We start from the raw sequence: 55083 nt of genomic DNA on the forward strand, positions 1-55083 counted from the left end.
CACCGACGGCCACCCGCCCGCCGCAGGCGCTCTCACTCCGTGAACTCGCTCTTCGGCCGGTGCCCCGGCCGGGGATATGGTGGGGCGGTATCCACGGGAGCCCGGTGCACCGGGCTGAGAGGCGGGCTGAAGCGGCCTGCGACCGTCCGAACCTGATCCGGGTCATTCCGGCGAAGGGAGTGCAGGGCTTTGACACGCACCGAGGCACGCACCGAGACCGACGTCCTGGTGATCGGCGGCGGCATCATCGGCCTCGCGGTCGCCTGGCGGACCGCCCAGCGCGGCCTGGCCGTCACCGTGGTGGACCCCGAGCCGGGCCGGGGCGCCGCCCAGGTCGCGGCGGGCATGCTGGCCCCCGTCACCGAGCTGCAGTACGGCGAGGAGCCGCTGCTGCGCCTCGGCATGGCGTCCAACGACCGCTACGCGGACTTCGTCGCCGAGCTCACCGACCTCACCGACCTGGAGACCGGCTACCGCCGGACCGGCACCCTCGCGGTGGCGCTGGACTCCGACGACCGGGAGGAGCTGCGCGAGCTGCACGCGTTCCAGCAGCGCCTCGGCCTGGAGTCGCACTGGCTGACCGGCCGCGAGGCCCGCAAGCTCGAACCGATGCTGGCCCCCGGCGTCCGCGCCGGCCTGCACGTGACCGGCGACCACCAGGTGGACGGCCGCCGGCTGGCCGCCGCCCTGGTGCTGGCCTGCGAACGCTCCAACGTCACGCTCACCCGCTCCGCCGCCGTCGAGCTGGTCGTCGAGGGCGGCCGGGCCACCGGCGCCCGCCTCAGCTCCGGCGAGCGGGTGACGGCGGCTCAGGTGGTCGTGGCCGCCGGGCCGCAGAGCCACCGCCTGCCCGGCCTGCCGGAGGGCGTGCTGCCGCCGGTGCGGCCGGTGAAGGGGCAGGTGCTGCGCCTGCGGGTGCCGTCCGCGTACGCGCCGTTCCTGTCCCGCAACGTCAGGGCCGTGGTGCGCGGGCAGCACATCTACCTGGTGCCGCGCGCGGACGGCGAGCTGGTGATCGGGGCGACCAGCGAGGAGCAGGGCTACGACACCACGGTCACCGCCGGCGGGGTCTACGAACTGCTGCGCGACGCTCACGAGTTGGTGCCCGGCCTGACCGAACTCCCGCTGCTGGAGACCGGCGCGGGGCTGCGCCCCGGCTCGCCGGACAACGCCCCGCTGCTCGGCCCGACCTCGCTGCCGGGCCTGGTCGCCGCCACCGGCCACTACCGCAACGGAGTGCTGCTCACCCCGGTCACCGCCGACCTGACCGCCGACTACCTCTCCACCGGCGCGGTGCCCGCACTGGCCGCCCCCTTCTCCCCCAGCCGCTTCACCCCGAAGGCCGCCGCATGAACCAGCCGAGCCCCATCCCCCTCACCGTCAACGGCACGCCGCGCGAGGTGCCCGCCGCCACCACCCTGGACACCGTGGTCAGCCAGCTCAGCGCCTCCCCCAGCGGGGTCGCCGCCGCCGTCAACGAGGCCGTGGTGCCGCGCAGTTCGTGGACCGAGACCGTGCTCAGCCCGGGTGACCGGGTGGAGATCCTCACCGCCGTACAGGGAGGCTGACCATGGCCGACGACCAACTCGTCATCGCCGGAACGGCGTTCGACTCCCGCCTGATCATGGGCACCGGCGGCGCCCCCAGCCTGGAGGTGCTGGAGCAGGCGCTGCTCGCCTCCGGCACCCAGCTGACCACCGTGGCGATGCGCCGGGTGGACCCGGGCACCCAGGGCTCGGTGCTGGACGTGCTGACCCGCAACGGCATCCGGGTGCTGCCGAACACGGCCGGCTGCTACACCGCCGGGGAGGCCGTGCTCACCGCCCGCCTGGCCCGCGAGGCGCTCGGCGCCGACTGGGTGAAGCTGGAGGTGATCGCCGACGAGCGCACCCTGCTCCCCGACCCGGTCGAACTCCTGGACGCCGCCGAGACCTTGGTCGACGACGGCTTCACCGTGCTGCCGTACACCAACGACGACCCGGTGCTGGCCCGCAAGCTGGAGGACGTCGGCTGCGCGGCCGTGATGCCGCTCGGCTCCCCGATCGGCTCGGGCCTGGGCATCCGCAACCCGCACAACTTCCAGCTGATCGTGGAGAGCGCCACCGTCCCGGTGATCCTGGACGCGGGCGCCGGCACCGCCTCCGACGTGGCCCTGGCGATGGAACTCGGCTGCGCCGCCGTGATGCTGGCCTCCGCCGTCACCCGGGCCCAGCAGCCGGTCCTGATGGCCGAGGCCATGCGGCACGCCGCCGAGGCCGGCCGCCTGGCGTACCGGGCCGGCCGGATCCCCCGCCGCTTCCACGCCGAGGCCTCCTCCGCGATGGCCGGCCGGGCCGACCTGGACACCCGGGAGCGCCCGGCGTTCTGACCGGCGCCCCGACCGGCGCCCCGGCACCGCGGCAACTCCTATCCTGGCGGGGCCACCTGACGCCGGGCGAGGAGGGCCGATGTACCGAGCGGTGACGGTCGCCACCGTGCTGGCGCTCGCCCTGGCGGGCGCCGTCGCGGTGCCGCTCCCCGGCGGCGGCTGCACCGGCGTCTGCTCGGAGACCGTCAACCACGGCGACCGCCCGTTCACCGCCGGGCGCAACTACTGCGCGGGCGGCCAGTCCACCGGCGACCTGACGCTCCGCCGGCCCGGCTGCGCCTCGGCCGAGTCCGAGCAGCGCTGGACCACCGTCCAGCCGGGCCGGCAGACCCCGCCGGGCCAGGACTGGGACACCTTCCGGGTGGACCCGGGCTGGTGCTACCGGGTCTCCTTCGAGGGCTTCTTCCCGTGGACCGCCGACTTCGGGCGCGACTACCAGGCCGGGGAGTCCGCCCTCTACGTCAAGGTGGGCAACGACTACACGGCGCGCGTCGAGAGTCAGGAGTACGGCCCCTGCGGGGAGCCGCGTCGGTAGCATCTGCCGGGTGAGCCAACTGAACCAGCTGCCTCCGTTGCCGGAGTCCGGGGCCGGGCCCGACGGGTCCCGTACGGTCCGGGTGTTGAGCTACAACGTGCGCTCGCTGCGGGACGACCGGGACGCGCTGGTGCGGGTGGTCCGGGCCTGCGCGCCCGACCTGGTCTGCGTCCAGGAGTCACCACGGTACTGGCGCCCCGAGGGCCAGGCGGCCTGGCTGGCGGCCCGCTGCGGGCTGGTGATCCTCTCCGGCGGCGGCCGGATCGCCGCCGGGCCGCTGCTGCTCGGGCGGCTCTCGGTGGACGTGCTGGCGGTCCGCGACCGGCTGCTCCCGAAGACCAGGGGCCTGCACGCGCGCGGCTTCGCCACCGCCCGGGTGCGGATCGGCGGCTCGGCGCCGTTCACCGTGACCAGCTGCCACCTGAGCCTGGACCCGGACGAGCGGCTGCGGCAGTTCGCGCTGCTGCCCGAACAGTTCGGGCCCGGCGAGGAGGGCTTCGTGGCCGGGGACTTCAACGAGCACCCCGACGGGCCGGGCTGGCGCCGGATGGCCGAGCGCTACCAGGACGGGCACGCCGCCGCCCCCTGGGGCGGGACGAACACCTCCGTCCCGTCCGACCCGCACCAGCGGATCGACGCGCTCTTCGCGACTCCGGGCATGGAAATGCTGGCCTGTGGCGTCCCCCACGGCCTCCCGGGCGTCACCCAGGCCGACCTGGTGGCCGCCACCGACCACCTGCCCCTGCTCTCGGTCCTGCGGGTCCCTCCGGTCAGAGGTTGAAGAGACGGGTGTACGGGGCCGGGACCCTGACCCGCTGGGTGCCGAAGTCGACCAGGACGGCGTTCTCCCGGCCTCCCTCCAGCGCGATCACCCGCCCGAGACCGTACTGGTCGTGGGAGACGCGTTCCCCCACGGTGAACTCCTTGGCTACGGGCTGCGGTTGAGCCTTGAAGGGACTGGTCGGCAGTGCGCGGCGTCCTGCTCCTGAATTCGTCATTGTGGCCAGTATGCGCCCCCACACGCCGTCCGGACCCCCGCCGACGACTCTGGTACAGTGGTGTCACTTGCAATTTTTGGTTCCCATGAACTCTGTGTGCGCCTACCGGTTGTGACCGGAGGCGCATTTCTTGTTTCTGGCGGGCCTCCTCTAAGGAGATCTTTATGGCTACCGGCACCGTCAAGTGGTTCAACTCGGAGAAGGGCTTCGGCTTCATCGAGCAGGAGGGCGGCGGTCCCGACGTCTTCGCCCACTACTCGAACATCCAGGCCAACGGTTTCCGTGAGCTGCTCGAGGGTCAGAAGGTCGAGTTCGACGTCACGCAGGGCCAGAAGGGCCCGCAGGCTGAGAACATCCGCCCGCTGTAACACCCGCGAAGGGCCCGTACCGGACGGTGACGTCCAGGTACGGGCCCTTCGTCGTACCCGGGCCCGGCGGCCGGTCAGACCACGGCGCCGCCGTGCGGGTCCTCCGGCTCGTCCTCGTCGCGGTCCTTCATCCGGATCACCAGCGCGGCGAAGCCGCCCAGGAAGGCCGTGACGCCCACCCAGGCGGGCCAGCCGGAGACCTCGCGCCAGACCAGCACGTCGAACAGGAGCAGGGCCGGCCCGCCGAGCACCGCGAGCCAGGCGAACCGGGCCGTGGTGTCCAGGGAGGGCAGCGGCGGCGGCTCCGGCGGCACGAAGTGGCCCTCGTCCGGGTCCTCGGCGGCCACGTAGTCGCGGGGGCCGGGAGCCTCCGGGCGGCGGCGCGGCTGCGGGGCGAACTCGTCGAGCCCGTCGGCGCCCTCCGGCCGGGCCTCGCGGGCCTTGGTCTCCTTGGCCCGGACGTTCTCGATCTCGGGCCACTCGGGGTCGGTCAGGTCGACCGGATCGTCGAACTGGGCCACCAGCGCCGCGAAGATCGCGTCCTGCTCGGCCTGGCTGCCTCCGAGCGGACGGCGCGCGGGCGCGTCGGACCCGCCCGACGGCTCGGGCTTCGCCTTGCCGTCCAGGGGCAGTTCCTCGTCGTCGCCCGCGGTGTTGTTCATCTGCACTGCCGGCCCTTCAGCCCAGGTGGTCCTCGGCACTAACGTCCACGGCACGCGCCTCCACGACGGCGGCCGGGGTCAGCCGCCGGACGAAGTCGAGGCTCGACTCGACGATCAGTCCGGCGTCGTGGTCCAGCGTGGCCACGTGGTAGCTGCGCTCGCAGAGCAGCTCGGTCACATCGGTCGAGGATATCCGGGCCAGCACCAACTCGGAGTTGGCCGCGGAGACCACGTGGTCCTGCGGACTGTGCAGCAGCAGGACCGGTTGGCGGACGTCCGGGAGCTCGGCCCGCACCGTCCTCCAGAGCCTGGCCAGTGACCAGGCAGCATGCAACGGGGTCCGGTCGTAACCGAGTTCACGCGAACCCGGCTTGGCGATGTCGTTCGCCACCCCCGGCAGGCTGGGCACCAGGTGACGGATCACCGGCAACAACACACTTGCGGGGTTGTCGGAACGCACGGACGGGTTGACGAGCACCAGACCGGCCAGCGCCGAACCGTGCCGGGCGGCCAGCCGCAGGGCCAGCGCGCCGCCCATCGAGAGCGCGCAGACGAAGACCTGCTCGCAGCTCGCGGCCAGCTCCCGGAAGGCCCGGTCCACCTCGGCGTACCAGTCCTCCCACCGCGTCACCTGCATGTCCTGCCAGCGGGTGCCGTGGCCGGGGAGCAGCGGAAGCGAGACGGTGTACCCGGCGGCGGCGAACTCCTCCGCCCAGGGTCGCATCGACTGCGGCGAGCCCGTGAAGCCGTGCACGAACAGCACTCCGACCGGGCCGCCCTCCCGTCGGAACGGTTCGGCACCGGGCATCAGCGGCATCGGCGGGCTCCTCGGCGGGTCTGGCGCGGGCACGGGGGAACGAGCGCTCGAATCGTCCCACGCCCGGACGCGGCTCGTACAGCCCCGCCGGTGCGTACCGGACCGGCGGGAAGCATTAGGATCGTGCGGTCCGCACTCCAGGAGGCCCCGGTTGTTCTACCGACTGATGAAGATGATCGTCGCACCGCTGCTGCGGATCTTCTTCCGGCCCTGGATCGAGGGTGCCGAGAACATCCCCGAGGACGGCCCGGCGATCATCGCCAGCAACCACCTCTCCTTCTCGGACTCGTTCTTCCTCCCCGCCCTGATGAAGCGTCGGGTGACCTTCATCGCCAAGGCGGAGTACTTCAACACCCCCGGCCTCAAGGGCAAGCTCACCGCCGCCTTCTTCAAGGGCGTCGGCCAGCTCCCGGTGGACCGCTCGGGCGTGCGCGGCGCCGGTGAGGCCGCGATCCGCAGCGCCATCGCGGTGATCGAGAGCGGCGAGCTGTTCGGGGTCTACCCCGAGGGCACCCGCTCCCCCGACGGCAAGCTCTACCGCGGCAAGGTCGGCGGCCTGGCCCGGGTCGCGCTGGCCACCGGCGCCCCGGTGATCCCGGTCGCGATGATCGACACCGAGAAGGTGCAGCCGCCCGGCCAGGTCAAGCCCAACTTCGGCATCCGCCCCGGCATCCGGATCGGCCGCCCGCTCGACTTCTCCCGCTACCAGGGCATGGAGAACGACCGCTTCATCCTGCGCTCCGTCACCGACGAGGTGATGTACGAGATCATGCGGCTCTCCGGCCAGGAGTACGTGGACATCTACGCGACCGCCGCCAAGCGGCAGATCGCCGAGGACAAGAAGCGCGCCGACTCGGAGCGCAAGGCCGAGCAGAAGGCCGTCAAGGCGCAGCAGGAGGCGGAGAAGAAGGCCGCCGCCGAGCTGGCCGCGGCCGAGGCCGAGGCCGCCGAGAAGGACCGGAAGCCCGAGTAGTCCACCGCCGCAGGGGGTCTGATGGAAGCTCAGCGACCGGGCTGGGGCGGGCCCCTCGGGGCCGGCGGGATGTCGGTGGAGATGCCGCTCTGGCGGGCCATCTCCACCTTCCGGATGCTCGCCCTGGCCTACGCGGTGCTCCGCTTCTTCGGCTCCTTCATGGACTTCCTGCACCCGGTCTCCGGCTGGATCTACCTGGGCGCGCTCACCCTCTGGACGCTCGCCTCCACCCGGGCCTTCGCCGGGCCGCAGCGCTGCACCTGGTACGTGCTCACCACCGACATGGCCTTCGCCGTCACCGGCATCGTGATGAGCGGCATCATCGACAAGCCCGAGCGGATCACCGCCGGGGCGCCCACCCTGCCCACCATCTGGGCGGCCGGCACCGTGCTCGGCTTCGCCGGCAAGGGCGGCTGGCGCTGGGCCGCCTTCGCCGGGGCGGTGATCGGCCTCGCCAACATCGCCGGGCACGGCGGCGTCACGCCCGACAACCTGCACAACATCGTGCTGCTGATGGTGGCCGGCTGCGCGATCGGCTACGTCATCGAGATCGCCCGGGCCGGCGAGAGCGCCCTCACCCGGGCGCTCCAGGTCGAGGCCGCCACCCGGGAGCGGGAGCGGCTCTCCCGGGACATCCACGACGGGGTGCTCCAGGTGCTGGCGCTGGTCCAGCGCCGGGAAGGCGACCTCGGCGAGCTGGGCCGCCTGGCGGGCGAACAGGAGCGCGCCCTGCGGGCCCTGATGACGGGGGCCCAGCCCGCCGCCCCGTCCGAGGACCAGGACCTCAGCACCCTGCTGGCCCGCTACGCCGACGACCGGGTCACCGTCTCCGCCCCCGCCACGCCCGTCCAGCTCCCGGCCCGCGCCGCCGCCGAGCTGACCGCCGCGGTCGGCGCGGCCCTGGACAACGTCCGCCGCCACGCGGGCCCGGACGCCCGGGCCTGGATCCTGGTCGAGGACGAGCCCTCGGAGGTCACCGTCTCGATCCGCGACGACGGCCCCGGCTACGCCCCCGGCCGGCTGACCGAGGCCGAGGCGGCCGGCCGCCTCGGCGTCTCGCAGTCCATCCGGGGCCGCCTGCTCGACCTCGGCGGCACCGCCGACCTCTACTCCGCCCCGGGCGAGGGCGTCGAGGTCGAGCTGCGGATCCCGCGCCAGCCGCGCGGCTGACCCCGCGTCACGGCACGTTCCCGAAGCAGTCGTCGCTCGGCAGCGGGCCGGTGGCCCGCACGGCCACGAACAGCAGCACCGTCAGCACGGCCAGCACCGCGAGGCTCCCCCACGGCGCCCGCCCGCTCCGCGCGCCCAGCGCGGTCAGCCCGCCGGCCAGGGCCAGCCAGACCAGACCGGAGATCACCAGCCACGGCTCCTCCGTGCCGCCGAAGCAGGTGAGGGGCAGCGCCAGCGCACCGGTCAGCATCGCCACCGCGGCGGCCACCGGCACCATGACGACCAGCCAGGCGCAGCCGCTGACGCGTCCCCACCCGCCGATCCCCCGACCTGCCTCCCCGCCCGTTCCGAGATCGCTCATGCCCGGGGGACGCCGGGCGGGGCCCGGCCGGTTGCTAACCTCCCCGGAAACGTACGAGCCGCCCGCCCCACCCCCGAGGAGCCCCCTGATGGACGCTCAGGTCCGCGTCATGGTCGTGGACGACCACCCGATGTGGCGGGAGGCGGTGTCGCGGGACCTGGCGGAGGCCGGGTTCGAGGTGGTGGCGACGGCCGGGGACGGCGAGGAGGCGGTGCGGCGGGCCCGGGCCAGCCTGCCGCAGGTGGTGGTGCTGGACCTGAACCTGCCGACGCTGCCCGGGGTGGCGGTCTGCCGGCAGATCGTCACCCGGGACCCGACCGTCCGGGTCCTGGTGCTCTCCGCGAGCGGCGAGCACCAGGACGTGCTGGAGGCGGTGAAGTCGGGAGCGACCGGGTACCTCGTCAAGTCCGCGCACCGCGACGAGCTGATCGACGCCGTCCGCCGCACCGCCCAGGGCGATCCGGTCTTCACCCCGGGCCTGGCCGGCCTGGTGCTCGGCGAGTTCCGCCGCCTCGCCACCGAGCCGGCCGCGCCCGCCTCCCCCGCCGCGCCGCAGCTGACCGCCCGGGAGACCGAGGTGCTCCGGCTGGTCGCCAAGGGCCTGTCGTACCGTCAGATCGCCGACCGCCTGGTGCTCTCCCACCGCACGGTGCAGAACCACGTCCAGAACACCCTCGGCAAGCTCCAGCTCCACAACCGGGTGGAGCTGGTCCGCTACGCCATCGAGCAGGGCCTGGACGACTCCCTCTGACCGCCCCTCAGACGGTGACCGCCGCCGCCCGCAGCAGCTCCGCGACCAGCGAGACGCCGTCCCGGGTGAGGACCGACTCGGGGTGGAACTGGAGCGTGGCGAAGCCGGGGCCGCGCAGCGCGGTCACGTCGTCGGAGCCGTCCGCCCGGGCCACCTCGATGCCCTCCGCCGCCAGCCGGGCCGCGTCGGCGTCGGTGCAGCGGGCGGTGAAGGTGTTGTAGAAGCCGACGGTGTGCCGGGTGCCGAACAGGTCCACGCTCTCCTGTGCGCCCTGGTACGGGACGTCCTTGCGGGCCAGCGGCAGGCCGAGCTCCGCGCTCACCAGCTGGTGGCTGAGGCAGACGGCGAGCAGCGGGGCCGTCCGGGCGCCGCCGCGGGCGGCGGCCAGCGCGTCCGCGACGATCGGCCGCAGCACCGCCATCTTGGCGTCGGCCGGGTCGGCCGGGTCCCCGGGGCCGGGGCCGAGCACCAGCGGGCCCTGATGGGCCGTCAGCAGCTCGCGCAGGCCGGGGGTGTCGTAGCGCAGCACCCGCACCCGGTGGCCGAGCGAGCGCAGCAGGTGGGACAGCATCGAGGTGAAGGTGTCCTCGCCGTCCACCACCAGCGTCTCGTGCTCGGCCGTGACCACGGCCGGCTGCTGCATCCGCAGCCAGAACGGGGCCAGCTGGGCCCGCCGGGAGTCCAGCGCGGTCTGCACCCGGTGGTCGTCGGCCAGCACCGGGCCGCCGCGCCGGGCGGACCGCCCGGCCGGGGCCGGGCGGGCGCCGATCGCGGTGAGCACCCCGGCGGCCTTGGCGTGCGTCTCGGCCACCTCGGAGTGCGGGTCGGAGTGCCGCACCAGGGTCGCCCCGGCCCGGACCACCAGGCCGCCCGTGGGGTCGATGTCCACGGTGCGGATGCAGATCGGCGAGTCCAGCTGCTGGCCGCCGCCGGCCGAGCGGCCGATCAGGGCCAGCGCGCCGGAGTAGTAGCCGCGCCCGGAACGCTCGTAGCGCTTGATCACCCGGGTGGCGTTCTGCACCGGACTGCCCGTCACGGTGGCGGCGAACATGGTCTCCTTGAGCACCTCCCGGACGTCCAGCGAGGTGCGGCCGCGCAGCTCGTACTCGGTGTGCGCGAGGTGGGCCATCTCCTTGAGGCGGGGGCCGAGCACCTGGCCGCCGAGGTCGCCGACGGTGCACATCATCTTGAGCTCCTCGTCGACCACCATGGTGAGCTCCTCCAGCTCCTTGGGGTCGTGCAGGAACTCCAGCAGCGAGTCGATGCCGGGGCCCTCGGCCGGGTAGCGGTACGTCCCGGAGATCGGGTTCATCACCACCGTGCCGCCGCTCTGCCGGACGTGGACCTCGGGCGAGGCGCCGACCAGGTAGCGACTCTGCCCGCCTCCGGCAGGGTGCTCGCCGGTGTACACCAGGAAGGTCCAGTACGCGCCGCGCTCCTGCTCCAGCAGCCGCCCGAACAGCCCCAGCGGGGTCGCGGGCCCGAACTCGCCGAAGCGGGCCGTGAAGTCACGCCGGATCACGAAGTTGGCGCCCTCGCCGCGGCCGATCTCGTCGGCGATCACCCGCCGGACGATCTCCGCGTACTCCTCGTCCGGGATGTCGAACTCCCCGCCCTCCAGCGCGATCACCGGGTCGGGCAGCGCGGCCAGCACCTCGGCCAGCGGGAAGGCGTACTGCTCCTCGATCCGCAGCGCCTGGAGCGGGGTGCCGTCGTCGTGGGCGTCGAAGCCGCGCTCGCGGATCTGCCGGTAGGGCACCAGGGCCAGCAGGTCGTGCCGGGCCCCGCCCTCCGGGGCGCCGTCCGGGACGGGCAGCGCGGCCAGCGTGTCGTACGCGCCGACGGTGCCGACCAGGACCTCGACGGTGTCCACGGCGTGCCGGGGGGTGCGGCGGTGCAGCAGGGCGTGGGCCGGGGCGCCGGGCGCGGCGAGGCGGGCGATCAGGGCGGACAGATCGGTCGGCGGGGTGAGGCTAGTCACGGTGGGTGGGTCCTTCCGGATGGGTCTGCGGTCTGGGTTTTCCGCTTCCGGGAGGCCGTCCTGCTGTCCGGTGAAACGCCGACGGCCGCCCCGTGGGGCGGCCGTCGTCTGCGTCTAGGAGCGCGCGATCCGTGGGCCACCCATGGGGTTGGCCCACCACCAGGAGAAGGTGTGCGGCGCGGTCATGGGGGAGAGCGTAGCGGGCCCGCCCGGCGGAGTGAAGCCGGTCACCCGTTTGTCCGCGCGGTGTCTCACCCATCGGGCGGTGGTCACGATTCGGACGTCACACCCCGTAGCCTTGACCCTGTGACCGTGACGAATCATCACTCCTGGCAGTCCCTGCCCGCGGCGCAGCAGCCTGAATGGCCGGACCAAGAGGCTCTGCGCAAGGTGCTTGCGGACCTCGCGTCCTATCCGCCCCTCGTCTTCGCCGGCGAGTGCGACCAGCTGCGCTCCCGGCTCGCTGCCGTGGCGCGTGGTGAGGCGTTCCTGCTCCAGGGCGGCGACTGCGCCGAGGCCTTCGACGGCGTCTCGGCGGACCAGATCCGCAACAAGCTCAAGACCCTGCTCCAGATGGCCGCCGTGCTCACGTACGCGGCCTCGGTGCCGGTCGTGAAGGTGGGCCGGATCGCCGGCCAGTACTCCAAGCCGCGCTCCAAGTCGACCGAGACCCGGGACGGCGTGACCCTCCCGGTCTACCGCGGCGACTCGGTGAACGGCTTCGACTTCACCCCCGAGTCCCGGATCCCGGACCCGGAGCGGCTCAAGCGGATGTACAACGCCTCCGCGGCGACGCTGAACCTGGTCCGTGCCTTCACCACCGGTGGTTACGCCGACCTGCGCCAGGTGCACGCCTGGAACCAGGACTTCGTGCGCAACTCGCCGGCCGGCCAGCGGTACGAGCGGCTGGCCCGCGAGATCGACAACGCGCTGGCCTTCATGAACGCCTGCGGGGTGGCCCCCGAGGAGTTCAAGACGGTCGAGTTCTACTCCTCGCACGAGGCGCTGATCCTCGACTACGAGACGGCCATGACCCGGACCGACTCGCGCACCGGCGACCTGTACGACGTCTCGGGCCACATGGTCTGGATCGGCGAGCGCACCCGGCAGCTGGACCACGCGCACATCGAGTTCGCCGCCAAGGTCCGCAACCCGATCGGCGTGAAGCTCGGCCCGACCACCACGGTCGACGAGGCGCTCACCCTGATCGAGCGGCTCGACCCGGAGCGCGAGCCCGGCCGCCTGACCTTCATCACCCGGATGGGCGCGGGCAAGGTCCGCGAGCACCTGCCCACCCTGGTCGAGAAGGTCACCGCCTCCGGCGCCCAGCCGGTGTGGATCTGCGACCCGATGCACGGCAACACCTTCGAGGCCTCCAGCGGCCACAAGACCCGCCGCTTCGACGACGTGCTCGACGAGGTCAAGGGCTTCTTCGAGGTGCACCGCGCGCTGGGCACCCACCCGGGCGGCATCCACGTCGAGCTCACCGGTGACGACGTCACCGAGTGCGTCGGCGGTGGCGACGAGGTGCTGGTCGACGACCTGCACCAGCGCTACGAGACGGCCTGCGACCCGCGGCTGAACCGCAGCCAGTCGCTCGACCTGGCCTTCCTGGTCGCGGAGATGTACCGCGGCCACTGACGGCAGTGTGAGAAAGGCCCCTTCGCCGGAACGGCGGAGGGGCCTTTCTGTTGCCCCCGGAGCCAGGTAAGGTAAGGCTCAGTAAAGTGCACGACACCGGGAGCGGCCGCTATGTACGTCTGCATGTGCCACGCGGTCACCGAGGAGCAGGTGAAGCGGGAGATCGACGGCGGTGCCGTCACCCCCCGTCAGATAGCCCAGGGCTGCAAGGCCGGCACCGACTGCGGGTCCTGCGTGCGGCGGATACAGGCACTGCTCGGGGAGCACGGCGCCCGCCCTTGCCCCACCGCCCGGCTCGCCGCGAAGCTCGGTCTCGCCGAGCCGGAGGACCGGTCGGAGGACCGGGCGGCCTGACGAGCTGACGTCCGGGCCTCAGGACCGCTCCTGACTCAGGACTCGGGCTGCTCGATCAGCTGGGCCAGGTAGAGCGCCTCGCCGAGCTTCTCCAGAAGCTCCAGCTGGGTGTCCAGGTAGTCGATGTGGTGCTCCTCGTCCTCGAGGATGGCCTCGAAGATGTTGGCCGAGGTCACGTCGTTCTTCGCCCGCATGACGACGATCCCGCGCTTGAGGCGGTCGATAGCCTCCACCTCGATCTGGCGGTCGGCCTCGAACATCTCCTTGACGGTCTGTCCGATCCGGACGTGGAAGAGCCGCTGGTAGTTGGGCAGCCCGTCCAGGAAGAGGATCCGGTCGGTCAGTGTCTCGGCGTGCTTCATCTCGTCGAAGGACTCGTGCCGGGTGTACTTGGCGAGCTTCGTCCAGCCGTTGTTCTCCTGCATCTTCGCGTGCAGGAAGTACTGGTTGATCGCGGTCAGCTCTGCGGTGAGCTGCTCGTTGAGGAACTCGATGACCTCGGCGTCGCCCTTCATGGCGGTGCCCTCCTGTGCTCTGTTCAGCTGTACGGCTGACCGCATCGTGACACCCTTTTGCCGTGCATTTCCAGTAAGTTCACGCTTAGTGGCAGTTGTGTCGAACTATCCGATTTGATGGTTTTCGAGAGCCGTCCGGAGGGGTGGGCGCGGCGGCTCGGCGGCGGTCTGTCACCATGGGGGCATGGGTCAGTCAGAACGCGAAGCAGATCCGCCGGCTGACCCGAGACTCCCCCCGGGTCAGCGGCTCCAGCGCGGTTGGCCCGTCCTGCACTACGGCCCGGTCCCCCGCTTCAAGCCGCTGACCTGGGACTTCCAGGTGTTCGGGGCCACCGCCTCGGCGGAGAAGCACAGTTGGGGTTTCGAGGAGTTCCAGTCCCTCCCCCGGGTGACGGTGCGCGGCGACTTCCACTGCGTCACCCGCTTCTCGATGCTCGACAACGAGTGGTGCGGCGTCTCCGCCTCGACCGTGCTCGACCTGGTGCCCCCGGCCGAGCACGTCACCCATGTGATGGTCTGGGCCGAGTACGGCTACAGCGCCAACCTCAGCCTGGCCGACTTCGCCGACGCCTCCACCGTCTTCGCCACCCACCACGACGGCGAGCCGCTCACCGTGGAGCACGGCTTCCCGGTCCGGCTGGTGGTGCCCGGACGGTACGCCTGGAAGGGCCCGAAGTGGGTCCGGGCGGTCGAGTACATGCGGGCCGACCGGCGCGGCTTCTGGGAGGAGCGCGGGTACCACAACCTGGCCGACCCGTGGGCGGAGAAGCGTTACTCCTACCAGGAGGAGCCCGGCGACGGGCCGCTGCGCTGATCCCCTGTCACAGCTGACCCCCCGTCACAGCTGAGCCTTCGTCACGGCCGGGCCCGCGTCACAGCAGGGCGAAGTCGACCTGCACCTCGGAGCCCTGCCTGGCCGGCTGTCCCGCCGCCGGGCTCTGCCGCCCGGCCTTGCCGAACCCGAAGCCGCCCTTCATCGTGAAGCCGGCCTCCCTGAGCGCGCGCTCCGCGTCGGCCCTGCTCAGGCCGGACACGTCCGGCACCAGGTGCATGCCCTTGCTGACCGTCAGGGCCACCGGCGCGCCGACCGCCAGCTGGGTGCCGGGCGCCGGGTCGGCCGAGATCACCACGCCCTGGGCCACCGTGTCGCTGTACTGCTCGGTGACGGTGCCCCGGGTCAGCCGGGCGTCGGCCAGCTGACGGTCCACCTGATCCAGCGACCGACCGGGCAGCGGCGGCACCGCCACCCGCTCCGGCCCCCGGGAGACGGTGACCTTCACCGGATCGCTCTTGCGCACCCGAGCGCCCACCCCGGGATCGGTGGCCAGCACCTTCCCGGCCGGGACGCTCTCGCTGTACTGCTGCACGTAACTGCCCTCCAGCCCGGCCGCCTCCAGCGTCCGCTCGGCCTGCTCCTGACTCTGCGTCAGGACGCCGGGGACCGTGCCGTACAGCCCCTCGGAGAGGGCGTAGGTGGTGCCGCCGACCAGCAGCAGCACCGCCGCCAGCACCGAGCCCCAGACCAGCGGCTTCCTCGGCAGGCGCCGGCGGCGGGCCGGCCGGACGGGGGCGGGCTCGTCGTACGGGCGAGTGCGGGTGAGCGTCATGGTCGGCACGTCCAGCACGCTGGTCCGCTCGACCCGGTCGATCACCGAGGTGGCCTCGGTGGTGGGGTGCAGCGGGCTGCGGCGGGCCGAGGCCGGGGGCTCGGCGTCCAGCTGAGCGGGCGTCAGGGCGCGGCGGGCGCGCTGCAGGGTGGCCAGCAGCTCGACCGCGTCCCAGGGGCGGCCCTGCGGATCGCGGGCGGTGGCGGCGGCCACTATCGCGTCCAGGCCGGGGCCGGCGGCGGGGGCGGTGCGTGAGGGCGGCGGGACGTCCTCGTGCAAGTGACGGTAGATCACCTGCATCGGGTTCTCGCCGGTGTACGGCTTGCTGCCGGTGAGCAGCTCGTAGAGCAGGATGCCGGCGGCGTAGACGTCCACCCGCTGGTCGGTGGGCAGCCCGGGCCGCACTTGCTCGGGGGCCAGGTAGGAGACGGTGCCCAGCACGGTGCTCGCGCTGGTGGTCTCGGTCACCCCGTCGGAGCCGGTGAGCAGCCGGACCAGGCCGAAGTCGGCGACCTTGACCAGGCCGCCGTCGGTGATCAGCACGTTCTCCGGTTTGACGTCGCGGTGCACCAGCCCGGCCCGGTGGGCGGCGCCGAGTGCGGCGAGCACCGGCTCCAGCACGTCCAGGGCGGCCCGCACGCTCAGCGCGCCGCGGTCGCGGAGCAGGTCCCGCAGGGTGCGGCCGGGGACGTACTCCATGGCCAGGAAGACCGAGGAGCCGTCGGCGCCCTGGTCGAAGACGTTCACCACGTTGGGGTGGGCGAGCCGGGCGACGGCCTTGGCCTCGCGGATGAACCGGCCGGTGAACTCGGCGTCGCGGGCCAGCGAGGGGTGCATCACCTTGACCGCCACCGTCCGGTCCAGCCGGACGTCGGTGGCCCGGTAGACGGTGGCCATCCCGCCGACCGCGATCCGCCGCTCGATCCGGTACCGGTCGTCGAGCAGGGTGCCGGTCAGCGGGTCGGGCGGGGTGGTGTCCATCCGAGGAGTCTAGGGGCTGCCCCTCCGGTGGGGCCGGGCGGTCGCCGCCGGGCACGTCAAGGGCGGCCGCCCTTGCGGGTGGCCGCCCTTGACGTGACGTCGGCAGGCTCAGACGCGGGCCAGGTCGGCGGCGCCGACGATGCCGGCGGCGGAGCCCATGGAGGCGAGCACCACCTCGGCCTTGGGGCGGTGGACGCCGCCGGTCAGGTACTGCTGGAAGGCCTTGGCGACCGGGTCGAGCAGCAGGTCGCCGGAGTCGGAGACGCCGCCGCCGAGCACGAAGACGGCCGGGTCGAACAGGGCGGCCAGGTCGGCCATGCCGCGGCCCAGCCAGTCGGCCAGCTCGGCGTAGCACTCCAGGGCCAGCGGGTCGCCCTCGGCGGCGGCCTCGGTGATGTGGATGCCGCGGATGGTCTCGGCGACGCCGTCGTTGAGCTCCAGCATCCGGCGGCCGGCCACCGCGTCGGCGGCGGCCTTCTCCCGGCCGTAGCGGCGCAGGGCGCGGCCGGAGCCGTACTGCTCCCAGCAGCCGTGGCCACCGCAGCCGCAGAGCAGGCCGTCCGGGACCATGTTGAGGTGGCCGATCTCGCCGGCCACGCCGAAGCGGCCGCGGTGCAGGCGGCCGTCGAGCACGATGCCGCCGCCGATGCCGGTGCCCACGGTGATCAGCACCATGTCGGAGTGCTCGGCCGCCGCGCCGAAGCGGAACTCGGCCCAGGCCGCGCAGTTGGCGTCGTTCTCCACCACGGTGGTGAGGCCGGTGAGCTCCTCGATCCGGGTCTTGAGCGGCTCGTTCTCCCAGTCGATGTTGGGCGCGAAGATCACCGTGGCGCGCTCGCGGTCGACGAACCCGGGGGCACCCACACCCACGCCGGCCACGTCGGGGTACTGCTCCTTGAGCTCCCGCACCGCCTGGGCGATGGCGTCCACCGCCCACTGGGGATCCGCCGGGGTGGGGACCCTGGTCCGGGCGAGGATCTCGCCGTTCTCGTCGACCACGCCGGCCGCGATCTTCGTGCCGCCGACATCGACGCCGATGGTCAGAGCCATGTCTCCCTCAGCTATTCACTCGTTCCCGCTGAGCGGAACGGTACCCGCAGAAGAGGGCTCCCGTACACACTGATTCATACATTATTCGAAGACAATTCCCGCGCGTGTGGCCATGAGCATTCAGGAGTCGTACGTTTTGCCCCATCCGGTGACGTTACGGAGCGATGGCTTCACCCGCCAGGATTGGTTGGTTCACTACTTGTCCGACGGTCCGTCAAGGTCGATGTGCTCGGCCTCGGCGCGTCCGGGTGCCGACCAGCGACGCTCGTGACCGCCCACCGCCGCCCGGTACGCGGCCAGCAGCTCGCCCCCGGCGGCGGCCAGGTGGCCGTAGACCTCGGGGTTCTGCTCGCGCCAGCGGCCCACCGCCTCCTGGGCCTTCTCCCCCACCGCGGCGGCGATCTTGCGGACCTCCTCCACCAGGTCGCTGTCTGACTGCTCCTCGGCCATCGGGCCCTCCCTCACTGGTGGTTGGCGGCCGACACTACCCGCGCGGCCAGAGATCGTGGTCCGGGGCGAAGCGGACGGAGAGCACTCCGTCGGTCAGCGCCGCCCCGCTCACGGTGCAGCGGCGCAGCGCCGAGGGCAGCGACAGGATCCGGCGGTGGTCGCCCAGGCCCAGCACCAGCTCGTCGCCCCGGCGGACCAGGTCGAGCTCCGTGCGGTCGGCGCCGGGAAGCGTCAGGTGCCAGACCAGCAGACCGTCCTCGGCCAGCCGGTCCTCCACCCACCAGGGGTGCTCGGCGACGGCGGGGGCGGCACCCTCGCCGTAGAGCTGCTCCGCCACCGCCTCCAGGGTGGGCTCGGGCTGACGCCCGATCAGCAGCGGCACGTCCAACTCCGCCGCCAGGGCGGCCAGTTCGTCCCGCTCACGGGCGGCCCGGCCGGCCAGCCAGGGGTCGGCGGAGTCCACCGCGGCGGCGGGCAGCGCGCGCTGGGCGACCACCGCGTCCAGCCGCAGCCGGTGCAGGGCCAGCCCGGCCCGGGCCCGGCGCAGCTCCTCCGGGCGGGGCGCGGCGGCGTCGACCACCAGGCGGACGGTGGTGGTCGGGGCCTCGATCACGGCCCGGGCCCCGGCCAGCGCGGCGGACGCCCGGGTGCGGGCCTCGAACAGCCAGTCGGCGGGCATCGGCACCCCGGCGACGGCGGCCAGCAGCGGGCGCAGCGCCCGGGCCGCCTGGCGCTGCTCGGGCAGCAGCCGGGCCAGGTGGCGGTCGAGTTGCTCGGGGAGGGCGAGGGCGGCGATCAGCTCGGCGGGGCGGGGCGCGGCCACCACCAGGACGGAGGCCTCGGCGCGGCGCAGCGCCCCGAGCAGGGCGAGCTGGGCGGTGCCGGGGAGCGCGGTGAGCTCCTCGCGCTCCAGCGGGGTGGCGCCGAGCAGGTCCAGGGCGGGGCCGAGCGCGTCCTGGATGCCGTGCACCGCATCGCGGAAGGCGGCCTGTGGGTCGGTCCGAGCCACCGTCAGGGCGTCGGCGTAGCGGGCCGGTTCGGCGGTGAGGCGCACACCGAGCAGGGTGTCCATCGCCCGGTGCGGGTCGTCGGCGGCCAGCAGGTGGGTCCGCCGGCCCCGCCCGGCGTGGTGCAGCGCGGTCGCGGCGGCCACCAGCTCGGCGCCGTCACCACTGACCAGGATGGTCCGCATCGGGTCCTCTCACGGGAGACGTGACTGCGCCCCGCAGGGGCGCGGGGAACTGCGCGCAGGGGAACGGCAGCACGTGCAACTGGCTGACGTGCCCCGACCTCACGCTGGGCCGCCTTCCGGACTCGCGCAGTTCCTCGCGCCCCTGGGTCGCTGCCCTGCCGAACCTGGCCTGACCGGGCGTCAGCCTTCGACGCGCTTCTTGAGGCCGGCGAGGGCGCGGTCGATGATGACCTTCTCGGCCTTGCGCTTGATCATGCCGAGCATCGGGATCTTGACGTCCACCGCGAGCTGGTAGGTGACGGCGGTGCCCTTCCCGGCCGGGGCCAGGGTGTAGGAGCCGTCCAGGGAGCGGAGCATCTGGCTCTTGACCAGCGTCCAGCTGACCTCGCGGTCGCCGTCCCAGGTGTAGGCGAGGACGTGCTCGTCGCGGATCGCCCCGGCGTCCAGCACCAGGCGGACCTCGGCGGCGCGGCCGTCCTCGACGGTGGAGAGGACCTCCACCTCCTTGACCTCGCCGGTCCAGTCGGGGTACGCGGCGAAGTCCGCGATCACCGCCATGACCTCGGCCGGGCTCGCGTCGATGGTGATGCTCGACCTGGTGTGTTCCGCCATGGCACGGCCTCCGCTGTCCTCATTCGGGTGTGCGCCCAGGGAAGGCTATCGCGCCGCCGGGGGCGCACCGGCCGCCGGGGGCGTCACCGCAGGTCAAGCGGGTAGGGGCTACCGGCGGGTATTCCTACGCTGTCGTAAGGTGCGAGTCGGGCAGAAACGGAGCACCCGGACGATGTGACGCTTCGAACACCTCGGCGAACAAGTCTGGCCATTCGTCCTACCGGGCAGTAACGTCCTGCCGTCCCGCAGCGTCGCAGACGAGGAGCAGCCTTGCTCGAGTTCAGCAATCCGGCCCGCTACCAGGTACCCAGCGGTGGCAACCTCTCCGATCTGGTCCACCAGAACGCGGAGCAGCACCCGGGCGTCGCGGTCGTCAGCCGCAAGCTGGACGGGCAGTGGACCGATCTGACCGCCACTCAGTTCCTCGCCGAGGTGCACTCCGCCGCCAAGGGCCTGATCGCCGCCGGCGTCACGCCGGGCGACCGGGTCGGCGTGATGTCGCGCACCCGCTACGAGTGGACCGTGCTGGACTTCGCGATCTGGTGCGCGGGCGCGATCACCGTGCCGGTGTACGAGACCTCCTCCGCCGAGCAGGTGGTCTGGATCCTGGGTGACTCCGGCGCCGTCGCCGTGGTGACCGAGACCGCCACGCACGCCGCCCTGGTCGACGGGCTGCGCGAGCGGCTGCCGGAGCTGAAGCACACCTGGCAGATCGAGGACGGCGCCCTGGCCGCGCTGGCCGAGGCCGGGAAGGGCGTCGCCGACACCACGGTGACGGAGCGCCGCTCGACCGCGACCGCCGACTCGATCGCCACCATCGTCTACACCTCGGGCACCACCGGCCGCCCGAAGGGCTGCCAGCTCACCCACGGCAACTTCCTGGCCGAGCTGGGGAACGTGACGGCCCGGATGGAGCCGCTGTTCCGCACCGGCGAGGCCTCGGTGCTGCTCTTCCTGCCGCTGGCCCACGTGCTCGGCCGGATCGCCGAGATCGCTGCGGCGATCGCCCCGATCAAGCTCGGCCACGTCTCCGACATCAAGGACGTCACCGCCGAACTGGCCTCCTTCCGGCCGACGTTGATCCTCGGCGTGCCCCGGGTGTTCGAGAAGGTCTACAACACCGCCCGGGCCAAGGCGCAGGCCGACGGCAAGGGCAAGATCTTCGACAAGGCCGCCGACACCGCGATCGCCTACAGCCGCGCCCTGGACCACGGCGGCGCCCCGCTGGGCCTGCGGCTCAAGCACGCGGTCTTCGACCGCCTGGTCTACCGCAAGCTGCGCGCCGCGCTCGGCGGCCGGGCCACCCACGCGATCTCCGGCGGCGCCCCGCTCGGCGAGCGCCTCGGCCACTTCTACCGGGGCGTCGGCTTCACCGTCCTGGAGGGCTACGGCCTCACCGAGACCTGCGCCGCCACCTCCTTCAACCCGCACGACAAGCCGAAGATCGGCACCGTCGGCCAGCCGCTGCCCGGCTCCTCGGCCCGGATCGCCGAGGACGGCGAGGTGCTGCTGAAGGGCCCTCAGGTCTTCACCGGCTACTGGAACAACCCCGAGGCCACCGCCGAGGCGCTGCGCGACGGCTGGTTCGCCACCGGCGACATCGGCACCCTGGACGCCGACGGCTACCTCACCATCACCGGCCGGAAGAAGGAGATCCTGGTCACCGCCGGCGGCAAGAACGTCGCCCCGGCCGTGATCGAGGACCGGATCCGGGCCCACGCCCTGGTCGGCGAGGTCATGGTGGTCGGCGACCGCAAGCCGTTCATCGCCTGCCTGGTCACCATCGACGAGGACTTCTTCCCGCGCTGGAAGGAGACCAACGGCAAGCCGGCCGGCGCCACCGTGGCCGAACTGCGGGACGACGCCGACCTGCTGGCCACCATCCAGTCCGCCGTGGACGACGGCAACCAGGCCGTCTCCCAGGCCGAGGCGGTCAAGAAGTTCCGCATCCTCGACACCGTCTTCTCCGAGGAGAGCGGCCACCTGACGCCCTCGCTGAAGCTCAAGCGCAACGTGGTGATGAAGGACTACGCCGAAGAGGTCGAGGGCCTCTACCGGCGCTGACCCCCGTCACGAGCGACGCCCCGTCAGGGGCGCGGGGAACTGCGCGCAGGGGAACGGCAGCACCTGCGACTGGCGCACCTGCTCCGATCCAGCGGTGGGCCGCCTTCCGATTCGCGCAGTTCCCCGCGCCCCTGGCGGGGCGCAGCCGTGTTCCTCCTACTGCTGCGCGAGCAGCGAGGTGAGCCGGCCGGCCAGCAGGTCCCAGCGCCAGGAGCGCTCCACCCAGCGCCGCCCGGCCTCGCCCATGGTGGCGCGCAGTTCAGGGTCCTTCAGCAGCCTGACGATCCGTTCGGCGGCCGCCGCCGGGGAGCCGCCGGGCACCACGTAGCCGGTCTCGCCCTCCAGCACCGCGTCCGGGGCCCCGCCGGAGTCCCCCGCGACCACCGGCAGGCCGGTCGCGCTGGCCTCCAGGTAGACGATGCCCAGGCCCTCCACGTCCAGCCCGCCGCGCCGGGTGCGGCAGGGCATCGCGAAGACGTCCCCGGCCCCGTAGTGCGCCGGCAGCTCGGACCACGGCACCGCGCCGGTGAAGCGGACCGAGGCGGCCACCCCGGTGCGCTCGGCGAGCTTCTCCAGCTCGCCCCGGTACGGGCCGTCGCCGACGATCAGCAGCACCGCGTCCGGCACGTCGCGCAGGATCTGCGGCAGCGCGGCGATCAGCGTGTCCTGCCCCTTGCGCGGCACCAGCCGGGAGACGCAGACCACCACCGGACGGTCCGTCAGGCCGAGCGCGGCCCGGACCGCGTCCCCGCCGGAGTCCGGCCGGAAGGTGGTCTCGTCGACGCCGGGCGGCAGCTGGACCATCCGGGCGGCGGCGGCCGGGCCGACCGCCGAGGCGATCCGGGAGCGGGTGTACTCGCCGAGGTAGGTGAGCACGTCGGTGCCCTCGCCGATCCGTCTCAGCAGCTGCCGGGAGCCGGGCAGCTGGGCCCAGGCTGCCTCGTGACCGTGCGTCATGCCGAGCAGCCGCCCGGCCCCCGCCCGGCGCAGCCGCGGGGCCATCAGACCGAGCGGGGCGGCCGCGCCGAACCAGACCGAGTCGCAGCCCTCGGCCCGCAGGATCTCGGCGGCCCGCGCGGTCACCCGGGGCGTCGGCACCATCATCTTCGTCCGGTCCCGGACCACCGGGAACGGCTGCTCGGCGTCGAACCGGGCCACCTCCGTACCGTCCCGCCAGGTCGACGCGTAGACCACCACGCTGCCCGGCGGCTGCCGGACGGCCATGTTGTGCACGAACGCCTGGATCCCGCCCGGGCGGGGCGGGAAGTCGTTGGTGACGATCAGGGTCTTCTGCATGTCACGGCTCGCTCGGTCGGGGGGTGCGCGGTGTACCGGTCGGTGGTCCGTACGATAGGTCAACACCCCGGTGCTCCGGGAACGCGACCGGCCGCGCAACCGTTGGCCGGTCGGACCTGACGGAGTGTGTGTCCGGCGAGAAGGCCGCAGGCCGGGAGGGCGGACGGGGGCCGGGGGTGGACGGGCGCGGTGCGCGCACGCGTGGACGAGGGAGTGCGGTGGAGTTGGTCCCGGCCGGGAGCACCGGTCTGAGCGCGGTCGAGCGCGCCCCCGTACCCGGAAGCACACCGAGCCCGGCCGGAGGCGCGCTGTGGGCGCTGGCCGGCGGCTGGCTGGCCACCCGGACACTGCTGGTCCTGATCGTGACCGGGGTGCTCCGGATCGCCGCCACCGACGTCACCGCCGACGTCTCGGTGATCTACCACGGCTGGTACCAGGTGCTGCAGACCGGCACCTTCCCGCTGGACGACGTCACCTGGCAGTACCCGCCCGGCGCCGCCCTGGTGATCCTGCTGCCCGGACTGCTGCCCTGGTCCTACCTGGTGTCGTTCTGGGTGCTCTGCGGGATCTTCGACGCCGTCACCATGGTGCTGCTGATGCGGGCCGGGACCAAGCGCGGCCGGAGCTTCTCCGGTGCCTGGGTCTGGGTGGCCGGGGTGCCGCTGCTGGGGCCGACCGTCTACTGCCGCTACGACATCCTGGTGACCGCGCTGGCGGTGGCCGGGCTGCTGGTGCTGCTGCGCCGCCCGGGCCTGGGCGGGGCGCTGCTCGGCTTCGGCGGGCTGGTGAAGGTCTGGCCGGTGCTGGCCCTGCTCGGCGTCCCGAAGGGCCGCCGCACCCGGCGCTCCTGGACGGCGGCGATCGCCTCGTTCAGCGCGCTGGGCTTCCTGCTCACGGCGGGGATGAACGGCGCCTTCGAGTTCCTCAAGTTCCAGCGCGACCGGGGCATCGAGGTGGAGTCGCTCGGCGCGCTGCCGGTGCACTTCGCCCGGATCCTCGGCGGCTGGGACGGCGAGGTGAAGATGAACTACGGCTCGGTGGAGATGCTCGGGCCGTGGGTCCCGGTGATCACCAAGCTGGCGCTGGCCGCCTCGGTCGGCGGCTTCGGCTGGCTGCTGTTCTGGCGGCTGCGGGCCCGCCGCTGGACCTCGGCCACCACCTACGACGCGGCGCTCGCGGCGCTGCTGGTCTTCACCGCCACCAGCCGGGTGATCAGCCCGCAGTACATGGTCTGGATCGTCGGGGTCGCGGCGGTCTGCCTGACCGTGCGCGGCACCAGCCAGAAGCCGGTGGCGGTGCTGGTCCTGGTGACCACGCTGCTCACCATGCTGGAGTTCCCGATCCTGTTCGGACAGATCGTCAACAGCGAGCCCTGGGGCGTGGCCGTCCTGACGGCGCGGAACCTGACGCTGCTGGCCGCCACGGTGCTCTCCTGCCGCCGCCTCTGGCTCTCCACCCGGGCCCCCGGCCAGACCAGGACCCTGGTGCTGCCGCCCCGCGCCCTGGAGGCGGCCACTCCCGCCGCCACCTCCCCGATCGGCTACCCGGTGCGGCCGGGCATCGCCTACGAGCAGGACCTGCTGGACGACTTCGACAACCCGGCCGTGCCGCGCTGAGGGCTCCGCACCCGCTCAGTGCGCGGAGCGGGTCAGTGCACGGAGCGGCTCAGTGCGCGAAGCGCTGGTGCAGGTCCTCGGCCCACTGGCGGGTGAACTCGTCCAGGCCGAGGCCGAAGGAGCCGCGCAGCAGCCCGTCCAGCCACTCCTCCCGGGTGGAGGTGGGGCCGGCGGTGGCGTTCGCGCGGTAGAAGGCGACCAGCCGGCGCTCGCCGAACCGGCGGACCATCAGGTCGCAGGCGGACCAGGCCAGTTCGTAGGCGAGCGCGATCCCGGCCGCGCCGGCCGTGAAGTCGGTGTCGGCGGGCAGCCTCGGTGAGAATCCCGGGGCTGCGGCGGCCCTGGCCAGCTCGGGGGCGATCTGCTGCGGGGTGCGGCCGGTGCCCCGGTAGCCGGTGTGGTCGGCCACGCCCTCGGAGAGCCAGAGCGGGGTCCACGGCCTGGTGTCGGCGCGGGTGGCCACGTGGGTGGCCTCGTGCGTGGTGACCACCCGGCGGCCCAGGTCGCTCAGCCCGGCGTAGGCCTGCGGGTTGATCAGGATCCGGTCGGCCGGGGTACGCGACGGGGCCCCGGCGGCCGCGGTGGTGACGGCGGCTATCCCGGCGTACTGCCCGGCGGGCGCGCCGAGCAGCCGGTCGAACTGCTCGGCGGTGGCCGGGTGGCCGATCAGCAGCTTCCCGGGCCAGCCCGCGCCCCAGAGCTCCCCGACCAGCGGCACCGCCTGGTCGGCGGCGGCCGCGGTGCGGGCCAGCTCGGCCGGGGCGGCCTGGCCGAACACCAGGCAGTGCTTCCCCCGCACCACGGAGACCGGGCCGAGGTCCCAGGGCGCGACGGAGCCCTCGGGCTGCTCCCCCGTCAGCTGCCAGCCCCCGGCGCCCCGTTCGAAGGAGAGCCGGCGGCGCAGCACCGCCGGGTAGTCGTCGTACTCCGCGACCCGCCAGCCGAGCTCGGCCGCGAGGGTCGAGCTCGCGCCCACCGGCTCGGTGAACTCGGTGATGCGGTAGGAGAGTTCGGCCAGCGGCAGGTCGGCGAGCCTACGCAGCAGGGCCTGTCCGGCCTCCCCGGCGGGCAGGGCGGCGGCGTCCTGGCGCAGCAGCGCGCGGGCGCGGTCGGCCAGCAGCGCCTCCAGCTCGGGCCGGACGGCGGGCACCGTGGCGGCGGCCGTCGGCCCGGAGAACTGCGGGGCCGGGGCCCGGCCCCGGGGCGGGGAGAGCTGCACCAGCCCGGCGGCCGCGAGCAGCAGCGCGGCACGGCGGGAGAGCGGCGGGGCGGAGCCGGACGCACTCCGGCCACCGGCTGGTCTCATACCCGGACGACTCCGGAGACGGGCATCGCGTTGACGCTCTCGTAGCGCACCCGGGCGCCGGGGTAGGGCGCGTGCACCACGACACCGCCGCCGGCGTACATCCCGACGTGGTGCATGTCCCTGTAGAAGATCACCAGGTCTCCCGGGCGGGCGTCGGCCAGGCTGATCCGCTGGCCCGCGTTGGCTTGCTGCTGCGAGGTCCGCGGCAGGCTCACTCCGGCCTGCCGCCAGCTCCAGTACATCAGACCGGAGCAGTCGAAGGTGCGCGGGCCGGTGGAACCGTACACGTACGGGGAGCCGATCTTGCTCGCGGCGGCGGCCAGCGCGGCGGCGGCCCGGCCCGAGGCGGCCGGGAGGTTGCCCAGGTCCACCCGCTCGCCGCCGCGGGCGGCACGGCGCTCGGCGTCCCGGGCGTCGTCCGCCTGGAGCCGGGCCCGCTCGGCGGTGCCCAGGCTGTTCAGCAGCCGCTGGGCCTTGGCCAGGCGCTGGCGGATGTCCTGCTTGCTCTCCGTCAGGGTGCGCCGCACCGACTCCAGTTCGGCCAGCTTGGCGGAGGTCTCGGCCCGGCGCTGGTCGAGCCTGCGCTGACGGTCGATCACCTGGTGCAGGGTGTCGTTCTGCCGCTGGTTCACCTGGTCCAGGGTGCGGGCCCGGTAGAGGTAGCCGGCCGGGTCGGAGTCGAGCATCAGCTGGACCGCCGGGTCGATGCCGCCGGACCGGTACTGGGCGGCGGCCACCGAACCGAGGTCGGAGCGCAGCCGGTTGAGCTCCTCCTGGGCGGAGGCCACCTGGTCCTGGAGGGTGCCGGTCTCGGCCTGGAGGACGCGCTGCTGCTCCTGGGCGGCGTTGGCCCGCTCGGAGGCCTGCTCGGCCTCCTCGTAGATCTGGTCGACCTGGGCCTTGACGTCCTTGCGGGAGGTGGGCTCGGCCGGGGCACCGGGTGCGGCGACCGCACCCCCGGCCGCCGCGACGCCGAGCACCGTGGTCGCGGCTGCGGTGAGCACCAGCGCCCGGGTCAGCCTACGGGCGGCCGGCAGGGGGGAACGAGACACGGTGGCGGCTCCTGTCCTGCGGCCGGGCCACCGCCGCCGCCCGGTGGGCGGGCGTCCTGACGGAGGTCCGGGGGCAGACGTTAGCGAGTCGCGGCGATCTAGTCCAAACCCCTATAGGACCGAATATTTGACCACTAATCGGACAGTTGATCCACCGTCGGGAAACGCCGCAGGCCCGGCACGGGGCCGGGCCTGCGGGGTGTAGCGCGTTCGGGTGGGTCAGACCCGGACGATTGCGTTGATCGGCATCACCGTGGCGGACTCGTGCCGGACCAGGGTGCCGGTGCGCGGGGCGTGCACGATCTGGCCGCCGCCGACGTAGAGACCGACGTGGTGGCGGTCGCCGTAGTAGATGATCATGTCGCCGGGCTTGGCATCGGCGATGTTGGTGCCGATGTTGGTGCCGGCGCCGGCCTGCGACTGCGAGGTGCGCGGCAGCGAGATCCCGGCCTTGTTGAACGCCCAGACCATCAGGCCGGAGCAGTCGAAGGCGCCCGGGCCGGTGGCGCCCCAGCCGTAGGGCTTGCCGATCTGCGCCTCGGCGGCGGCGACCACGGTCGCGGCGTAGGAGCCGGCCGGGACGCTGCTGAGGTCGGTGCGGCTCTCCGAGCGGGAGGCCCGGTCGTCACCGCTGTCCGCGGCGGCGGGGGCCGGAGTGGAGGCCTGCGGCTTGGCGGCGGCCTTCGCGGCGGCGGCCTTGGCCGCGGCCTCGGCGGCGGCCTTCTCCTCGGCCTCGCGGATCTTCTGCTTCTCGGCCGCGTCCAGCGAGTCGAAGAGGGCCTGAGCCTTCGCCAGCTTGCCCTGGACGTCTTCCTTCTGGGCCTTCAGCTGCTCGCTGGTCTTCGCCAGGTCGGCCAGCTTGCCCTCGGTCTCGGCCTTCTGACGGTCGAGCTTGTCCTGCTCGGTCTTCAGCTGCTTGAGCGCGTCGGCCTGCGAGATGCCGACCTGGTTGATCGCGCCGGCCTGCCCGAGGAACGCGTCCGGGCTGCTGGAGAGCATCAGCTGCACGGTCGGGGATATCCCGCCGGTGCGGTACTGCTCGGCGGCGATCTCACCGAGGCTGGCCTGGAGCGTGTTCACCTGCTCCTGACCGCGCGCCACCTCGTCCTGGAGGTGGCCGACCTGGGTCTGCAGGGTCTGCTGCTTCTCGGTGTTCGCGTTGAACTGCTCGGTCGTGACCTCGGCCTGCTCGTTGAGCTGGTCGATCTGGGTCTTGACCTCGTCCTTGGAGGGCTGCGGGTCGGCGTGCGCTCCGGTCTGGCTGGAGAGGACCACGGCGGCGGCAGCAGCGGCCGTCATGATCGAGACGCGGGTACGACCGGCAGGCTTGGGACGACGATGGGACGCCACGAAGGCGGACTCCTTCTTCCTACGTCCGCCTACCGGGTGAGCTGACGGGTTCGGGCTGGAAGCTAGCCCTACGACGTCTCACCCCCGCACCGTCTCACGACGGCCCGGCCGGCCTGACGCCGATTCACCCCGAGGAACGTGGTTCCCCGGCTCCGATCGGCAGCCGCCCCCCTCGGGGGTCCCCTGTCGGGCAGTCAACTGTCCCTGCCCCGCTGCGTCTCGAACTCGGCGGTAACCACCGCCGCCGCCCAGGCTGGACGATCGACAGTGCGGTGGTTCGACAAGGACCCTAGTAACCCAACCGTGATCGGTTCAAATCCTTGTAAGAAAAAAGACGGAAGAAAGTCCAAGTGCATTTGTGATTGCGACCGAGCGTGATCACAAATGCACGGTGAGCTGAGATTTCACCGCCTCGGGACGCGGAAGGGCCCGCCGGAGGTGTCCCACATCACAGCGGGATTCCGGCGGGCCCGGGCGTGTCACGAGGCGTCAGTTGCCCCGGCTCACACCAGATGTCCGTTATGCCGTACTCGGCTGACCGGCCGTCAGACCCGTCGGATGGTCTTGATCGGCATCACGTCGGCGGGGGCCACCTTGACCACGTCGCCGGTGCGCGGCGCGTGCAGCATCATGCCGTTGCCGATGTACATGCCGACGTGGTGCGCGTCGTTGTGGTAGATGATCAGGTCGCCCGGCTGCGCGTTGGCGATGTCCTTGCCCACGTTGGTGCCGACGCTGGCCTGCGACTGCGAGGTGCGCGGCAGCGAGACGCCCGCCTGCGCGTAGGCCCAGACCATCAGGCCGGAGCAGTCGAAGTTGTTCGGGCCGGTGGCGCCCCAGACGTACGCGCGGCCCTGCTTGCTGAGCGCGGCCTGCATCGCGACGCCCGCGTAGCCGGCGGCCTGCGGCAGGGTGCTCGGGTCGACCCGGCTGGCACTGCGGGAGGAGCGGTCGCCGCTGGTGATGGCGGCACGGTCGGCGGCGCTCAGCTGGTTGAGGAGGTCCTTGGCCTCCTGCAGCTTGCGCTGGACCTCGACCTTGGAGTCGTTCAGCGCCTTGGTGTTGCGGTCCAGCTCGGCCAGCACCTGGGCGGCCTCGGCCTTCTGCTGGTCCAGCCGGCGCTGCTGGTCCTGGAGCGAGCGCAGGGTCTGCGCCTGGGTCTGGTTGACCTGGTCGGCACTGGAGGCCTTGCTCAGGTAGCCGTCCGGGTCGGAGGCGAGCATCAGCGCCACCGACGGGTCCACCCCGCCGTTGCGGTACTCGTCCGCCGCCACGGCCGCCAGACCGGTCTGGAGCTGCGTCATCTGCTCCTGGCCGCGGGCCACCTGGTCCTGCAGCTGGTCGGCCTGCTTGCGCAGCTGGTCGGCCCGCTCCTTGGCGCCGTTGTACTTCTCGGCGGCCTGCTCGCCCTCTTCGTAGAGCTTGTCGACCTGCGCCTTGACCTCGTCCTTGGACGGCTTCGCGGGCGCCGCGTAGGCACCGGCCTGCGCGGAGAGCGCGACCGCGGTCGCAGCGGCGGCGGTGAGCACGGTGACCCGTGCGCGGCTCGGCTGCTTGGGACGGCGGTGGGAAGCCAAGGTGACGAACTCCTTAAGCACTCCTGGACGCTCACCCGTTCGGGCGTTAGTCCAGAAAATAGGTTTGACGCCTGACCCTAGTGAGTCAGGACCCGTCGCGCCACTCCCCTACCGGAACGAACTTCCCTACGCACAGCGGCTTTCACGGTACGGACACAAACGCGCCACCCTCTTCTGACCTGGGGTCAGAAGAGTTCACGGCCTGGACAGCCGCCGGAGCAGCAGCATCGAGGAGACCGGGCGCGCTCCCGCCTTCTTCACGCCGTCCGCGACCTCCTTGTCGGTGGAGACCACCACCACCGGACGCCCCTGCGGCTCCGCCCGGACCAGCCGCCGGATCAGCTCGTCCGCCGTCTCCCCGGTCCGGCTGAACCGCACCCGCACCCCGCGCGGCGGCGCCATGATGACCGGCGCGTCCAGGTCCTGGCCGTCGAAGACACAGGTCACCTCGGCCTGGCTGCGCTGGGCCAGCATCGCCAGCCCGCCCAGCAGCCGCATCCGCTGCTGCTCCAGCGGCAGCGTCGGGTACCCGGTCTTGGTCACGTTGTAGCCGTCCACCACCAGGTGGACCTGAGGGATCGCCAGCAGCTGGTCCAGCAGCGCCGGATCGTCCTCCGACAGCGCCCGCCGGGCCACGTCGTGCGGCGAGGCCGAGCCCGGCACCACCGCGTCCACCAGATCGGCCGGATGGAGCTGCGTCACCGGCAGCGCCAGCTCCCGCTGGAGCCCCTGGGCCGACTGCAGCACCGTGTCCAGCAGCAGCCGCAGCCGCATGTCCTCCACGCTGCGGCCCTCCCGGACCGAACGGCGGCCGGTCTCCAGCGCGGCCTCCAGCTCGGTGATCCGGTGCCGCAGCCGCCGCGCCTCCGCCTCGGCCGCGCTCACCTCGGTGGCGGCCGCGCTCCTGGCCTCGGCCAGCTCGGCCTGCGCCTTGCGCGCCTCGGCCTGGGCCCGCCGGGTGTCGCTCTCCAGGCTCCGCACCTTCTTGCGCAGCGACTCCGCCTCGCGCCGGACACCCTCGCCCTCGGCCCGCTGCCGGTCCAGATCGGCCCGGGCCTGCGCCCTGGCCTCCGCGAGCTCCTCCTGGAGCTTCTCCACCAGCCGCTCGGCCTCGGCCGCCGCACCCTCGGCACCGGCCCGCTCGGCCTGCTCACCGGCCTCCGCCACCAGCGCGGCCCAGCCGGCCGGCCGGACCAGGTAGGCGGCGGCGGCCACGTCCATCGGATCGGCCGCCCCCGGCACGCTGCCGGACTCCAGGGCCTTCACCAGATCGGGCTGGCCCAGCCGCAGACGATCGGCTATCCGCTGCCGGAAGGCGGGCTCCGCCTCCAGCGCGGCGGCCAGCGCGGTGGCCGCGTACTTGGCCCGGCGGGCGGGGGTGAACTTGGCGTACTGCCGCAGCGAGGACGGGAGTTCACCGACCGGGAGGCCGCCGAGGGCGTCGGCGGCGATGCCCACCACGCGGTGACGTACGCCCTCCGGGAGCGGCCGGCCCAACTGCTCGGGGGCCTGGTCCGGGGACGGCTCCGGGGGCTGCTCGGCGGTGGGCTCGTGCGTCGCCGGGGTCAGGGCGTCCACGGGCCGGGCGTCTTCGGGCACGGCGGCCGCAGGGGCCGGGCCCGCCGGGGGTCGCTGCCCCTGCGGTTCGGCTGTCCCCCTGGCTGCGTCCACCACGTCCTCGGCTCCGATCCTGCTGCGCGGGGTCCGCACGGCCGGTTGCCGCTGCCCTCAAACACACCGCTCTCTGCAATTGTCGCGGGTACCGTGCCCCGGCCCGACCCGCGCCACACACCGGGCCGGCCGGGGCACCCGCGACCTCAGGAGTCCTGCGGCTCCGCGGTGGCGTCCTCCGCCCCCGGACGGGCCACCAGCTCGACCTGGTCGACCGCGTTGCACCAACGGCAGCGGACCGACTCGACGGTCTCGGCCAGCACCTCGGTCTCCTCCACCTTGGACTCACCGGCCAGGTCGAAGTGGAGGAACTCCACCGTACGGGCGGAGCGCGTCACGTCGAAGCGGGTCAGGTTGCCGCAGAGCGTGCAACGCCAGCGGGTCTCGGCGGTGGGGAGTGCGATGGTCATGTGCCAAGTCCTCTCGTTGGTGCCGCGCGATCGGCGGTCACCCAGGGTCCGGGAGGCCAAGCCTATTGCCTGGCCGGGTGCCCGGGGACCGGCCGTCCGCGATCCGGTCGGACGGCTTCCGGGTCCCCCACATGCAGCAGGCCCGGGTGTGCCCGGCGGAGCGCCGAGGAATGCCTGCACCCATGGCCACCCCCGTCCTCGACCCGCCCGGCGCCCGCGACCTCCGCCCGCCGGAACCGGTCCCCGTGGTCACCTGGACGCTCATCGGCCTCAGCCTGCTGGTCCTTCTGGTCTCCCCGAGCTCCGGGCTCAACCCCCGCTACGGCACCGGCCCGGCCCGGGTCTGCGCCGAACAGCGCTACGAGCAGCGCTGGGGAGCAGTCCCCGCCGAGCTCCTGGCGAACCGTCCGCTGACGGTGGAACAGCTCCGGCAGCTGCCGCCCGCCTCGGCGCAGTGCCCGCCCCTGGCCCCGTCCCCGCACAAGCTGCCGCTGCTCTCCCCGCTGACCGGGCTCTTCGTCCACGCCGGGTGGGCGCACCTGCTGGGGAACCTGCTCTTCCTCTTCGTCTTCGGGCCCGGGGTGGAGCAGCGGTTCGGACGGGTGCGGTTCCTGCTCGGCTACCTGATGGTGGGTCACCTCGCCACCTACGGCTGGGCGCTCGCCCAGGCGGGCGGACCGGAGTCGGTCCGGGCCCTGGTCGGGGCCTCGGGGGCGATCGCCGGGGTGCTCGGCGCCTACCTGCGGCTGTACCCGAGGGCGCGGGTCACCACGCTGGTGCCGGTCCTGCTCTTCCTGCCGCTGCGGTTCCCGGCCTGGCTGGTGCTCGGACTCTGGTTCCTGCTCCAGTGGCTCTCGGTCCGCCAGGAGGGGACGGGGGTGGCCTACGCGGTGCACGTCATCGGTTTCGCCGCCGGGTACCTGGGCACCTGGGCGGCCGTTACGCTGACCCGGAACCAACGGACAGGAGCTTCAGAGTGATCACCGCGATCGTGCTCATCAGGACCAGCGTCGACCGGATCCCCGAGATCGCCGAGGAGATCGCGGCCATCGAGGGCGTCAGCGAGGTCTACTCCGTGACCGGCGGCTACGACCTCGTCGCCATGGTCCGGGTCCGCCACCACGACGACCTCGCCGCGGTCATCCCGGCCCGGGTCAACAAGATCCCCGGCGTCCAGCACACCGAGACCCAGATCGCCTTCCGCACCTACTCCAAGCACGACCTCGAAGCCGCGTTCGCCCTCGGCCTCGACTGACCGGAGCTGGACCGAACAGGGCTGCGCCCGGCAGGGCAGCGACCCAGGGGCGCGAGGAACTGCGCGCAGGGGAACGGCAGCACCTGCAACTGACTGACGGAGCCTCAGTTGCAGGTGAGCCGCCTTGACCACTCTCCTGCCTAGCGCCCCCGGCGGGAGTCCGCGACGCAACGGCCGCCTTCGTTGCGGTAGTTCCAGGCCGCACCGTCGGAGACGAGTTCGCGGACGGCCGCCAGGAAGCGGTCGAGGTGCTCGTCCGGGGTGCCGGCGCCGAAGGAGACCCGGATGGCGTTGAGGCTGCGCTCGCCCGGCAGCGACGGCTCGGGGGCGCCGCACTCGGAGGGCGCCGCCTCCTCCCCGCCGAGCAGGGTCCGCACCAGCGGGTGCGCGCAGAACAGGCCGTCGCGGACGCCGATGCCGTACTCGGCGGAGAGCGCGGCGGAGAAGTGCGAGCTGTTCCAGCCCTGCACCACGAAGGACAGCACACCGACCCGCGCGGCGTCCTCGCCGAACAGGCTGAGCACCCGGACCTCGGGGATCTCGGCCAGGCCGGCCTTCAGACGGGCGATCAGCTCCTGCTCGCGGGCCTCCAGCGCGTCGAACCCGGCCTCGGTCAGCGCCCGGCAGGCGGAGGCGACGGCGTAGGCGCCGATCACGTTCGGGGAGCCGGCCTCGTGGCGGGCCGGGCCGGTCTGCCACTCGACGGCGACGGAGCCGTCCAGCTCGCGGGCCACGGTGCGGCTGGCGCCGCCGCCGGCCAGGTACGGCTCGGCCGCGTCCAGCCAGTCCGAACGGCCCGCCAGGACACCGGCGCCGAACGGCGCGTAGAGCTTGTGGCCGGAGAAGGCGATCCAGTCGACGTCCAGCTCGCGGACCGAGACCCGGTGGTGCGGGGCCAGCTGGGCGGCGTCCAGGACGACCCGGGCGCCGTGGCGGTGGGCGGTCTCGGTCAGTTCGGCGATCGGCCAGAGCTCGCCGGTGACGTTGGAGGCGCCGGTGACGCAGAGCAGGCGGTGCTCGGCGGGCCCCTCCTCAGTGTCACTGCGACGGAGAGCCAGCTCGAAGGCCTCGACCGCCTCGGCGTGCGAGCGGGGGGCGCGCAGGTAGGTGACCTTCAGGCCGTTGTGCGCCCAGGGCAGCAGCGAGGCGTGGTGCTCGGTCTCGAAGGCGAAGACCTCGGTGCCGGCCGGGACGGCGGCGGCCAGCAGGTTGAGCGAGTCGGTGGTGGCGCGGGTGAAGACCACCTGGTCGCCCTCGCGCAGGTCGAGGAACTCCTCGACGGTGCGGCGGCTCTGCTCGAACAGGTCGGTGGAGAGCTGGGAGAGGTAGCCGGCGCCGCGGTGGACCGAGCCGTAGTACGGGGCGTAGGCGGCGACGTCGTCCCAGACCCGCTGGAGCGCCGGGGAGCTGGCGGCGTAGTCGAGCGCGGCGTAGGTGACCTTCTCGCCGGAGGCCAGCGGGACCTGGACGTCGTGGCCGAGAACGGGGAGCGGGGCGCAGGTGCGGGTGGCGATCGACATGGGGGTGCACTCCTCTGACGGTCCGGGACCTCGGGGTGCAGCTGTGCCGCCGACGTCCGCGCTTGCGCTGCGGACGGATCGCCGCAGAGCCCGGTCCTCACCCAGGGCACCCCGCCACGGACGGAGGGTTGCCGGACAGCAAGCTGGGGCTTGTCGCTGTCACTCATGACCTGTCGTGAACTCTAGATGCGCTTCCGGAGAGTGGTCAAACGACGTTCCACTATCTGGACGAGTCAGGGCACGAAGAAGGCCCGGACCATGGTCCGGGCCTTCAACTGGCTTGTCAGGAACGGGTGGTGGCCTCGGCCCAGTTCTTGAGGAGGGTCTCGGCGGCGCCCGAGTCGATGGCCTCAGCGGCACGGGCCATCCCGGCCTTGAGCTGCTCCGGGAGCGGGGCGTCGGTGAGGTCCAGGGCGGTCAGCGCGGCCGCGGAGTTGAGCAGCACCGCGTCCCGGACCGGGCCGTGCTCGCCCGCCAGCAGGCGGCGGACCACGGCGGCGTTGAAGGCCGGGTCGCCGCCGCGCAGCGCCTCGATGCCGACCGGCTCGATGCCGACCTCGCGCGGGTCGAAGGTGGTCTCGGTGACCTGACCGTCCTTCACCGTCCAGACGTGCGAGGTGGTGGAGATGGTCAGCTCGTCCAGGCCGTCGTCGCCGCGGAAGACCAGCGCACTGGCGCCGCGGCGGGCCAGCACCCCGGCGATCAGCCCGGCGAGGCGGGTGTCGAAGCAGCCGATCGCGTGGGCCGTCACCCGGGCCGGGTTGGTCAGCGGGCCGAGGATGTTGAAGGCGGTGGGCACCCCGAGGTCACGGCGGGCCGGGGCCGCGTGCCGCATCGCGGGGTGGAACACCGGGGCCGGACAGAAGGTCAGGCCGACCTCCTCGGCGATCTCGGCCACCCGGCCCGGCGGGACGTCCGGGCTGACGCCGAGCTGCTCCAGCACGTCGGTGGCGCCCGAGGCGGAGGAGGCGGCGCGGTTGCCGTGCTTCACCACCTTGGCCCCGGCAGCGGCGGCGACGATGGCCGACATGGTGGAGATGTTCACCGTCTTGGCGCGGTCGCCGCCGGTGCCGACGATGTCCACCGCCGGGCCGGGGATGGTGAGTTGGACGGCGTGGGCGTACATCGAGTCGACCAGGCCGGCGATCTCGTCGACGGTCTCGCCCTTGGCCCGCAGGGCCACCACGAAGCCGGCCACCTGGACCGGGGTGGCCTCGCCGCTCATGATCCGGTCCATGGCCCAGGCGGCGTCGGCCTGGGTGAGGTTCTCACCGGCGAGCAGTGCGCTCAACAGGTCGGGCCAGGTGCGGGCCATGGCTTGCTCCAGTTCTTCGTACGGGACGTGGACTGGAGCCAGCCTAGCGATCTGACGGACGGCGGTGCGGCGTTGTTCTTCCCTGTGAGACGGCCGCCCGGGGGTTGACGGAACGTCAGTGCCGGAGTGCAGCGCCCACGGGGCTGGGCGCGCAGTTCCCCGCGCCCCCGGAGCCCGCTGCGCGGGGCTCCACTACGCGGGGGTGCGCCGGGCTACGCGGGCTCGCAGCAGCGTGGCTGCGGATTCGGCGAAGGGGACCGGGTCGACCGGGTGGGAGATGGCGGCGTCGGCGCGGGACCAGGCGGCGAGCCAGGAGTCCTGGGGGCGGCCGATGAGGACGAGGACCGGCGGGCAGCCGTAGATCTCGTCCTTGATCTGGCGGGCCACGCCGAGGCCGCCGGCCGGGACGGCCTCGCCGTCGAGGACGCAGAGGTCGATGCCGCCCTTCTCCAGGGCGCGCAGGACGGCGGGCACCGTCGCGCACTCCAGTACCTCGACCTCGGGGAGGTCGGCGGCGGGGCGGCGGCCGAGGGCAAGGGTGACCTGCTCGCGGGTGTTGCGGTCGTCGCTGTAGACGAGGACGGTGAGCGTCTCGTCCGTCGTGTGCGCCATGGGCCCTGCTCCCGGTGCTCGTCCTCTTATATGGGTGGTGCGCGCGCGTCGGCTCGACCGGGCCCGGATGTGATCCGGACCACGTTCACTTCCGGATGCTACTCCGCAGCACCGCCCGTGGAGAGCCCCTCGCGCGATCTCGCCGGGACGAGCCTCCCGCCGACTCACCCGCTCGGGCGACGGAGCGTCACCCGGTGGGCCGAGTCCACCCGGACGGCGGAGGGAACCCGGGCCCCTAGCCGACGGGCCGTCAGACGGCGTGGAGTGACACGCGGAGCGAACGGGTGCGGCACCTTCCGATGAACCATCAGAAAACGGACACCGGGCCGGTGGAGGCGCTCTCCGACGCCCCGTCGGCCGCCATCGGGGCATACCGCACGCACCGGACACTCCGAGGTGGACCCCCCGGCGTGAAGACGGAATAAGGGACCGACATAATGTCCGTCGTGGCGACAGCAACAGCAACAGAAACCGGACACGCGCACGGAGCGGTCAACAGGCCGAACCTCGTCAGCGTCGGAACCATCGTCTGGCTGAGCTCGGAGCTGATGTTCTTCGCGGCCCTGTTCGCGATGTACTTCACCCTCCGCTCGGTCAAGGGGGCTGAGTTCTGGGCCGAGAAGGCCCACGCTCTCAACGTGCCCTTCTCCTCGGTGAACACCACGATCCTGGTGCTCTCCTCCCTCACCTGCCAGCTCGGCGTCTTCGCCGCCGAGCGCGGTGACGTGAAGAAGCTCCGCTCGTGGTTCGTCATCACCTTCGTGATGGGCGCGATCTTCATCGGCGGTCAGATCTTCGAGTACACCGAGCTGGTCAAGAAGGACGGCCTCTCGCTGTCCTCCGACCCGTACGGCACGGTGTTCTACCTGACCACCGGCTTCCACGGCCTGCACGTGACGGGTGGTCTGATCGCGTTCCTGCTGGTCCTGGCACGGACGTACGCAGCCAAGCGCTTCACGCACGAGCAGGCCACCGCCGCGATCGTGGTGTCGTACTACTGGCACTTCGTCGACGTCGTGTGGATCGGCCTGTTCGCGACCATCTACCTGATCAAGTAACCAGCTAGATCAGGTCGCTGGCCGCCGGCCGGAGCCCGACACGATCGCACCGACCGACCGCGTGCGGCCCCGCAGCACCCGTGCAGAACGGGCGCGCGGGGCTCGCTCACCCAGCCGACCAGATCCTGACCCCGGGGTTAAATCCGTGAAAAAGCTCTCAGCACGACGGCGCCACCCACTGGCGGCGCTGCTCGTCCTAATCTTCGCCCTGGCGGCAACCGGGGGACTGTACGCCGCGTTCGCGCCTGCCGAGAAGGCCCAGGCCGACAGCTCGTCGCAGTCGCTCGCGATCGATGAGGGCAAGAAGCTCTTCGCCGTCGGCTGCTCCTCCTGCCACGGCCTCAACGGCGAGGGCACCTCGGACGGTCCGAGCCTGGTCGGCGTCGGCGCCGCCGCAGTCGACTTCCAGGTCGGCACCGGCCGCATGCCGGCCCAGCAGCCCGGCGCTCAGGTGCCGAAGAAGAAGGTCATCTACGGCCAGCCCGAGATCGACCAGATGGCCGCCTTCGTGGCCTCGCTCGGCCCCGGCGCGGCCGTTCCGGCCGAGGAGCAGTACACCTCCACCAACCCGGACGACGTCGCCAAGGGCGGCGAGCTGTTCCGGACCAACTGCGCCCAGTGCCACAACTTCGCCGGCCAGGGTGGTGCCCTGACGCGGGGTAAGTACGCCCCCTCGCTCGAGGGCGTGGAGGCCAAGCACATCTACGAGGCCATGCAGACCGGCCCGCAGAACATGCCCTCCTTCCCGGACACCACCATGCCCGAGGAGCAGAAGAAGCAGATCGTGGCCTTCGTCCGCCACACCACCAACGACGAGCCGAACCCCGGCGGTCTGACCCTGGGCAGCCTCGGTCCGGTGACCGAGGGTCTGTTCGGCTGGATCTTCGGCCTCGGCACGCTCATCGCGGTCGCGATCTGGGTCGCCGCCCACACCACCAAGGCCAAGAAGTCATGAGCCACGACATGTCCAAGGACAACCTGCCGGAGTCGCACGACTCCCACGGCACCGCGGTCGCCACGCACGGCGACCCGTTCGCCGACCCGGGCCTGCCGGCCCACCAGCCGCGCCGCACCGACATCGACGAGCGGGCCGCCAAGCGGGCCGAGCGTCAGGTCGCGACGCTGTTCATCCTGTCGATGCTGTCGACCATCGGGTTCATCGCGTCCTTCGTGATCTTCCCGATCGACAAGATCGTCTACATCTTCCCGATCGGTCACGTCAGCGCGCTGAACTTCTCGCTCGGCCTGACCCTCGGCGTCGCTCTGTTCTGCATCGGAGCGGGCGCGGTCCACTGGGCCCGCACCCTGATGTCGGACCACGAGATCCCGGCCGAGCGTCACCCGATCGAGGCTGACGACGAGGTCCGCGCCGACGTCATCGAGCAGTTCAAGACGGGTGCCGCCGAGTCCGGCTTCGGCCGTCGCAAGCTGCTCCGCAACACCCTGATCGGGTCGATGGCCCTGGTGCCGCTCTCCGGCGTGGTGCTGCTCCGCGACCTCGGGCCGCTGCCCGAGGACAAGCTGGAGCACACCGGCTGGAAGGAGGCCACCCAGGCGAAGCCCCTGCAGCTGATCAACATGAACACCAACGAGCCGATGAAGCCCGAGGACATCATCGTCGGCTCGCTCACCTTCGCGAAGCCGGAAGGCCTCGAGGAGGACGCGCACGACTTCCAGGTCCAGATCGCCAAGGACGCGCTGATGCTCGTCCGGATCGCGCCCGGTGACCTCAAGGACGAGAAGTCCAAGGAGAAGGGCTTCGAGGGCATCCTGGCCTACTCGAAGATCTGCACCCACGTCGGCTGCCCGATCAGCCTGTACGAGCAGCAGACCCACCACGCGCTCTGCCCCTGCCACCAGTCGACCTTCGACCTGGCGGACGGCGCCCGCGTCATCTTCGGTCCGGCCGGTCACCCCCTGCCGCAGCTGAAGATCACTGTCGACGAATCGGGCCACCTGGTCGCCACCGGCGACTTCGACGAGCCCGTCGGTCCGAGCTACTGGGAGCGCAGCCGATGAGCACGAGCAGCACCTCGGGTGCCGCCAAGCCGGCCAGCACCCGCGCCAAGCCCGCCAACAAGGTCGAGGCCGCGGCCGACTGGGCCGACGGCCGGCTGGGGATCTACTCCCTGGCCAAGGCCAACCTGCGGAAGATCTTCCCGGACCACTGGTCCTTCATGCTGGGCGAGATCTGCCTCTACACCTTCATCATCATCATCCTGACGGGTGTCTACCTCACCCTGTTCTTCACCCCGAGCATGGGCGAGACCGTGTACCACGGCTCCTACGCCCCGCTGCAGGGGATCAGGATGTCCGAGGCCTACGCCTCGACCCTGGACATCTCCTTCGAGGTCCGCGGTGGTCTGCTGATCCGTCAGATCCACCACTGGGCCGCGCTGGTGTTCGTCGCCGCGATGATCGTGCACATGATGCGCGTCTTCTTCACCGGCGCGTTCCGCAAGCCGCGCGAGGTCAACTGGGTCTTCGGCTTCCTGCTGCTGTTCCTGGGCATGTTCGACGGGTTCATGGGCTACTCGCTCCCCGACGACCTGCTCTCGGGCACCGGCATCCGCTTCATGGAGGGCGCCGTCCTGGCGGTGCCGCTGGTCGGCACCTACCTCCAGATGTTCCTGTTCGGCGGGGAGTTCCCCGGCACCGACATCGTGCCGCGGTTCTTCACCATCCACGTGCTGCTGCTGCCCGGCATCATGCTCGGCCTGCTGGTCGCGCACCTGATCCTGGTCTTCTACCACAAGCACACCCAGTGGGCGGGCCCGGGCAAGACCGAGCAAAACGTCGTCGGCATGCCGCTGATGCCGGTCTACATGGCCAAGGCCGGTGGCTTCTTCTTCCTGGTCTTCGGCATCATCGCCGCGGTCTCGGCGATCGCCACGATCAACCCGATCTGGGCGTACGGCCCGTACCGCCCGGACCAGGTGTCGACGGACGCCCAGCCCGACTGGTACATGGGCTTCTCCGAAGGCCTGATCCGCGTCATGCCGGGCTGGGAGATCGGCCTCTGGGGCCACACGCTGAACCTCGGCGTGTTCATCCCGCTGATGATCTTCCCGCTGGTCCTGGTCGCGATCGCGGTCTACCCGTTCATCGAGAGCTGGGTCACCGGCGACAAGCGCGAGCACCACATCCTGGACCGCCCGCGCAACGCTCCCGTCCGCACCGCCTTCGGCGCGGCCTGGATCAGCCTGTACCTGGTGCTGCTGATCGGTGGTGGCAACGACCTGTTCGCCACGCACTTCCACCTCTCGATCAACGACATCACGTACTTCGTCCGGGTGGGCTTCTTCGTCGTCCCGGTGATCACGTTCATCGTCACCAAGCGCTGGTGCCTCGGCCTCCAGCGCCGCGACAAGGAGAAGGTGCTGCACGGTCGCGAGACCGGCATCATCAAGCGCCTGCCGCACGGTGAGTTCGTCGAGGTGCACGCGCAGCTCCCGCAGGGCGCACTGCACACGATCACCGCGCACGAGCAGCCGCAGCCGATCGAGCTGCCGGCCGAGGTGGACGAGAACGGCGTCAAGCGCAAGGTCGGCGTCCTCGCCAAGACCCGCTCGAAGCTCTCCAAGGGCTTCTACGGCGAGGGCAGCCAGATCCCCAAGCCCACCGCCGAGGAGCACCACGAGATCACCAGCGGCCACGGCCACCACTGATCTCACCCGCAGCAACGCCACGGCCGATGGCCCCCACCGCTTCCGCGGTGGGGGCCATCGGCCTTTCCGGCAGAATGGGGCCAACGAACCGTCAGGAGACCACGTGCAGCTGTCCGTCGACCACCAGTCGGCCACTCCCCCGTACGAGCAGGTACGGCTCCAGATCGCCGAACAGGCCCGCACCGGAGCCCTGGCCGCCGGCCTGAAGCTCCCCACCGTCCGGGCCCTGGCCGAGGAGCTCGGCCTCGCCGCCAACACGGTGGCCCGGGCCTACCGCGAACTGGAGGCCGACGGCGTGGTCGAGACCCACGGACGACGCGGCACCCTCATCGCCGCCACCGGCGACACCGCCCACAAACTCGCCGCCGCCGCGGCCGCCGACTACGCCCAGCGCACCGCCCGCCTCGGGCTGACCGAAGCCGAGGCCCTCACGACGGTCACCAACGCACTCAAGGTTGCCCATCGCTGACCCAGGGGCGCGGGGAACTGCGCGAACCGGAAGGCGGCTCACCTGCGACTGAGGGCACGTCAGCCGGTTGCACGTGCTGCCTTTCCCCTGCGCGCAGTTCCCCGCGCCCCTGGGTCGCCGCAACTGAACGTCGCGCCCCCGTTCAACCGATCTGCGGCGCCGCACCGGCGACCTGCGTCGTGGCCGGGGCCGCCGTGGAGACGGGCTTGCCGAGGGCGGAGTGCTGGACGTACTGGTCCCAGGGGACGTTCCAGTCGCCGAAGCCGTTGCCGAAGGGCTCCATCGCGGCGCCGCGGCTGTTGACCACCTGGACGAGGTCGCCGATGCGGGTCTGCTCGTAGAACCACTTGGCGTTCTCGGTACTCATGCCGGTGCAGCCGTGGCTGACGTTCTCGCTGCCCTGGGAGCCGACCGACCAGGGGGCGGCGTGCACGTACTCGCCGCTCCAGGTGACCCTGGTGGCCCACTTCACCTGGAGGTCGTAGGCCTCGGTGCTGCCCTCCCGGATGCCGATCGACTCGCCGTTCATCCGGACCTGGGCCTCCTGGCCGAGCACCACCTTGATGCCGTTGCGGGTGGAGAACCCGGGCTTGCCGGTGGTGACCGGGATGGACCGCTCCTCGACGCCGTTGCGCTTGTAGGTGAGGTAGTGCGAGGCGGCGTCCACCGTCACCTCCACCCGGTCGCCCGTCCGCAGCGTCCGGGTGGCCGTCTCGCCGCCGTACAGGTCGCCGGCGATGTGCTGGCCCTGGCGGTCGTAGGTGAGGCGGACGGTGGCGTTGGCGGGCCAGTACTCCTTGGGGCGGAAGTTCAGGTTCCTGGAGTCGACCCAGTACCAGGCGCCGGTCACGGCGGGCTCGGAGACCACCTTGAGGCCGCGCTCGACCTCCTGACGGGCCGCCGGGTCCTCGACCTTCTCGGAGAGCTTCACGGTGAGCGGCTGGCCGACGCCGTAGACGCCGCTGCCGGAGGAGTCGGGGCCGAGCTCGGCGGTGAGCAGGTGGGTGGCGGCGGCGGTGGTGAACTGCCGGGTGGTACCGCCGCGGCCGCCCCGGCCGTCGTCGGCGAGGACCAGGACCCGGTACTTGCTGCCGGCCCTGAGCGGGCCGGTCGAGTGCCAGCTGCGCTGATCGGCCGTCAGTTCTCCGGGCAGCAGCCGGCCGTCGGCACCGATCACCGTCACGTCGGTGAGCAGGCCGCCCTGTTCGGCGGAGACGGTGACGGGCTGCCCGGGGTCGGTCTCGCCGGTGGCGGAGAGCCGTACCAGCGAGGTGACGTCCACCGGTCCGGCGGGGCCGACGGCGGTCTCCGGCGCCCCTCCCGAGGAGCATCCGGCCAGAAGGGCCAGCGCCGCTGCCGTCGCGAGTCCGTGCCTGGTCTTCACGGCTGCCTCCTGGGGATGGATCCGACGACGTATCAGATCGTAGGAACAGCCGACCGGAGCGGGCACCTCCAACACCACCGGCGTGCGCCCGGCCGGGTGAACTCACCACCCGGTGAGCCGCTGCGGGATGCGGGAACGCCGAACGGCCGGACACCCCGTCAGGGATGCCCGGCCGTCAGGTCGGTGCGGGTGCCGGAACCTTACTGGTTCTGGTTCTCGCCCCGGTAGAACTCGAAGACCCAGCCGTACAGGCCGACCAGGATGATCGGGATGGCCCAGTACAGCAGCCACCAGCCGAAGATCACGCCCATGAAGGCCAGGGCGCCACCGATGGCCAGCGAGAGCGGCTGCCAGCTGTGCGGGGCGAAGAAGCCCAGCTCGCCGGAGTCGTCCGCGACCTCGGCCTCGGGGTTGTCGCCCGCGCCGGTGTCCACCCGCTTGGCGGTGAACGCCAGGTAGTAGCCGACCATGGCGCACAGGCCGAAGGCGAGGAACAGCGCCGTGGTACCGGCCGGCTCCTTCGACCAGATGCCGTAGACCACGGCCATGATCAGGATGAATACGGCGAAGCCGATGAAGATCTTGCCCTGTTCCTTCATCAGGCGTCCCCGTCCTTCTTCAGGCCCTTGCCCAGCTGCGGGGCGTCGTACTTCGCGGGGGTGACGCCCTCGAAGTGCTTGGCCGGCTCACCGTGGTACTCGAGGTAGTCGAGCGCGGCGATGTCCGGGTGGTGCAGGTCGAAGGCCGGGGACTCGGACCGCACCCGGGGCAGGGTGAGGAAGTTGTGCCGCGGCGGCGGGCAGGAGGTCGCCCACTCCAGCGAACGGCCGTAGCCCCACGGGTCGTCGACCTCGATCTTCTCGCCGTACTTGGCGGTCTTCCAGACGTTGTAGAGGAACGGCAGGATCGACAGACCGAGCAGGAACGACGCGATGGTCGAGACGGTGTTCAGCGTGGTGAAGCCGTCGGAGGCCAGGTAGTCGGCGTAGCGGCGGGGCATGCCCTCCGCGCCGAGCCAGTGCTGGACCAGGAAGGTGCCGTGGAAGCCGATGAACAGCGTCCAGAAGGTGATCTTCCCGAGCCGCTCGTCGAGCATCTTGCCGGTCATCTTCGGCCACCAGAAGTGGAAGCCGGCGAACATCGCGAACACCACGGTGCCGAACACCACGTAGTGGAAGTGCGCCACCACGAAGTAGGAGTCCGAGACGTGGAAGTCGATCGGCGGGGAGGCGAGCAGAACACCCGTCAGACCACCGAAGAGGAAGGTGACCAGGAAGCCGACAGTCCAGAGCATCGGGGTCTCGAAGCTCAGCGAGCCCTTCCACATGGTGCCGACCCAGTTGAAGAACTTCACACCGGTCGGGACCGCGATCAGGAAGGTCATGAACGAGAAGAACGGCAGCAGTACCTGTCCGGTCACGTACATGTGGTGCGCCCACACGGTGACCGAGAGGCCGGCGATCGCGATGGTGGCCGCGATCAGGCCCTGGTAACCGAACATCGGCTTGCGGCTGAAGACCGGGATGATCTCCGAGACGATGCCGAAGAACGGCAGCGCGATGATGTACACCTCGGGGTGGCCGAAGAACCAGAACAGGTGTTGCCAGAGGATGGCGCCACCGTTGGCCGGGTCGAAGACGTGGGCCCCGAACTTCCGGTCCGCCTCCAGGGCGAACAGCGCGGCCGCGAGGACCGGGAAGGCCAGCAGCACCAGCACTGCGGTCAGCAGGACGTTCCAGACGAAGATCGACATCCGGAACATCGTCATGCCGGGGGCGCGCATGCAGATGATGGTGGTGATGAAGTTGACCGAGCCGAGGATGGTGCCGAAGCCGGAGAAGGCCAGACCCATGATCCACATGTCGGCGCCGATGCCGGGCGAGCGCACGGCGTCGGAGAGCGGCGAGTAGGCGAACCAGCCGAAGTCGGCGGCACCCTGCGGGGTGAGGAAGCCGGCCACCGCGATGATCGAGCCGAACAGGTAGAGCCAGTAGGCGAACATGTTCAGTCGCGGGAAGGCGACGTCGGGGGCGCCGATCTGGAGCGGCATGATCCAGTTCGCGAAGCCCGCGAAGAGCGGGGTGGCGAACATCAGCAGCATGATCGTGCCGTGCATGGTGAACGCCTGGTTGAACTGCTCGTTCGAGAGGATCTGGGTCCCCGGACGAGCGAGCTCGGCGCGCATGACGAGCGCCAGCACACCACCGATCAGGAAGAACGCGAACGACGTCGCCAGGTACAGCGTGCCGATCGTCTTGTGGTCGGTGGTGGTCATCCACTTGATGATGGTGGACCCGGGCTTGCGGGTCCGCTCTGCGCCGGCCGTGACCGTGGCTCCGGCGGCCCCGCCCGCGGCTGCGGGCTCGTTGAGGATAGTCACTTCTCACTTCCCTGGCTGCTGAAGATGCCCGAGGGCACCGCGCCCTTCTGGCCCTTAGCGCGCAGCTCGGCCAGGTGCTTGTCGTACTCCGCCCGGTCGACGACCTTGACGTTGAACAGCATCCGGGAGTGGTCGTTGCCACAGAGCTCGGCGCACTTGCCGCGGAAGGTGCCGTACGAGGTCGGGGTGACCTCGAACTTGTTCACCACGCCCGGGACCACGTCCTGCTTCATCAGGAAGTTGACGGGCCAGAAGTCGTGGATGACGTCCCGCGAGGTGAGGCGGAACTGCACCGTCTCGTTGATCGGCAGGTAGAGCGTCGGAGGCTCGCCGGTGGTGCCGACCTCGTACGCGGCCTGGGTGTTGGCCGGGTCCGGGTTCTCGGTGTTCTCGTAGTTGAACGCCCAGCTCCACTGGAAGCCGACCACGTTGACCATGTGGTCGGGCTTGGCGGAGGTCTGGGTCAGCCGAGCCTCGTCGCGGGCGACGAAGTAGAAGAGGACCGAGACGATGACGAGGGGGACCGCGGTGTACAACGCCTCGATCGGCAGGTTGTACCGGGTCTGCGGGGGGATCTCCACCTTGCTGCGGCTGCGGCGGTGGAAGATCACGCTCCAGATGATCAGACCCCACATCAGTGCGCCGACCACCAGAGCCGCGATCCAGGAGCCCTGCCACATGCGGAGGACCAGCGGGCCCTCTGCGGTGACGGGGGTCGGAAGGCCAAGCCTGGGGAGGTCGTTGGCCGAGCAGCCGGTGGCGGTCGCGATGACGAGGCCCAGTGCCAGCGCCTGAGGCAGCTTCCGCCGCATCGTGCGCCGCGGCGAGCGGTCGGAGCCGTTGGGACTCACGTAGCGCCTTCCCGAAGTCTCGCCCGGGATCGCGTCACCACCGGGAGTCGCTGTGCGCCTCCCCGGCGACCCGGCCACGGGCACGGTTTGAATGCTTATGCGGGCCAAACGCTACTGCATCCTTATGCGGCACTCACGAGCAGCCCCCGCTAACGCGCCGTCCGGCTACCCGATCAGCCCTCAAAAGAGTGGAGTACCAGGTCAGAGCGGCCGACCAAGGCTCTCACGCCCTTGCCCGGATGCCTCGGCGCCACGCTCCGGCGGATCGGGCAAACCGTCAGGAACCAGGCTGTGACGCCCTTCTGGAGGATCCGGCTCCGCACGCATGTCTGATGCCCGGTCAACTGTCCGTCCACCGTACGGGTGAGCAGACCCGGCCGTCCGGGCCCCTCCGGCCGTCCTCGGAGCGGACCTCCCCCGACCCCCATCGGGTTAGATGTCGGCATGTACTTCGACGTGGCGTCCACGGCCCCGCTGCACCCCGTCGCCCGGCAGGCGCTGACCGCGGCCCTGGACGAGGGGTGGGCCGACCCGGCCCGGCTGTACCGCTCCGGGCGGCAGGCCCGGATGCTGCTGGACGCCGCCCGGGAGACGGTCGCCGAGGTGCTGGGCTGCCGGGCCGACGAGGTCTCCTTCACCGCCAGCGGCACCCAGGCCGTCCAGCTGGGCGTGCTCGGGGCCCTGACCGGCCGGCGGCGGACGGGCCGTCACCTGCTCCACTCGGCGGTCGAGCACTCCAGCGTGCTGCACTCGGCCGAACGCTTCGAGACCGAGGGCGGCGAGGTCACCTCCGCCCCGGTGGACCGCCTCGGCCGGGTCTCCCCCGAGGCCTTCGCCGCGCTGGCCCGGCCGGACACCGCGCTCGCCGTGCTGCAGTCCGCCAACCACGAGACCGGCACCGTCCAGCCGGTCGAGGAGACGGCCGAACTGCTCGGCGAGGTCCCGCTGCTGGTGGACGCCGCCCAGTCGGCCGGCCGGGTGGCCGTGCCCGGCGGCTGGTCGCTGCTGACCGCCAGCGCCCACAAGTGGGGCGGCCCGGCCGGGGTCGGCGTGCTCGCGGTCCGCAAGGGCGTCCGCTACGTCTCCCCGCTGCCCTCCGACGAGCGCGAGCGCGGCCGGGTGCCCGGCTACGTCAACGTCCCGGCGATCGTCGCGGCCGCCGCCTCGCTCCGCGCCGTCCGGGCTGAGGCCGAGTCGGAGAACGCCCGGCTGCACGCCCTGGTCGAGCGGATCCGCCGTCAGGTCCCGCGCCTGGTCCCCGAGGTGGAGGTGGTCGGCGACCCGGTGCACCGGCTGCCCCACATCGTCACCTTCTCCTGCCTCTATGTGGACGGCGAGGTGCTGCTGGCCGAGCTGGACCGGGCCGGCTTCGCGGTCTCCTCCGGCTCCTCCTGCACCTCCTCCACCCTGACGCCCAGCCACGTGCTGGCCGCCATGGGCGTGCTGACGGAGGGGAACGTCCGGGTCTCGCTCCCGTACGGCACCCCCGAGGCGGAGGTGGACCGCTTCCTGGAGCTGCTGCCCGGCCTGGTCGCCGGCGTCCGCGCCCCGCTCGGCCTCGACCTGCCGGCCCCGGCCGCCGCGGACTCCGCCGAACTGGTGCTGGACATGCTGGGCAAGCGCTGCCCGCTGCCGGTCATCGAGCTGGCCAAGCGGATCGGCGAGGTGCCGGTCGGCGGCAGCGTGGTGGTGCTGGCCGACGACGAGGCGGCCCGGCTGGACGTGCCGGCCTGGTGCGAGATGCGCGGCCAGGCCTACCGGGGCACCGCCCCGGCCGAGCTGTACGGGGCGGACCGGGGCACCGCGTACCTGGTGGAGCGGACAGCCTGAAGGGGGCCCCGGCGGCTGTCGGGACCCCCTTCGGAATGACGGTGCGTCAGCGCACCAGCTGGGCGCGCACCTCGGCGGCGGCCTCGTCGCCGTAGGCGAGGGCGAAGCGCTCCAGGAAGGCGCCGTGCTTGAGCTCGTACTCCTGGGTGCCGACGGTCTCGATCACCAGGGTGGCCAGCATGCAGCCGAGCTGGGCCGAGCGCTCCAGGCCGAAGCCCCAGGAGAGACCGGCCAGGAACCCGGCCCGGAAGCCGTCGCCCACGCCGGTCGGGTCGACCTTGCGCTCCTCGACCGGGCAGCCCACCGTGACGTCCGGCTCGCCGGCCCGCTGGATGCGCACGCCCTTGGAGCCCAGGGTGGTGATCCGGGTGCCGACCCGGCGCAGGATCTCCTCCGCGTCCCAGCCGGTCTTGGTCTCGATCAGCGCGGCCTCGTACTCGTTGGTGAACAGGTACGCGGCGCCGTCCACGATCACCCGGATGTCGTCGCCGTCCAGGCGGGCCAGCTGCTGCGAGGGGTCCGCGGCGAAGGCGTAGCCGCGGGTGCGGCACTCCTGGGTGTGGCGGACCATCGCGGCCGGGTCGTCGGCCCCGATCAGCACCAGGTCCAGGCCGCCGACCCGGTCCGCGATCGGCTTGAGCTCGATGTTGCGGGCCTCGGCCATCGCACCCGTGTAGAAGGAGGCGATCTGGTTGTGGTCCTGGTCCGTGGTGCACATGAACCGGGCGGTGTGCCGGGTCTGGGAGATGTGCACCGAGTCGGTGTCCACGTTGTTGCGCCCGAGCCAGCTGCGGTACTCCTCGAAGTCCGCGCCGGCCGCGCCGACCAGCACCGGGCGCAGGCCCAGCACGCCCATGCCGAAGGCGATGTTCGGCGCGACCCCGCCCCGGCGGATGTCCAGGGTGTCCACCAGGAACGAGAGCGACACCGTGTGCAGCTGCTCGGCGACCAGCTGGTCGGCGAAGCGGCCGGGGAAGGTGGTCAGGTGGTCGGTGGCGATCGAGCCGGCGACGGCGATGCGCACGGTGGACTCCTCAGGTGGCCGGGGACGGCCGGGTCAAGCGATGGAATTGACCCCCACACGTTACCGGCCCGTCGCCCGGGCGCCCACCACGCCTCCGGATCACCCGGCCGCGACACCCACGGGTACTACCGAACGGTAAGCCTGGCCCGGCCCGCCACACCGATCTAGGGTCGGTTCTGCCGGGGCCCGACCGCCCGGCCCTTCCAGGCCCGCGACCCACCCTCGCGGCCCGCCGATCGGAGCCCGTACCGATGATGCCGAACCGGCCGACCACCCTGCGCGTGCCCTCCGCCCTCCGGGGTGACGCGGACCTCGAGTCCCTTGACGCCCTGGTCAGGTCCTCCCGCCGGATGAACCACTTCTGGCCCACCACCGCCCTCCAGCCCGAGCCCGCCCGCCCCGCCCGGGGCGCGCTCTCGGTGCCGGCCGGCACCCGCCGCCTGGTGGCTGGCATGTCCGAGTACGGGAGCTGACGGACCGTCGGTGGAACCGGTTTCCTCCCGGACACGTCAGAGCGGCACGGCAGCACGCCGCACCCTCGGGAGGAAGACGCACCATGGACCAGAAGACCCGGCTCCGCCGGACCGTCGCCGTCGCCGGACTGCTGCTCGCGCTGGGCACCGCGACGGCCTGCGGCTCGGCCACCACCAATGGTTCGACCTCGCCCGGCGACGTCCCGGCGGGCACCCCGTCGGCCACCGCCTCGGCCTCCGCCTCCGCTTCGGCTTCGGCTTCGGCGAGCCCGTCCAACCCCGAGCCCCGGCCCTCCACTCCCCCACCGGTGAAGCCCTCGCCGACCCCCACCCCCACCTCGACCACCCCCGGCATCGCGGTGGGCGAGCCCGACCCGAGCGGGAAGGCACCCGGGGTCTCGTACCGGGTGGACGGGCTGCGGCTGACCGTCACCTTCTACGGCGGGGTCTGCGAGAAGTACGGGCTCAAGCTGGACGAGTCCAAGCCCGGCACCGTACAGGCCAAGGTCGTGGTCCGGGAGCCGCAGCCGGCCGGGCAGTCCTGCGCGGCGATCGCCAAGCTGCAGGAGGTCTCGGCCGACCTCAAGACGCAGCTGGAGGGCCGGACGGTCTTCGACCAGAACACCGGCCAGGAGCTGCCGCGGAACCAGGGCCCGGACGAGGTCGGCGGCCCCAAGCACTGAGCCCTGAGCGGGAACGACGAAGGCCCCCATCCACTCCTCGAACCAGAGGAGCGGGTGGGGGCCTTCGCGGTACGACTAGCTGAACGAGTCGCCGCAGGCGCAGGAGCCGGTGGCGTTCGGGTTGTCGATCGTGAAGCCCTGCTTCTCGATGGTGTCGACGAAGTCGACGGTGGCGCCGCCCAGGTAGGGGGCGCTCATGCGGTCGGTGACGACCTTGACGCCGTTGAAGTCCTTCACGACGTCGCCGTCGAGCGAGCGCTCGTCGAAGAAGAGCTGGTAGCGCAGGCCGGAGCAGCCGCCGGGCTGCACGGCGACGCGGAGCGCCAGGTCGTCGCGGCCCTCCTGGTCGAGCAGACCCTTGACCTTCTCCGCGGCGGAATCGGTGAGGAGCAGACCACTCTCGACGGTGGTCTCGTCCTGGACGCTCATCTGGTTACTCCCGGTATGTGACGACGAACTGCCGCCAGTGCCAACCAGCGGCCTCCCGGATTCATTTCCCCGGGCGGTGGTTCTCAAGTCGCGGAGGTGGTGCGTGTCCACCCTCCACGCCCCCCATGCTCGCACACCGCCGGGGCCTGGTCACCGGCCGATCCTGACAAACCCCCCGCCCGGGCCACGCCGTCACGGCAGGATGACCGGGTGATCATTCGTCAGCTCCAGGACACCTCCGCCGACGCGGCGGCCGTCGAGGCGGTGAGCCGGGCCGCCTTCCGTGACCTGGCCGGCCGGGAGGACGGCTCACCCCCCGACCCGGACCAGCGCATCCGCGAACTCGCCCGGACCGTGCACGCGATCCGGTACGACCAGCCCGGCTGCTGGGTCGCCGAGGAGGCCGGGGAGACCCTCGGGGTGGCGCTCTCGCTGCGCCGCGAGGACCTCTGGCTGCTCTCCCTCTTCGCCGTGCTGCCGAAGGCCCAGGGGCAGGGCATCGGCCGGCTGCTGCTGGAACGGGCGGGCACCTACGGGCGGGGCTGCCTGCGCGGGATGCTCTACGCCTCGGCCTCCCCCGCCGCCGCCCGGCGCTACCGGCGGGCCGGGTTCACCCTGCACCCGGCGATGCGGCTGACCGGGACGGTGGACCGGGCGGGCCTGCTCGACCCGGGCGACATCCCGGTGCACCCGGGCAACCGCACCCACCTGCACCTGCTGGACTCGGTGGACCGCCGGGCCCGGGGCTCGGCCCACGGGGTGGACCACGAGTTCATGCTGGCCCACTACGACGAGCTGCTGATCGCCGACACCCTGGCCGGGAGCGGCTACTGCTACCGCACCGGCGGCGCGGTGAAGTTGCTGGCCGCCACCTCCAAGCGGATCGCCACCCGGCTGCTGCGGGAGGCGCTGGCCCGTACCCCGGACGGGGCCGAGGTGGTGGTCGAGGGGCTGACGGCGGAGCAGGAGTGGGCGGTGGACGTCGGCTTGGAGGTGGGCCTCTCGCTCTCCACCGAGGGGTACCTGGCGGTCCGCGGCATGCGGCCGCCGGCCACCTACGTGCCGAACCCGGCGTTCCTCTGAGGAACGCCGGGTCCTGAGGGGTTGGTCACTACTTGTTCCGGTAGCTGCACTGATACGGGTTCCCACCCGGGCAGGAGAAGCCCTGCCTGGTGTGGGAGTCCTTGACACTCGCTTCCGAGTTCAGGCAGCCGCGGGCCCCGGGGGGCCAGTCCTTCTTCACCGGCTGCTGCTCCCGGTCCTCGTGCGCGGTCCTGTCGGTGGGGGCCACGATGCGCTCCTTCCGGCCCGGGCCCGGCTCTCGCCGGTGCTCCGGTTCCACATTAGGAGCCGGCCCGCTTCGGGGCCTGAGCTCCAGGCCCCGACTCCGTCCCGGGACCGGCCGCCCGGTCGGCCGGGACCGGCAGCACCGCCCGGACGGTGGTGCCCTCCCCCGTGCTGGTGACGGAGCAGGTGCCGCCGAGCTCCTCGGCCCGGTCCGCCATCGACCGCAGGCCCAGCCCGCGGCCGCCCGGCCGGGGGGCGAACCCCCGGCCGGTGTCCGTGACCTCGAGCACCACGTCGTCCCCGGTGACGGTGACGATGACCTCGGCGGACCGGGCTCCGGAGTGGCGCACCGCGTTGTTCAGCGCCTCGGCGCAGATCCGGTAGGCGGCCACCTCGATGGCGGCCGGCAGCGCGGGCAGCGGATCCGGGTGCACCCGGGTGGCGATCCGGAGCCGCGCGCCGGACAGATCCACGCCCAACTGGCGGACGGCGCCGCCCAGTCCACCGTGGTCCAGGGCCGCCGGGGCCAGGCCCGAGGTGATCCGGCGCAGCTCGGTCATCACCTCGCCCAGCCCGCCGGAGATCTCCCGCATCGGCCTGGCCTCGGCCGGCGGCCGGCCGTCGACCACGGTGTCCACCCGCAGCCGCAGCGCGGAGAGCACCGGGCCGATGCCGTCGTGCAGGTCGTGCCGCAGGCGGCGGCGCTCCTCCTCCCGGGCCACCACGATCCGCTCGCGTCCGGCCTGGAGCTCGCCCTGGAGCCGGAGCAGGGCGATCACCGGGGCGGCGTTGTCCGCCAGCAGCCGCAGCACCTCCCGGTCCTGCGGGTCGAGCAGGTGGTCACCCTCCCGGGGTGCGGCGAGCAGGTGCCCGATCACCTCGTGCTGGTGCACCAGCGGGAGCGAGACGGTCTCCTCCCCGCTGCCGAGCTCGGCGTGCCGGACCGCGCCCTCCCGGGTGTGCACGATCACCGCGGCGGCCCGCAGGCCGAGGGTGCCGACCACCGTCGCGCAGAGCATGGCCGGGGCGGCGGTCGGGCTGACGGCCTGGCTCAGCCGGGCCGCCAGCTCCCGGACCACGTCGTAGGGCTCGGCCCGCTCGCCGTAGAAGTGACGGTCGATCAGGCGGCCGCACCAGTGGCCGACCGGGCGGGCCAGCAGACCGGTGCCGAGCAGGGCCGCGCCCACCAGCAGCCGCTCCGGGGCGATCCCGCCGGGCCCGTGCCGCTGGTCGAGCCAGAGGACGGTGAACAGGGCCAGCAGCAGCAGCCCACCGGTCAGCCAGAACAGCGTCAGCACCCGCCGGGCCGCCCGGTCCAGCACCACCGTGCGGTCGCGGGCGATCACCAGCCCGGCGCCGAGCGGCCAGAGCACCGCGACCAGGTAGCCGACCAGCCGCTCGCCCCAGTCCGGCAGGTGCAGCTCGTGGAGGTAGTGGTAGTAGGAGCCGTCCAGGACCACCAGCAGGTAGGGCAGCAGCAGGGACAGCCGCGGCCCGAGCGGGTGGTGCGAGCGGTACCAGCGCACGGCCATCACCGCCAGGTTGACGGCGACCACCCCGGGGAGGACGTGCTCGGTGTACGGGAGGGCGAAAGGGTCCCAACGGTCCATCAGGTCGTGGAACCCGAGGAAGGGGTTCGGCGCTCCGTAGTACTCGTAGGCCAGCACGTGGTTGCGCAGCTCCACCACCAGGGCCCAGCCGGCGAGCAGCAGCAGCCAGGGCCGGCCCCAGCGGCGCGGCAGCCGGCCACTGGGCAGGAAGAGCGGCAGGGCGTAGAAGGCGAGGGTCGCCGGGACGGCCAGTAGGAGGGCCGCCACCGCGACCGCCCGGAGCAGCCCCGGGCTGGCCCCGCAGACCGCGGCGGTCAGCAACAGCGCGCGGCCCAGCAGCCAGCCGGAGCCGCCGAGCAGGAGGAGCCGGCCCAGCGGCCGGTGCGCGCGGTCCACCGCCAGCAGCACGCCCGAGAGGAGCAGGCCCAGGCTGGTCAGCGCGTACAGCCCGTCCGCGTCCATGGCCTGGCGGCGGATGTCCGCGTCACCGAGGTTGAGCAGGACCAGGACCAGCCAGACCGCCGCGCTCAGCAGCCCGAGGGCGCAGACCACGAAGGCGGGCCGGACGGGTGCGTACGTCCCGTCCCCGGGTGCGTACGTCCCGCCGCGCTCTGCCTGCACGGTCATCGGCGCCTCCCGCTGTCCCGGCCCGCCGGAGCGTTCCCCCCGGCACGGCCGGGCCACGCGCGCCGGGCCTCGGCACCACTCTTCCGGTCCTGGTGTCCCAGATGACAGAGGCCGCGGTCCCGGTCCGGGGGGCGCGCTACGCTCCGGTGCCATGACCACCGCCGAGCCGATCCTCCGTCAGGTGACCGCCGTCGGCGGGTTCTTCGCCGTCACCCCGGGGCCGAAGCCGCCGGAGGGATTCCGGCCGATGGACGAGCTGCGCTCGGCGGCGTTCCTGCGCGAGCGGATCGCCGATGTGGCGCGGCGGATGGGGACGGCCGAGCCGCGGGTGGCCGCTTCGGCGGCGCAGCTGGGGGCGGCGGCCCGGCTCTGGTCGGTGGCGCTGGGCACGGCGGTGGTCGGCGGGGTGGTGCCGGACCTGGCCGGGGCGTACTGGCGACTGGTGCCCGGCGGGATGCTGGAGCTCTGGGTGCCGGGGGTGCGCGGGCCGGGCCCGGTGGGGCTGGCCGCGGAGCTGTACCTGGAGGTGGTGGAGGGTCAGCTGCGCCCGTTCGGCGAGGCGGTGCGCCGGGTCACGCCGGTGGCCGAGGGGCTGCTCTGGGGCAACGCGGCCTCGGCGCTGGCCGGGGCGGTGAAGGTGCTGGGCGGTGGCCGTGAGCTGGCGGCGGAGCTGCTGGCCGTCGGCCCGCTGCGCGGTGCGCTGCGGGCCGACGGGAGACGTACGAGCTGCTGTCTGTACTACCGGGCGCCGGGGGCGGGCCTGTGCGGGGACTGCGTGTTCGACCGGCCGCCCGGGCGCTGACGGTGGATCAGGCCATGGTGGCGAGGATCTCCTCGACCATCTCCATGGTGGTGCCCGGGTGCAGGAAGGCGAAGCGGGCGACGGTCTCGCCGTCCCAGCCGGTGGGGGTGACGAAGCCGATCTGGTCGGCCAGCAGCT

General features: G+C 72.4%; 56 protein-coding genes and 3 riboswitches (1 of these 59 only partly in view). Of the genes, 26 read left to right on the forward strand and 30 right to left on the reverse strand.

The genetic code is table 11. The features are described from left to right. The first annotated feature begins 83 nt into the window (after window positions 1-83). A riboswitch (TPP riboswitch) is annotated at window positions 84-196 on the forward strand. The 5 genes from thiO (at window position 190) to ACZ6ZR_RS15925 (ending at window position 3684) form a co-directional block, all read left to right on the forward strand. After that, window positions 190-1353, forward strand: a complete 1164-nt coding sequence (gene thiO, locus ACZ6ZR_RS15905) for a glycine oxidase ThiO (RefSeq protein WP_465642692.1) — start codon at window positions 190-192, stop codon at window positions 1351-1353. (Overlaps the previous riboswitch by 7 nt.) Continuing rightward, window positions 1350-1568 (forward strand): sulfur carrier protein ThiS, encoded by a 219-nt coding sequence (gene thiS / locus ACZ6ZR_RS15910; protein WP_465642693.1) that lies wholly within the window; start codon window positions 1350-1352, stop codon window positions 1566-1568. The genes thiO and thiS overlap by 4 nt, the downstream gene beginning before the upstream one ends. 2 nt (window positions 1569-1570) lie before the next feature. After that, entirely contained in the window at window positions 1571-2368 is a 798-nt protein-coding gene (locus ACZ6ZR_RS15915; protein ID WP_465642694.1) for a thiazole synthase, read from the forward strand. Window positions 2369-2447: 79 nt separating this feature from the next. After that, window positions 2448-2903 carry a hypothetical protein gene (locus ACZ6ZR_RS15920; RefSeq protein WP_465642695.1) on the forward strand — a complete coding sequence of 152 codons (456 nt, stop codon included), beginning with the start codon at window positions 2448-2450 and terminating at the stop codon, window positions 2901-2903. An 85-nt stretch (window positions 2904-2988) separates the two neighbouring features. After that, window positions 2989-3684, forward strand: a complete 696-nt coding sequence (locus tag ACZ6ZR_RS15925; protein WP_465642696.1) for an endonuclease/exonuclease/phosphatase family protein — start codon at window positions 2989-2991, stop codon at window positions 3682-3684. On the opposite strand, the gene ACZ6ZR_RS15930 is transcribed toward ACZ6ZR_RS15925, so the two are convergent. Then, a complete protein-coding gene (locus tag ACZ6ZR_RS15930; protein WP_465642697.1) occupies window positions 3674-3817 on the reverse strand; it encodes a hypothetical protein in 144 nt (47 codons plus the stop codon). The genes ACZ6ZR_RS15925 and ACZ6ZR_RS15930 overlap by 11 nt on opposite strands. A 248-nt stretch (window positions 3818-4065) precedes the next feature. Between ACZ6ZR_RS15930 and ACZ6ZR_RS15935 the strand changes: the two genes are divergently transcribed. Next, window positions 4066-4269, forward strand: a complete 204-nt coding sequence (locus ACZ6ZR_RS15935; protein WP_465642698.1) for a cold-shock protein — start codon at window positions 4066-4068, stop codon at window positions 4267-4269. Window positions 4270-4343: 74 nt separating this feature from the next. On the opposite strand, the gene ACZ6ZR_RS15940 is transcribed toward ACZ6ZR_RS15935, so the two are convergent. Beyond that, complete coding sequence (locus ACZ6ZR_RS15940; protein ID WP_465642699.1) at window positions 4344-4931, reverse strand: hypothetical protein; 588 nt, start codon at window positions 4929-4931, stop codon at window positions 4344-4346. A gap of 16 nt (window positions 4932-4947) precedes the next feature. Further along, complete coding sequence (locus tag ACZ6ZR_RS15945) at window positions 4948-5748, reverse strand: alpha/beta hydrolase (RefSeq protein WP_465642700.1); 801 nt, start codon at window positions 5746-5748, stop codon at window positions 4948-4950. Between the two features lie 166 nt (window positions 5749-5914). Between ACZ6ZR_RS15945 and ACZ6ZR_RS15950 the strand changes: the two genes are divergently transcribed. Both ACZ6ZR_RS15950 and macS read left to right on the forward strand, forming a co-directional pair. Then, entirely contained in the window at window positions 5915-6721 is an 807-nt protein-coding gene (locus ACZ6ZR_RS15950; RefSeq protein ID WP_465642762.1) for a lysophospholipid acyltransferase family protein, read from the forward strand. A 21-nt stretch (window positions 6722-6742) separates the two neighbouring features. Continuing rightward, the gene (gene macS / locus ACZ6ZR_RS15955; RefSeq protein ID WP_465642701.1) at window positions 6743-7891 is read left to right on the forward strand and encodes a MacS family sensor histidine kinase; all 1149 of its coding nucleotides are present in this window, start codon (window positions 6743-6745) and stop codon (window positions 7889-7891) included. A gap of 7 nt (window positions 7892-7898) precedes the next feature. Here macS and ACZ6ZR_RS15960 read toward each other — a convergent pair whose 3' ends face one another. After that, window positions 7899-8252: a hypothetical protein gene (locus ACZ6ZR_RS15960; RefSeq protein WP_465642702.1), complete on the reverse strand. Its 354-nt coding sequence runs from the start codon at window positions 8250-8252 to the stop codon at window positions 7899-7901. Window positions 8253-8340: 88 nt separating this feature from the next. Between ACZ6ZR_RS15960 and ACZ6ZR_RS15965 the strand changes: the two genes are divergently transcribed. Continuing rightward, window positions 8341-9003 carry a response regulator gene (locus ACZ6ZR_RS15965; RefSeq protein WP_465642703.1) on the forward strand — a complete coding sequence of 221 codons (663 nt, stop codon included), beginning with the start codon at window positions 8341-8343 and terminating at the stop codon, window positions 9001-9003. A 7-nt stretch (window positions 9004-9010) separates the two neighbouring features. Here the strand turns inward: ACZ6ZR_RS15965 and ACZ6ZR_RS15970 are convergent, their stop codons facing one another. After that, the gene (locus tag ACZ6ZR_RS15970) at window positions 9011-10984 is read right to left on the reverse strand and encodes an anthranilate synthase family protein (RefSeq protein ID WP_465642704.1); all 1974 of its coding nucleotides are present in this window, start codon (window positions 10982-10984) and stop codon (window positions 9011-9013) included. A gap of 306 nt (window positions 10985-11290) precedes the next feature. Here ACZ6ZR_RS15970 and ACZ6ZR_RS15975 point away from each other — a divergent pair, with 306 nt between their 5' ends. Beyond that, window positions 11291-12625, forward strand: coding sequence for a class II 3-deoxy-7-phosphoheptulonate synthase (locus ACZ6ZR_RS15975; RefSeq protein ID WP_465642705.1), 1335 nt, complete (start codon window positions 11291-11293; stop codon window positions 12623-12625). A gap of 111 nt (window positions 12626-12736) precedes the next feature. After that, on the forward strand, window positions 12737-12979 hold the full coding sequence (locus ACZ6ZR_RS15980) for a (2Fe-2S)-binding protein (RefSeq protein WP_465642706.1): 243 nt from the start codon (window positions 12737-12739) through the stop codon (window positions 12977-12979). Window positions 12980-13014: 35 nt separating this feature from the next. Here ACZ6ZR_RS15980 and bfr read toward each other — a convergent pair whose 3' ends face one another. Continuing rightward, entirely contained in the window at window positions 13015-13494 is a 480-nt protein-coding gene (gene bfr / locus ACZ6ZR_RS15985; protein ID WP_465642763.1) for a bacterioferritin, read from the reverse strand. Between the two features lie 184 nt (window positions 13495-13678). Between bfr and ACZ6ZR_RS15990 the strand changes: the two genes are divergently transcribed. After that, window positions 13679-14308, forward strand: a complete 630-nt coding sequence (locus ACZ6ZR_RS15990) for a sulfite oxidase-like oxidoreductase (protein ID WP_465642707.1) — start codon at window positions 13679-13681, stop codon at window positions 14306-14308. A 58-nt stretch (window positions 14309-14366) separates the two neighbouring features. On the opposite strand, the gene pknB is transcribed toward ACZ6ZR_RS15990, so the two are convergent. From pknB to ACZ6ZR_RS16015, 5 genes are all read right to left on the reverse strand, one after another. Continuing rightward, window positions 14367-16082 (reverse strand): Stk1 family PASTA domain-containing Ser/Thr kinase, encoded by a 1716-nt coding sequence (pknB, locus tag ACZ6ZR_RS15995; protein ID WP_465642708.1) that lies wholly within the window; start codon window positions 16080-16082, stop codon window positions 14367-14369. A gap of 108 nt (window positions 16083-16190) precedes the next feature. After that, entirely contained in the window at window positions 16191-17132 is a 942-nt protein-coding gene (locus tag ACZ6ZR_RS16000) for an ROK family glucokinase (protein ID WP_465642709.1), read from the reverse strand. A gap of 195 nt (window positions 17133-17327) precedes the next feature. Next, window positions 17328-17582: a DUF5304 family protein gene (locus ACZ6ZR_RS16005; protein WP_465642710.1), complete on the reverse strand. Its 255-nt coding sequence runs from the start codon at window positions 17580-17582 to the stop codon at window positions 17328-17330. 34 nt (window positions 17583-17616) lie between these two features. Then, window positions 17617-18774 carry an ArsA family ATPase gene (locus ACZ6ZR_RS16010; RefSeq protein WP_465642711.1) on the reverse strand — a complete coding sequence of 386 codons (1158 nt, stop codon included), beginning with the start codon at window positions 18772-18774 and terminating at the stop codon, window positions 17617-17619. A 180-nt stretch (window positions 18775-18954) separates the two neighbouring features. Then, a complete protein-coding gene (locus ACZ6ZR_RS16015) occupies window positions 18955-19386 on the reverse strand; it encodes an SRPBCC family protein (RefSeq protein ID WP_465642712.1) in 432 nt (143 codons plus the stop codon). A gap of 270 nt (window positions 19387-19656) precedes the next feature. Here ACZ6ZR_RS16015 and ACZ6ZR_RS16020 point away from each other — a divergent pair, with 270 nt between their 5' ends. Continuing rightward, on the forward strand, window positions 19657-21450 hold the full coding sequence (locus tag ACZ6ZR_RS16020) for an AMP-dependent synthetase/ligase (protein WP_465642713.1): 1794 nt from the start codon (window positions 19657-19659) through the stop codon (window positions 21448-21450). Window positions 21451-21606: 156 nt separating this feature from the next. Here ACZ6ZR_RS16020 and ACZ6ZR_RS16025 read toward each other — a convergent pair whose 3' ends face one another. Continuing rightward, on the reverse strand, window positions 21607-22746 hold the full coding sequence (locus ACZ6ZR_RS16025; protein WP_465642714.1) for a glycosyltransferase family 4 protein: 1140 nt from the start codon (window positions 22744-22746) through the stop codon (window positions 21607-21609). 218 nt (window positions 22747-22964) lie between these two features. Here ACZ6ZR_RS16025 and ACZ6ZR_RS16030 point away from each other — a divergent pair, with 218 nt between their 5' ends. Then, window positions 22965-24362 (forward strand): glycosyltransferase 87 family protein, encoded by a 1398-nt coding sequence (locus ACZ6ZR_RS16030; protein ID WP_465642715.1) that lies wholly within the window; start codon window positions 22965-22967, stop codon window positions 24360-24362. A gap of 49 nt (window positions 24363-24411) precedes the next feature. Here the strand turns inward: ACZ6ZR_RS16030 and ACZ6ZR_RS16035 are convergent, their stop codons facing one another. The 6 genes from ACZ6ZR_RS16035 to ACZ6ZR_RS16060 form a co-directional block, all read right to left on the reverse strand. Continuing rightward, window positions 24412-25668, reverse strand: coding sequence for a hypothetical protein (locus tag ACZ6ZR_RS16035; protein ID WP_465642716.1), 1257 nt, complete (start codon window positions 25666-25668; stop codon window positions 24412-24414). Further along, complete coding sequence (locus tag ACZ6ZR_RS16040; protein WP_465642717.1) at window positions 25665-26720, reverse strand: C40 family peptidase; 1056 nt, start codon at window positions 26718-26720, stop codon at window positions 25665-25667. Before ACZ6ZR_RS16040 ends, ACZ6ZR_RS16035 begins: the two co-directional genes overlap by 4 nt. A 219-nt stretch (window positions 26721-26939) precedes the next feature. Next, entirely contained in the window at window positions 26940-28019 is a 1080-nt protein-coding gene (locus ACZ6ZR_RS16045; protein WP_465642718.1) for an NlpC/P60 family protein, read from the reverse strand. Between the two features lie 64 nt (window positions 28020-28083). After that, window positions 28084-28232, reverse strand: a riboswitch (cyclic di-AMP (ydaO/yuaA leader). Between the two features lie 383 nt (window positions 28233-28615). Next, a complete protein-coding gene (locus tag ACZ6ZR_RS16050) occupies window positions 28616-29647 on the reverse strand; it encodes a C40 family peptidase (RefSeq protein ID WP_465642719.1) in 1032 nt (343 codons plus the stop codon). Between the two features lie 195 nt (window positions 29648-29842). Further along, a complete protein-coding gene (locus ACZ6ZR_RS16055; protein ID WP_465642764.1) occupies window positions 29843-31216 on the reverse strand; it encodes an NYN domain-containing protein in 1374 nt (457 codons plus the stop codon). A 248-nt stretch (window positions 31217-31464) separates the two neighbouring features. Next, window positions 31465-31728: a hypothetical protein gene (locus ACZ6ZR_RS16060; RefSeq protein WP_465642720.1), complete on the reverse strand. Its 264-nt coding sequence runs from the start codon at window positions 31726-31728 to the stop codon at window positions 31465-31467. 182 nt (window positions 31729-31910) lie between these two features. Here ACZ6ZR_RS16060 and ACZ6ZR_RS16065 point away from each other — a divergent pair, with 182 nt between their 5' ends. Beyond that, window positions 31911-32708: a rhomboid family intramembrane serine protease gene (locus tag ACZ6ZR_RS16065; protein WP_465642721.1), complete on the forward strand. Its 798-nt coding sequence runs from the start codon at window positions 31911-31913 to the stop codon at window positions 32706-32708. Next, complete coding sequence (locus ACZ6ZR_RS16070) at window positions 32705-32983, forward strand: Lrp/AsnC family transcriptional regulator (protein ID WP_465642722.1); 279 nt, start codon at window positions 32705-32707, stop codon at window positions 32981-32983. The genes ACZ6ZR_RS16065 and ACZ6ZR_RS16070 overlap by 4 nt, the downstream gene beginning before the upstream one ends. A gap of 140 nt (window positions 32984-33123) precedes the next feature. Here the strand turns inward: ACZ6ZR_RS16070 and ACZ6ZR_RS16075 are convergent, their stop codons facing one another. The 3 genes from ACZ6ZR_RS16075 to ACZ6ZR_RS16085 form a co-directional block, all read right to left on the reverse strand. Further along, window positions 33124-34503: an aminotransferase class V-fold PLP-dependent enzyme gene (locus tag ACZ6ZR_RS16075; RefSeq protein ID WP_465642723.1), complete on the reverse strand. Its 1380-nt coding sequence runs from the start codon at window positions 34501-34503 to the stop codon at window positions 33124-33126. 53 nt (window positions 34504-34556) lie between these two features. Beyond that, a riboswitch (SAM riboswitch) is annotated at window positions 34557-34674 on the reverse strand. Between the two features lie 112 nt (window positions 34675-34786). Further along, a complete protein-coding gene (gene trpD / locus ACZ6ZR_RS16080; RefSeq protein WP_465642724.1) occupies window positions 34787-35818 on the reverse strand; it encodes an anthranilate phosphoribosyltransferase in 1032 nt (343 codons plus the stop codon). Between the two features lie 192 nt (window positions 35819-36010). After that, a complete protein-coding gene (locus ACZ6ZR_RS16085) occupies window positions 36011-36430 on the reverse strand; it encodes a response regulator (RefSeq protein ID WP_345279832.1) in 420 nt (139 codons plus the stop codon). 437 nt (window positions 36431-36867) lie between these two features. Here ACZ6ZR_RS16085 and ctaE point away from each other — a divergent pair, with 437 nt between their 5' ends. The 5 genes from ctaE (at window position 36868) to ACZ6ZR_RS16110 (ending at window position 41625) form a co-directional block, all read left to right on the forward strand. Beyond that, entirely contained in the window at window positions 36868-37488 is a 621-nt protein-coding gene (gene ctaE / locus ACZ6ZR_RS16090) for an aa3-type cytochrome oxidase subunit III (RefSeq protein WP_465642725.1), read from the forward strand. 145 nt (window positions 37489-37633) lie between these two features. Next, window positions 37634-38443 (forward strand): cytochrome bc1 complex diheme cytochrome c subunit, encoded by an 810-nt coding sequence (qcrC, locus tag ACZ6ZR_RS16095; RefSeq protein ID WP_465642726.1) that lies wholly within the window; start codon window positions 37634-37636, stop codon window positions 38441-38443. Continuing rightward, window positions 38440-39507, forward strand: a complete 1068-nt coding sequence (qcrA, locus tag ACZ6ZR_RS16100) for a cytochrome bc1 complex Rieske iron-sulfur subunit (protein ID WP_465642727.1) — start codon at window positions 38440-38442, stop codon at window positions 39505-39507. Before qcrC ends, qcrA begins: the two co-directional genes overlap by 4 nt. After that, window positions 39504-41156 (forward strand): cytochrome bc1 complex cytochrome b subunit, encoded by a 1653-nt coding sequence (gene qcrB / locus ACZ6ZR_RS16105; RefSeq protein WP_465642728.1) that lies wholly within the window; start codon window positions 39504-39506, stop codon window positions 41154-41156. The genes qcrA and qcrB overlap by 4 nt, the downstream gene beginning before the upstream one ends. A gap of 103 nt (window positions 41157-41259) precedes the next feature. Beyond that, window positions 41260-41625 (forward strand): GntR family transcriptional regulator, encoded by a 366-nt coding sequence (locus ACZ6ZR_RS16110; protein ID WP_465642729.1) that lies wholly within the window; start codon window positions 41260-41262, stop codon window positions 41623-41625. 142 nt (window positions 41626-41767) lie between these two features. Here the strand turns inward: ACZ6ZR_RS16110 and ACZ6ZR_RS16115 are convergent, their stop codons facing one another. From ACZ6ZR_RS16115 to ctaC, 4 genes are all read right to left on the reverse strand, one after another. Beyond that, window positions 41768-43009 (reverse strand): L,D-transpeptidase, encoded by a 1242-nt coding sequence (locus ACZ6ZR_RS16115; RefSeq protein WP_465642730.1) that lies wholly within the window; start codon window positions 43007-43009, stop codon window positions 41768-41770. A gap of 200 nt (window positions 43010-43209) precedes the next feature. Beyond that, window positions 43210-43608, reverse strand: a complete 399-nt coding sequence (locus ACZ6ZR_RS16120) for a cytochrome c oxidase subunit 4 (RefSeq protein WP_465642731.1) — start codon at window positions 43606-43608, stop codon at window positions 43210-43212. After that, window positions 43608-45293, reverse strand: coding sequence for an aa3-type cytochrome oxidase subunit I (ctaD, locus tag ACZ6ZR_RS16125; RefSeq protein ID WP_465642765.1), 1686 nt, complete (start codon window positions 45291-45293; stop codon window positions 43608-43610). The genes ACZ6ZR_RS16120 and ctaD overlap by 1 nt, the downstream gene beginning before the upstream one ends. Before the next feature lie 92 nt (window positions 45294-45385). Beyond that, window positions 45386-46240: an aa3-type cytochrome oxidase subunit II gene (ctaC, locus tag ACZ6ZR_RS16130; RefSeq protein WP_465642732.1), complete on the reverse strand. Its 855-nt coding sequence runs from the start codon at window positions 46238-46240 to the stop codon at window positions 45386-45388. Window positions 46241-46684: 444 nt separating this feature from the next. Between ctaC and ACZ6ZR_RS16135 the strand changes: the two genes are divergently transcribed. After that, on the forward strand, window positions 46685-48070 hold the full coding sequence (locus tag ACZ6ZR_RS16135) for an aminotransferase class V-fold PLP-dependent enzyme (RefSeq protein ID WP_465642733.1): 1386 nt from the start codon (window positions 46685-46687) through the stop codon (window positions 48068-48070). A 46-nt stretch (window positions 48071-48116) separates the two neighbouring features. Here the strand turns inward: ACZ6ZR_RS16135 and ACZ6ZR_RS16140 are convergent, their stop codons facing one another. Then, complete coding sequence (locus tag ACZ6ZR_RS16140) at window positions 48117-49094, reverse strand: carbohydrate kinase family protein (protein WP_465642734.1); 978 nt, start codon at window positions 49092-49094, stop codon at window positions 48117-48119. 251 nt (window positions 49095-49345) lie between these two features. Between ACZ6ZR_RS16140 and ACZ6ZR_RS16145 the strand changes: the two genes are divergently transcribed. Together ACZ6ZR_RS16145 and ACZ6ZR_RS16150 are read left to right on the forward strand one after the other, a co-directional pair. After that, on the forward strand, window positions 49346-49567 hold the full coding sequence (locus tag ACZ6ZR_RS16145; protein WP_465642735.1) for a hypothetical protein: 222 nt from the start codon (window positions 49346-49348) through the stop codon (window positions 49565-49567). A gap of 83 nt (window positions 49568-49650) precedes the next feature. Continuing rightward, a complete protein-coding gene (locus ACZ6ZR_RS16150) occupies window positions 49651-50250 on the forward strand; it encodes a hypothetical protein (RefSeq protein WP_465642736.1) in 600 nt (199 codons plus the stop codon). A gap of 75 nt (window positions 50251-50325) precedes the next feature. Here ACZ6ZR_RS16150 and erpA read toward each other — a convergent pair whose 3' ends face one another. Further along, complete coding sequence (gene erpA, locus ACZ6ZR_RS16155; protein ID WP_345279850.1) at window positions 50326-50679, reverse strand: iron-sulfur cluster insertion protein ErpA; 354 nt, start codon at window positions 50677-50679, stop codon at window positions 50326-50328. 210 nt (window positions 50680-50889) lie between these two features. Here erpA and ACZ6ZR_RS16160 point away from each other — a divergent pair, with 210 nt between their 5' ends. Then, a complete protein-coding gene (locus tag ACZ6ZR_RS16160; protein WP_465642737.1) occupies window positions 50890-51762 on the forward strand; it encodes a GNAT family N-acetyltransferase in 873 nt (290 codons plus the stop codon). 28 nt (window positions 51763-51790) lie between these two features. Here ACZ6ZR_RS16160 and ACZ6ZR_RS16165 read toward each other — a convergent pair whose 3' ends face one another. After that, window positions 51791-51970: a hypothetical protein gene (locus tag ACZ6ZR_RS16165; protein ID WP_465642738.1), complete on the reverse strand. Its 180-nt coding sequence runs from the start codon at window positions 51968-51970 to the stop codon at window positions 51791-51793. A gap of 52 nt (window positions 51971-52022) precedes the next feature. After that, window positions 52023-54143: a GAF domain-containing sensor histidine kinase gene (locus tag ACZ6ZR_RS16170; RefSeq protein ID WP_465642739.1), complete on the reverse strand. Its 2121-nt coding sequence runs from the start codon at window positions 54141-54143 to the stop codon at window positions 52023-52025. Between the two features lie 151 nt (window positions 54144-54294). Here ACZ6ZR_RS16170 and ACZ6ZR_RS16175 point away from each other — a divergent pair, with 151 nt between their 5' ends. Next, entirely contained in the window at window positions 54295-54945 is a 651-nt protein-coding gene (locus ACZ6ZR_RS16175; protein ID WP_465642740.1) for a (2Fe-2S)-binding protein, read from the forward strand. Window positions 54946-54952: 7 nt separating this feature from the next. Here the strand turns inward: ACZ6ZR_RS16175 and ACZ6ZR_RS16180 are convergent, their stop codons facing one another. Continuing rightward, window positions 54953-55083, reverse strand: the final stretch of a protein-coding gene (locus ACZ6ZR_RS16180) for a pyridoxal phosphate-dependent decarboxylase family protein (RefSeq protein ID WP_465642741.1). It continues 1231 nt past the right edge of the window; the window shows 131 of its 1362 coding nt (coding positions 1232-1362); its start codon lies off the right edge, out of view; its stop codon occupies window positions 54953-54955.

The organism is Kitasatospora sp. NPDC088742 (assembly GCF_055584905.1).

Coding starts and splice junctions, on each gene's coding strand:
- ACZ6ZR_RS16170 (WP_465642739.1), bottom strand. CDS start 54,143: ATGACCGTGCAGGCAGAGCGCGGCGGGACGTACGCACCCGGGGACGGG.
- erpA (WP_345279850.1), bottom strand. CDS start 50,679: ATGAGCGTCCAGGACGAGACCACCGTCGAGAGTGGTCTGCTCCTCACC.
- qcrB (WP_465642728.1), top strand. CDS start 39,504: ATGAGCACGAGCAGCACCTCGGGTGCCGCCAAGCCGGCCAGCACCCGC.
- ACZ6ZR_RS16010 (WP_465642711.1), bottom strand. CDS start 18,774: ATGCGGACCATCCTGGTCAGTGGTGACGGCGCCGAGCTGGTGGCCGCC.
- thiS (WP_465642693.1), top strand. CDS start 1,350: ATGAACCAGCCGAGCCCCATCCCCCTCACCGTCAACGGCACGCCGCGC.
- ACZ6ZR_RS15965 (WP_465642703.1), top strand. CDS start 8,341: ATGGACGCTCAGGTCCGCGTCATGGTCGTGGACGACCACCCGATGTGG.
- qcrA (WP_465642727.1), top strand. CDS start 38,440: ATGAGCCACGACATGTCCAAGGACAACCTGCCGGAGTCGCACGACTCC.
- ACZ6ZR_RS16025 (WP_465642714.1), bottom strand. CDS start 22,746: ATGCAGAAGACCCTGATCGTCACCAACGACTTCCCGCCCCGCCCGGGC.
- ACZ6ZR_RS15980 (WP_465642706.1), top strand. CDS start 12,737: ATGTACGTCTGCATGTGCCACGCGGTCACCGAGGAGCAGGTGAAGCGG.
- ACZ6ZR_RS16060 (WP_465642720.1), bottom strand. CDS start 31,728: ATGACCATCGCACTCCCCACCGCCGAGACCCGCTGGCGTTGCACGCTC.
- ACZ6ZR_RS16150 (WP_465642736.1), top strand. CDS start 49,651: ATGGACCAGAAGACCCGGCTCCGCCGGACCGTCGCCGTCGCCGGACTG.
- ACZ6ZR_RS16145 (WP_465642735.1), top strand. CDS start 49,346: ATGATGCCGAACCGGCCGACCACCCTGCGCGTGCCCTCCGCCCTCCGG.
- ACZ6ZR_RS15960 (WP_465642702.1), bottom strand. CDS start 8,252: ATGAGCGATCTCGGAACGGGCGGGGAGGCAGGTCGGGGGATCGGCGGG.
- ACZ6ZR_RS15940 (WP_465642699.1), bottom strand. CDS start 4,931: ATGAACAACACCGCGGGCGACGACGAGGAACTGCCCCTGGACGGCAAG.
- ACZ6ZR_RS15920 (WP_465642695.1), top strand. CDS start 2,448: ATGTACCGAGCGGTGACGGTCGCCACCGTGCTGGCGCTCGCCCTGGCG.
- ctaE (WP_465642725.1), top strand. CDS start 36,868: ATGTCCGTCGTGGCGACAGCAACAGCAACAGAAACCGGACACGCGCAC.
- ACZ6ZR_RS15915 (WP_465642694.1), top strand. CDS start 1,571: ATGGCCGACGACCAACTCGTCATCGCCGGAACGGCGTTCGACTCCCGC.
- ACZ6ZR_RS15945 (WP_465642700.1), bottom strand. CDS start 5,748: ATGCCGCTGATGCCCGGTGCCGAACCGTTCCGACGGGAGGGCGGCCCG.
- ACZ6ZR_RS16035 (WP_465642716.1), bottom strand. CDS start 25,668: ATGAGACCAGCCGGTGGCCGGAGTGCGTCCGGCTCCGCCCCGCCGCTC.
- ACZ6ZR_RS15990 (WP_465642707.1), top strand. CDS start 13,679: ATGGGTCAGTCAGAACGCGAAGCAGATCCGCCGGCTGACCCGAGACTC.
- ACZ6ZR_RS16065 (WP_465642721.1), top strand. CDS start 31,911: ATGGCCACCCCCGTCCTCGACCCGCCCGGCGCCCGCGACCTCCGCCCG.
- ACZ6ZR_RS15935 (WP_465642698.1), top strand. CDS start 4,066: ATGGCTACCGGCACCGTCAAGTGGTTCAACTCGGAGAAGGGCTTCGGC.
- ACZ6ZR_RS16015 (WP_465642712.1), bottom strand. CDS start 19,386: ATGGCGGAACACACCAGGTCGAGCATCACCATCGACGCGAGCCCGGCC.
- ACZ6ZR_RS16045 (WP_465642718.1), bottom strand. CDS start 28,019: ATGACGGCCGCTGCTGCCGCCGCCGTGGTCCTCTCCAGCCAGACCGGA.
- ACZ6ZR_RS16075 (WP_465642723.1), bottom strand. CDS start 34,503: ATGTCGATCGCCACCCGCACCTGCGCCCCGCTCCCCGTTCTCGGCCAC.
- bfr (WP_465642763.1), bottom strand. CDS start 13,494: ATGAAGGGCGACGCCGAGGTCATCGAGTTCCTCAACGAGCAGCTCACC.
- trpD (WP_465642724.1), bottom strand. CDS start 35,818: ATGGCCCGCACCTGGCCCGACCTGTTGAGCGCACTGCTCGCCGGTGAG.
- ACZ6ZR_RS16120 (WP_465642731.1), bottom strand. CDS start 43,608: ATGAAGGAACAGGGCAAGATCTTCATCGGCTTCGCCGTATTCATCCTG.
- ACZ6ZR_RS16005 (WP_465642710.1), bottom strand. CDS start 17,582: ATGGCCGAGGAGCAGTCAGACAGCGACCTGGTGGAGGAGGTCCGCAAG.
- pknB (WP_465642708.1), bottom strand. CDS start 16,082: ATGGACACCACCCCGCCCGACCCGCTGACCGGCACCCTGCTCGACGAC.
- ACZ6ZR_RS16085 (WP_345279832.1), bottom strand. CDS start 36,430: ATGGCGCACACGACGGACGAGACGCTCACCGTCCTCGTCTACAGCGAC.
- ACZ6ZR_RS16000 (WP_465642709.1), bottom strand. CDS start 17,132: ATGGCTCTGACCATCGGCGTCGATGTCGGCGGCACGAAGATCGCGGCC.
- ACZ6ZR_RS16135 (WP_465642733.1), top strand. CDS start 46,685: ATGTACTTCGACGTGGCGTCCACGGCCCCGCTGCACCCCGTCGCCCGG.
- macS (WP_465642701.1), top strand. CDS start 6,743: ATGGAAGCTCAGCGACCGGGCTGGGGCGGGCCCCTCGGGGCCGGCGGG.
- ACZ6ZR_RS15950 (WP_465642762.1), top strand. CDS start 5,915: ATGAAGATGATCGTCGCACCGCTGCTGCGGATCTTCTTCCGGCCCTGG.
- ACZ6ZR_RS16175 (WP_465642740.1), top strand. CDS start 54,295: ATGACCACCGCCGAGCCGATCCTCCGTCAGGTGACCGCCGTCGGCGGG.